Source organism: Pseudomonas corrugata (genome assembly GCF_050920615.1).
Taxonomy (GTDB): Bacteria; Pseudomonadota; Gammaproteobacteria; order Pseudomonadales; family Pseudomonadaceae; genus Aquipseudomonas; species Aquipseudomonas corrugata.
The window spans coordinates 3,038,828-3,096,498 of record NZ_CP130434.1; the positions used below are offsets into that span (position 1 = coordinate 3,038,828).

A 57,671-nucleotide genomic window follows, 5' to 3' on the forward strand; every position below is an offset into this window, starting at 1 on the left:
GCTGGCCAGACCTTCGGCTTCAAGGGTCAGGCTGCGGGTCAGGGAATCACCCACCTGGCTATGGGTCGGTTCCGGACTCCAGCTCTCGCTCAAGGACAAGCTGCGTGCCGGCAACCAGGGCACATCGGCCGGGTAGCTGGCCGGCTTGGGATCGACGGTCAACAGCAGTGGCGTCGAGCTGACGTGCATCAACTGGCCGGGTTTCGCCCCCGACGATGTGGCGTCCTTGGCCACGGGCTCGACCAGGGTGGCGCTGAAAGTCTGGGCCGGGATCGTCAGTTCGCCACTGCGCTGTGGATAGATGCCGTAACGCAGTTCGATCACGCCGTGGCGCACATCGTTGATGACTTTCTCATAGGTGCGGGACTCACCCAACTGTTCGGAACGTGCGTCGGGAATGTGCAGGGGCGTCAGGCTGCTGTCGTCGTACAGCGACACCGAATGATAGATGCGCAGGGTCAGGATCGCCTGGGCCTGCACATACACATGGCTCTGGTCGAGGCTGGCTTCGATGAATATCGGTGCGAGGGTCCCGGCCGCATTGCGGGTTTCGCTTTCGATCACTTGCAGCGTTATCGGCTGGCTGGCCACTTCGCCCAAATGCACGGCGGGGATGATCACGGTGCCGCTCTGGCGTGGCAGCAGGGTTACGATCCAGCGCGTGGTGGCGCGGTTTTCGCCATCCAGGGTGGTCAACTGGTTGACTTGGCGGGTGCCGCGCACATCGAATAACGACTGCAGCGAACTCAGGTCCGGCTTGCCGAACAGCGTGGCGTCGTTGGATTCCAGGGTCAGTTCCACCGTTTCCCCTGAGTTGAGGCGGCTGCGATCCACGCTGGCCGTCAACTGTGCAGCCTGGGCGGCGCCCATCCAGAACAGCAGGGCAAGGAACTGGGCGGTGAAGCGGATCATTGGGTTTTTCCCTGGGCCTGATGGCTTTGCTGTTCATACCAGAATTTTCGCCTGAGCAGTTCCCCCGGGTTATCCGGGATCTGGCGCAACCATTGCTCCAGCGCCTGATGCTCTTCTTCTTCGTTGCGCTGGCCGGCGGCGGGGCGCAGCGGGGGTGTGGTGGTCTGTTCATCGGGCAATTCGCTGCCCGGTACGTCCTGGGCGCCCGTCGCAGGCTTGTGGGACGCCTGGGTTTCATCCAGTGCCGTGGCGGCTTCGGCAGGGGTCGATTCGGTCTGCGAAGACTGGGGGGGCGCACCGGCGCTTGGCGATTGCTCTGGGGGGCCCGACTCCTCGCTTTCGGCAGGCTCGGGTTCATCCGGCGGCGAAGCCTGCTCCTTCAACAGGCTTTCCACCAGGGCCTTGTTGGTTTGCGCCGGGCGCAGGTCCGGTTGCAATTCCAGGGCCTGTTCATACGCATCCAGCGCGGCCTCCAATTCGCCACTTCTGGCCAACGCGTTGCCCCGATTGTAATGCGCTCGGGCGTCGCTGCCCTCGGCAAAACGTCGGGCGGCTTCGCCGTAGGCGCCCGCTTCATACAAGGCGACCCCTTGCCATTGGCTGTCCTCGAAGTGCTCGGCGGCCTCGGCGGGGCGCTTCTGCTTCAGCAGATGCAGGCCTTGCTGGTCGGGGCGCAACCACAGGTCCTGGAATTCGAAGGCATGACCGGTCTGCGGCAAGGAAAATAGCAATGGCAGACAGAACAACCAGCCCCGGCGTCCGGCGCAGGCGGCCAGCAGCAACAGCGGCAGGAGCAACCAATAGCCCTGGTCTGCCCAGGTGTCCAGCCGAAGGGTCTGGCCGTCGCTGCGTAGATGGCGCGGGCCGGCCAGCAGGCCGAGGCCTTTCAGGTCGCTGTCGTCCAGGCGCGCCGGGCGATAGCGACCGTCCAGCTCACTGGCGAAGGACTTGAGGCTCTGGCTGTCCAGGCGCGGCACCAGGATCGCACCTTGCTCATCCTTGAGATAGCTACCATCGTCCTGGGCCACCGGCGCGCCTTCCCGGGTACCGATGCCGAGCATCAACAAACGCGTGGCGGAACCTTCAAGCACCAGGTGAATGCCTTGGCGTTCCTGCTCGTTCAACGATGAGCCGATCCACAGGATCCGGCCATGGCCCAGCCCGCCCTGCTCCAGCAGGGCCATGGCCTTGTTGATCGCCAGGTCGGCGCGATGACCACTTTGCGGCATGATCGAAGGTGTCAGTGCTTCGAGCAGGTTGGTGCTGGTGGACAGGTCGTCGGACAGTGGGACCAGCGTATGGGCACTGCCGGCATAGACAATGATCGCCGTCTGCGCATCGCTGCGGTTATGCAGCAGGTCCAACAGCTTGCGCCGGGACTGCTCCAGGCGTGTAGGTGGAACGTCGGTGGCGAGCATCTCTGGCGTCAGTTCCAGCACCACCACCAGCGGGTCGGCGGGTTTCTGGCTGGTCTGCTCGACCCGCGCCCAGCTTGGCCCCAGCAATGCCAGCACCATCAGCAACCAGCCCAGGCCCAAGGCGATCCAGGGCAGCCGGCTTTCCCGGCCGCTGCCGCCACTGAGCAGCACGGCATGGAACGCCGGGGGCAGGATCATCTGCCAGCGGCCTACCCGTTTCTGCCGATGCCACAGCTGCCAGAGCAACCAGCCCAGCAGGGGCAGCAGCAACACGAAAGCGGGGCGTAGCCAGTGAGGCCAGAAAGCGCTCATCGACGCCTCCGCAAACGCAGGCGTTTGAGGCGTTGACGCCATTCGGTGGGGTGCGCTGGTTGGAAAAGGGGCTGGGTGAACAGGCGCTGCAACGGGTTGTCCGGCCAGCGCTCCCGGGCCACCAGCAACACGCTCAACAGCAGCGCAACGGCCAGCGGCCATTGATAGAGCGCCTGGGCGGGGCGCGCCTGGGTCGGTTGCTGGGCCACCGGTTCGAGCTGGTCGAGGGTGGTCTTGATCGCAAGCAGTTGCTCACCATCCTGGGCGCGAAAGTAGCGGCCGCCCGTGGCTTGGGCGATGTCCTTGAGTGTTGGCTCGTCAAGGTCCAGGCTCGGATTGACGCCGAGAAAACCCGCAGTGCCGCTTTGTTCCGGATCGGCACCGATGCCGATGGGATAAATCTTCACGCCTTCGTCGGCAGCCAGCCGGGCGGCGGTCAGCGGGTCGATCTCGCCACCGTTGTTGGCGCCGTCGGTGACCAGGATCAGCACGCGGCTGTGGGCCGGGCGCTGGCGCAGGCGTTTGAGGGCCAGCCCAATCGCGTCGCCGATGGCGGTGTTCTTGCCGGCAATGCCGACGCGCGCTTCGTCGAGCCAGCGCCGTACCGTGCGGCGATCGAATGTCAGCGGCGCTTGCAGATAGGCCTGGCTGCCGAACAGGATCAGGCCGACCCGATCGCCTTCGCGGCTTTCGAGAAAGTCCCCGAGCATGTGCTGGACCAGCGCCAGGCGGCTGACTTCTTCGTCCTTCCACTGCATGTCGGGAAAGTCCATGGAACCCGAGACATCCACCGCCACCAGCAGGTCACGGCCGCTGGCGGCAATCGGCAGCGGCTCGCCCAACCATTGCGGGCGGGCGGCGGCGATCAGCAACAGCAGCCAGAGCAGGATGAAGGGCGCCTGTTGACGCCAGCTCGGCAGGCTGGCCCGGGCCCGACGCCCGACGAGGCCTTCCAGGTCCTCCAGGAAGCTGACCTTGAGCATCGACTCGCCGCTGTCGGCCGCCGGCAGCACCAGGCGCATCAGCCAGGGCAGCGGCAACAGGGCGAAGATCCACGGCCAGGCGAATTCAAACATGCTTGCGAATCCAGATTTCAACGGCTTGGGTCAGGCCGGCGATGGCCTTGTCATCCAGCTTGCATTCGGGCTTGTACGCACCTTCGACCAGCACCATCCAACGGGTCAGCCCGGCCGCCGGGCAACGGTTATCCAGGAAGGCCAGCCACTTCCGCCCGTTGAGGGTGTGGCTCTGGCTGTAGGGGTAGTGGTTGCGGCACAGGCGCTTGAGCAGCCCGTTGAGTTGCTGCAGCCAGGCACCGGCCGGCGCGCCGTCATAGGGTTTGGGCAGGAGTGCGAGTTCGGCCAGGGCGGCGAGGCGCACCGGGTCCAGAGGTTGCTCGGCGCGGACAGTGGTGCGCTTGATGGGCAGGAACCGGCGCAATTGCCACAAGCCCAGCCCCAGTAACGGCAACAGCACCAGCAGCAGCCACCAGCCGGGCGCTGGAGGCCAGAAACCGACGGGAGGGGGGGCTATCAGCGGCTGCAACTGATCAAGGCTGCTCATCGGCTTTTCCCCGCCCGGCCGGGATTCAGGTAGTCGCGCAGTTGTTCGACCATGTCACCCTGGGTGCTGAGGGGTAACATCAGGATTCGCAGCTTCTGCGCCAGCCACTCCCAGCGTGCCTGGCGTGCTTCGGCCTGCGCCCGATAGGCCTGGCGCAGTTCGAGGTTCAAGGTATCGAGTTCCAGCTGCGCGCCACGTTGGGTGAAGCGCAGCAATCCGGCAGCGGGGAGGGCGTGGTCAAGCGGGTCCGACAGCGGCAGCAGCAACAGGTCGCAATGACGGGACAGCAGGCTCAGTTGCTGTTCGGCGCTGTCGGACAGCGCACGTTCGTCGCAGATCACAATGACCAGGCTGCCGGGGCGCAGCACCTCGCGGGCCCGGCGCAGGGCAACGCCGAATGAATCGCGGTCCGGCTCGCTTTCGGTGTGCAGCGACTGGTTGACCCGCACCAGGCGATTGAGCAGTTGCAGCAGGCTCTGCTTACTGCGCCTTGGCTTGACCTCGTAATGGGTGTTGTTGCCGAACACCAGCCCACCCACCCGATCGTTATGCCCCAGCGCTGCCCAGCCGATAAGGCTGGCGGCCTGGGCGGCAAGCACCGACTTGAATACTTGCCCCGAGCCGAAGAACAGGCGATGGCTCTGTTCGATCATGATGAAGATCGGCCGTTCCCGTTCTTCATGGAACAGTTTGGTGTGGGGCTCCTGGGTCCGGGCGGTGACGCGCCAGTCGATGGTGCGTACATCGTCGCCGGCCTGGTAGACCCGCACCTGGTCAAAGTCTACCCCGCGTCCGCGCAGCTTGGAGTGATGCAGGCCGATCAACGGGCTGCGCTGGCCCGGTGTCGAAAACAACTGCACTTCGCGCACGCGATGGCGCATCTCGATCAGCTCCGAAAGGCTGACGCGGATGCCCGGTGTGGGCGCCAGTGGGTTATTCATGACCTCATGCTCAAGCGACAGCGACAACGTCGAGAATCCGCTGCACGACCCGATCCTGATCGATGCCCGCGGCTTCCGCTTCGAACGACAGGATGATGCGATGGCGCAGCACGTCGAACAGCACGGCCTGGATGTCTTCCGGGCTGACGAAGTCACGTCCGGCCAGCCAGGCGTGGGCGCGGGCGCAGCGATCCAGGGCAATCGAACCCCGTGGGCTGGCGCCGTAGGCGATCCATTCGGCCAGCTCCGGGTCGAACTTGGCCGGGGTGCGGGTCGCCATGACTAGTTGCACCAGGTATTCCTCCACGGCGTCGGCCATGTACAGGCCGAGGATTTCCTTGCGGGCGGAGAAGATCGCCTGCTGGCTCACCCGCCGCTCCGGCGTGGTTTCGCCGTGCAGCGCTTCGCCCCTGGCCTGCTGCAGGATGCGGCGTTCCACCGCGGCATCCGGGAAACCGATCTTGACGTGCATCAGGAACCGGTCGAGCTGGGCTTCGGGCAGCGGATAGGTGCCTTCCTGCTCGATCGGGTTCTGCGTGGCCATGACCAGGAACAGCGGCGACAGCTCATAGGTGCTGCGTCCGACGCTGACCTGCCGCTCGGCCATCGCTTCGAGCAAGGCCGACTGGACCTTGGCCGGGGCACGGTTGATTTCGTCCGCCAGCACCAGGTTATGGAAGATCGGCCCCTGCTGGAACACGAAGCTGCCGGTTTCCGGGCGGTAGATTTCCGTGCCGGTGATGTCGGCGGGCAGCAGGTCGGGGGTGAACTGGATGCGGTGGAACTGCGCTTCGACGCCTTCGGCCAACTCCTTGATGGCCTTGGTCTTGGCCAGGCCCGGCGCGCCCTCCACCAGCATGTGGCCGTCAGCGAGCAGGGCGATGAGCAGGCGCTCGATGAGTTTTTCCTGGCCGAGGATCTGCGTTGAAAGAAAGGTTCGCAGCGCCAGCAGCGCTTCACGATGTTCCATCGGTGACGGTTCCTGGAAAGGGTGGCCCAGGGCGTTCGGATAACGCCGGGGCTGGGGGCGTTACTTTAATGCATGGCGGGGGGTGGCGACTAACGGGATTTTGATCGGGTGTTCACAATTGTGATCGGATCCTGGACATTTTGAGCCAACACGACTTTGCCGGATCTCTATGCCGCAAACCTGCGGCACGTGTGCGTACCCACACCGTCGTTGCCAGCCTGCGCAACCGAAGACCCGCTTTGCCGGCCATATGCCGGGGCAAAGGCGTTTTGTCAAAGGTCTCCGCGTTCGGCCAGGGCCTTGATCCGGTCGGCAGTGCGGCAAGCAATGGCCTGGATGGTCAATGAGGGATTGACGCCCCCCACCGTTGGGAATACCGAGCCGTCGCATACCCACAGGTTGGGAATGTCCCAACTGCGGCAGTCTGCATTGACCACGCTGTCTTGGCGGGAAAATCCCATGCGAGCGGTGCCATTGAGGTGGCAAGTGTCGTCGGTTTCCTGCCACACCTGACGCCCACCCGCGGCCTCCAGGCCCGACTGCATGAAATTCAGGGCATGCTCGATCAGACGCTTGTCGTTCTCGCAGTAGGAAAAGTCCACTTTTGCTATAGGAAGCCCGTATTTGTCCAGACGGTCGCTCAAGCTCACGTGGTTGCACAACTGAGGCAGTGTTTCTCCGACAATCTTCAAACCGGCCAGGTGATTATAGTGCTGCATCTGCCGAAGCAGCTCTTCGCCCCACAGGCCTCGCCCCGCCTGAACGGCTGCCCAGGCCATCGGCAGGGGGCCCTGGCTCATGAATGCATAGCCGCCATGGAAATCCTTGTGACGATCTTCGTAGTTCCAGTGCTCACTGATGGCCAGCGATGGAGGGCCTTTGTATGAGCGCACCTCTTCGGGCATCTCGCCCCATACGGCCTGATTGGATTGCACCATCAGATACTTGCCTACCAGCCCCGAGCTGTTCGCCAGGCCATCGGGGAAACGGGCGTTTGCCGAGTTCAGCAGCAGGCGAGGGGTCTCGATTGCATAACCGGCCACGATCACATGGCGGGCACGCTGAAAGTGCCATGCGCCTTGGCGATGAAAGTGCACCCCCGATGCTCGTCCGCGGGCATCGGTCTCGATGCGTCCCACCATCGCCAGATCACGAATTTCAGCGCCTGCTGCCACCGCTTCGGGTATCCAGGTGTTCAATACGCTTTGCTTGGCATTGGTGGAGCAACCGCTGACGCAGAAACCCCGATATACACAGGGTGGAGCCTGTTCACGGGGGGCCGACAGCGTTGCCAGCGGCGTGGGGGACCAGTCCACGCCCATTGCTTCACAAGCCCGCGCCAGCACCAGCCCAGCCGCATTCAACTCGTGATGACGGTACGGGTAGCGCGGGCGGCGGGGACCCCAGGGATAGCGCATGGGCCCGGAGATCTTGAGCATCTGTTCGACTTCTGCGTAGTACCGCCACATCTCTCTCCAGTCGATGGGCCAGTCGGCGCCATAGCCCAATAGCGAAAGCGACTTGAACCACTCTGGACGAAACCGTAGCGACACCATGGCGAAATGCACCGTGCTGCCGCCCACGGCCTTGCCGCTGTTGTTCGAGCCGAGTTTGATCGGGTTCCGGCCTGCACTGAGCCTGTCGTCGAGCCAGAATAATTTCTGCTGATGCGCCTCATCCGAAGCAAATTCTTCCAGTGGTCGCCACCAGGCACCGGCATCGAATGCCACCACTGAAAATCCCGCCTGTGCCAGACGGCACGCCAGTGTCCCCCCGCCGGCTCCAGTGCCGACAATGGCAAAATCGATCTGCTCCTCGTGACGGTGTTCTTGCATGGGCACCCAACCGCCCGGCCTGAACACGTCGGGCGCCCGACCATTGATCCCCCGTGGGGAATGCAGTGCATCGAGCAAGTAGTCATCTGACATTGCGGTTTGCCTCAGTGATTCGCACCACCTGCGTGTCCTTGAGCTCCACTGCTTCCCACGCATCCCGACGATCCGGGCCCAAACGCACATACCCTCGAGGGCTGGCCGGCCCGCCGAAGCCGACCTCGCTCCACGCAGTCGGGTGGCTGTAGTAGGCGCTGGCGATGTCGTGCATCAAGCGCGAGCGAAACAGCAATTGGCTGGGCAGATCCTTCCAAGCCGTCGCCATCACGGAGCCCTGTTCGATGGCCGTGATCACTGACCTTTGATCCTGCGTCGACAGTTGAGCGAACGGGACACCCTGGCGGGCCAGGGCTTCGGCGTCTATTGCAGCCAGGCCCATGCACCACGCCTGGGCGGGGGGTGGCAAGCGCGTATCGATGAAGCCGTCGCCGCGTTCTTTATAAAGCTTGTCGTCGACCATCGCCGCCACTGGAACAGGCTCACGATTGTCAGGTTGCGGCAGCACGCACCCACACAGTGCCTGGAGGGTGCGCCACTGGGCTTCATTGAAAAAACGCGGCAGGGCCGGCAACGCCAGTCGCTGATCAATGACGCTGCGCGTGGCGTCGTTCCACGAAGGGCCATGACGTTTTTGCATCACGTCGTAGCCGGGGTATCGGGATTTCATGCGCCGCCTCGTTGTTTCATGTGAGCTTCGGCGTCCAGCAGCCGGTGCGCCGCCAGACCTGCGAGGGCCAGGCCGGTGAAGCTTGGCGGGGCCGGAATGGGCGGTCCAGCCTGAAGGTTCTGGCGCCAGTTCTTCCAGCCGCCGAAATTGCGGTGCACGCCAAAGCCATGGAAGCACGCGCCGATGATGCCGAGGAGTGCTGTCATGCGCAGGCCCAGTCGAGAGAACCAGCGCAGCCGAGGTCTGCTGTCACCTTCCACCACGGTGGCTGTCAGTAGCGCGGCGACTGCCGGGGGAAGCGTGACCGGCAAATACATCGCCGGGTTCTGGAACGATCCGCGCAGGTGCAGCAATGCGGCTTCGGCGGTGGTGCCCAACAGGCCCGCAACGGTCAGCAACGCAACTGCCTCGCCGGCGGGAAGGCCGAATACCGTCGGTAACCGGTCGCTCGCCGCGTCGCGGACCCGCTCTCCATAACTGCCGAGCAAGCCAGAAAGGATCAGCGCGGCCGGTGCTCCAAGTGGCGCGGCGTAAAACAGGTTGTCCAGGCTCAGCCCGCCGGTTTTGCGAGTGACGTTGTAGACATGAAAGGCTGTACCGGCCAAACCTGTCAGAACGACGGCACCGTAGATCGAATCGCGCACGCGGTGCGCCGTCGCAGACCGGTCCTGCAAGCCATGGGCGCTGGCCAGAAATGCCAGGGTCGAGGCGACCAGGGGGGTATACATCGCACGATTATGAAAATCTGCGCGGTAGTGTTCCAGGGCACTGTCGGCTGCCACCGACAAGGCGAGTATCCCTGCGCCGCGGTTGAGGCGCCTGGCCGCCGACAGGTGAGGGGACGTTTCAGGCGGACGATGTTTGCGCGCCTGGCCTTTGCGGTCACCCTCCAGCGATTGCCAAACCCAGGCCCCGACGCCCAGGACACCTACCGCACCGGCCGCCAAGGCCTTGAGCGTGCTGGCTGAAACCATGTCATCCCTCCCAGATCGCGTAACGTCGGACGTTCTGATGCTTGAGGATCAGGCCATGTCCTGGCCGGTCAGCCTGGATGGCAATGTTTCCTGCGTGTATTTGCGGCGCCGCGTCGAAGAACATGGATTCGATCCTGGCGTGGTCGCAGAACCATTCGATGTCTTCGAGTCCGGTCGTGGCGCAAGCCAGGTGCAGATGCAGGGCAGGTGCACAATGGGCCGAACAGGTGCGGTGAAAGGCGGGGACCAACGCAGTGATCCGCCGCCAGCCGGTTACGCCTCCACAACGCGTGGCATCCAGCTGCAGCACGTCCACCGCATCCGCCAGCAGCAGCCGACGAGCGTCATCCAGCGTCCAGATGTATTCACCAGCGGCAATGTCAATGGCAAATCCCGCCGCGCCCATGGCTGAGCGGACCTCTTTGAGCCCGGTAAGGTCATCGCAGGTCACCGGCTCTTCAAACCAGGTCACCCCCTGGTCTGCCACGGCGTGGGCGAAAGTGATCGCGCTGCGAACCGTATGGGCGCCGTTGGCGTCAATCATGAGCTCGGCATCGGCGATGGACTTTCGGGCACGCCTGACCCGCTCCAGGTCTCGAGACTGCTCGTTGCCGACCTTGATCTTCACCCGCGTGCAACCGTCTCGTTGGGTCCAGCCTTCGAGTTGCTCGGTCAACTGATGCGCATCGAGCGAGGTAAAGCCTCCGCTGCCGTAAACCGGTACGCGGTCGCGAACCTTGCCCAGCACAGTGGCCAGCGGCAGGTCCAGTGCCTTGGCCTTCAGGTCCCACAGGGCGACATCCACTGCCGATATCGCAGCAGATGCCATGCCCGAGCGCCCCAGATTGCGAACATGGGCCTGAAGACGATCGAACAGGGCTTCTATGGACCAGGCGTCGGCCCCGAGCAGCAAAGGCTTGAGGGTCTGGACCACAAACCGGGCCATGAGTGGGTCGGTATAGCTGTAGCCCAACCCTTCGTGGCCGCCGGCCGTTACTTGCACAACAACGACGCCGGTGTCATCCCAGCCCAATGTGCCATCTGTCTCATGCTCGCCAGTGGGAACCCTGTAAGACCGGGCGTTGACCGACGTTATCGGCAACACCGCTTGTCTTGTCATGAGTCTTTGCTCCCGCCTGGCAGCACACTGCCGATCAATTGCTTGGCGGTCTGTTTGAGGATTCCGCCTTCGTCCGGGTCCCCTTCAAGCAAGGTGCTGGCGAACTTCTTCGCTTGTTCAAGCTTGATATGGGGCGGGAGCGGTGGAACGTTCGGGTCGGTCTTGAACTCGATCAGCACCGGTACGTCGCTGCTCAAGGCCCGTTCCCAGGCCCCTGCGATGTCTTCTTCGCGCTCCACATAAATGCCCTTCAAGCCGATGGAGATCGCGAAAAGATGGTAGGGCACATCCGGAATGTCCTGCGAGGCGGAGAACTTCGGGTCGCCTTCCATGACCCGCTGTTCCCAGGTCACTTGATTCAGATCCTGATTATTGAATACCGCGCATATCCAGCGACCGTTGGCCCATTGCTTCCAGTATTTGGCGACGGTGATCAGCTCGGCCATATTGTTCATCTGCATCGCGCCATCGCCAACCAGCGCAATCACCTGGCGCTCGGGGTGTGCGAATTTCGCGGCGATGGCATAAGGCACCGCTGCGCCCATCGACGCCAGCCCGCCCGAGAGCGAACACATCATGCCGGGGCGAATCTGCAAGTCGCGGGCGTACCAGTTGGCGCAGGAGCCTGAGTCACTGGTGACGATCGAGGCATCGGGCAATAGCGGGGAGAGTTCGTACACGACCCGCTGAGGATTGATGGGCTCGGCCTTGACCAATGCTCGCTTTTGCAGCGTCTTGTCCCAGTCACCGCGCCAGCGTTCCACCTTGCTGCGCCATTTGCGGTCGGTCTTGTGTTCGAGCAAAGGCAGCAGCGCATCCAGCGTTTGAGCGGCATCCCCGGTAAGGTTGACCTCCATCGGATAGCGCAGGCTCAACATGTCGGGACTCAAGTCTATTTGTACACCGCGGGCATCACCTTCCTTGGGCAGGAATTCGGAATAGGGGAATCCGGAACCGATCATCAGAAGCGTGTCGCACTCTTGCATCAACTTGTAGCTGGGCTCCGTACCCAGCAGGCCGATGCTGCCCGTCACCCAAGGCAAAATGTCGGGAAGTACTGCCTTGCCCAACAAGGCCTTGGCCACGCCCGCGCCGAGCTTTTCTGCGACGGCCCTGACTTGATCGCTTGCTTGCAGTGCCCCGGCCCCCACCAGAATCGCGACTTTCTTACCTGCATTGAGCACATCGGCGGCTCGTTGCAGGTCCTCGGCATATGGCAATACTCTGGGCCGGCTGAATCCTGTCCCGGAGTGAACGGTGCCATGGGCACGTGCAGGTGGCTCATAAGGCATGTCCTGGAGGTCGTTGGGCAGGATCAAGGCTGTGACGCGCCTTTCGCCCAAGGCCGTTCGGACGGCGCGGTCCACCAGATGGCGGACTTGGGAAGGCGCGCTGGCCTGCTGCACAAAGGCGCCCGCCACATCCTTGAACATCGAGACCAGGTCAAGCTCTTGCTGGTAATGGCCGCCGAGAGCGGTACGCGCCTGCTGGCCGGTGATCGCCAGCACAGGCATGTGGTCCATGCGCGCGTCGTACAGGCCGGTCAAAAGATGTGACGCGCCGGGCCCGGAGGTTGCGATGCAGACACCCAATTCACCCGTGAATTTGGCGTGAGCGCTGGCCATGAATGCAGCCATTTCCTCATGCCGACACTGAATGAATTCGATCTTGTCCGGTGCCCTGCGCATGGCGCCGAATACACCGTTGATGCCATCTCCGGGGTAACCGAAAATGCGCGTCACGCCCCATTGATGAAGTCGCTCAATCAGAAAGTCGCCCACAGTCGTCATATGCCTTCTCCCTTGCGCCGTGTCGATAGCGTGAAGAACCGCTGGTAAGGGTTACGACTGGACGGTGAGGGGATCTGTTCAGAGAGTTTTCATGAAAACTGGTTTCACAAAGCGCTCCGACGAGCGCCTCTCGCCATTTTCCTGCCTCAACTCGCTGTCATTGCAATGATTACACTGACGGATACTGCAATGATCGCAACCGTCACAGCCAACAACTTGCCCACTGTCTCATTGCTGAGCCCCATCGCCTTGTCGACGGAGCGTTCGGAAAAACGCCCACAGGTACGCGCCAAGCCATCGACCGGCTTATAAAGATTGTCCGGTCGGCCGGGCTCTTCATCTTCATCGGTGAGTTGGCCGTCCCAAGCTCTTTTAGCGGTGATCCGATCGAGCAGCCCAGGCATTAGCATGCCGCCGAGTATCGCCTGGAATGCCGCCTTGCCGAGCCAGAGTTCCCGTGGCGCATCAATTGCCGCGCGCAGGATTGACCGTGCGGCGACTTGCGGCGTGTGTATCGGCGGAACAGGCTGGGGGCGTTTGGACAAGGTATTACGGGCCCAGTCGAACTGCGGCGTATTGTGGCCGGGCAACTGCACCATACTCACGCGGATGTGGCTCTTTTCATGAATCAGTTCGCTACGCAATGAATCGGTGAACCCGCGTATGGCGAATTTGGCACCGCAATAGGCGGCCTGCATGGGGATCGCGCGATAGGACAGGGCCGAGCCGACCTGGATAATCGTGCCGCGGTCGCGCTTGCGCATATGACGCAGCGCAGCGAGCGTACCGTGGACGAAGCCCATGTAGGTCACGTTGGTGACCTGGCCTATGTCGGCGGCCTCGAGCGACGATAGGGGACCGAATAGTGTGACCATCGCATTATTGACCCAGACTTCGATCGGTCCGAGCGTTTGTTCGATAAGCTCGGCGGCACGATTCACTGCGTCGGCATCTGCCATGTCGCACTGGATAGCCAGTACCGTGGCGCCCATGCCACTGAGCTCATCTCGGGTGTCAGCCAGACCCTGTTCGCCGCGGGCAAGCACTGCCACGCGATAACCGGCGCGGGCAAAGACCACAGCCGTCGCTCGGCCTACGCCGGCAGTCCCTCCAGTGATGACCACGGTTGGCTCGTTCATGCATTCGACTCCTGCTCTATGAGGTCTGGAAAGGTCAGCGGATCAACCGGTTCCAGCCACCATAGCGGTGGCGGATCGGTCCTCGGGGCAGGCTGAGGACGATGACAAGCACGCCTGCGATCAGGCTGCCAACCGTCGAAGCCGTCGAGCCGCCTTCGAGAAGCCACGGGGCAACCAACAGCCAAATGCCGATTGGCAGGTTGAGCAAGCGCAAGGTGCGGGCGACTTCGGCCAGCGCCAATACAGTAACGGTGAGCAGCAATGACCCCATGAGGTGATCGCTGTTGGCCATGGCGCTGGTGGTGCCGAAAATCAATCGCGTGAACATCAGCCAGACGCCGAGCACGCATAGCAAAAGCAGACTCCAAGGCACGTTGACGCCACGCAATGCTTTAAGTGCCATGCCTGACAGGCTACCTGTGAACTCGGGCGTGTCGTCCTGCTGGCAGCCTTGCATGGCATCGCCCTTGAAGAACGTCTTCCACATGGGCTTGCCACGGCGCTTGGCATCCTTGAGAAACTGCCCCATGGCGACCAGCTCATCCAGTGCGTAAGGCATCATCAGCAGCATCGCCAGCGCCTGGATCAGGCACAAGGTGCACCAGGTGCCGATGATGATCGGCTGGGCGATGATGAAGAAGATGCTCACCGAGCCCAGTGGCACCACCACTACACCGAAGGCCGCGACCATCCATGGCATTGTGCGCCAGCGCCGACCATCCCCCATCACAGCCATGGTCAATTCGATCATGTAGGCCAGCACGCCTACGCCCGCATCGGAGACAGGCCAGAGGCGCGACATGTCGGAGGTGATGATGGCCTCTGTTCCATTGACCGTCGGGTTTTTGAAAGGCGCCGGAAAAAACGGATCCCAGGCATTGGCGGTGTGGCCTAGCTGGTACGCAGCCAGGTAGCGTGCCAACAGCACTCCGATCAGGGCCAGCGCGGCGATCGGCAGGCGCTGCAGCCAGGTCGAAGGGTTGTAATCCCATCCCGGGGGCACGGCGCCTTTCTGCATCATGCCGCTCATGCTCATACCCGGCATCATGGGCACCAGCACGGAAAAAGTGATGACCAGTCCGCCAATCAATATGGCGTTCCCATAGCTGGCAGCAGAGGGTGTCCAGAACAGCAACGACGCGCTCATCAACCATAGGCCCATGAGCGTATTGGCCCAATTCGCCCAGCCGACTCGCTTGAGCGAAAGCAGCGCGAACAATACGATCAGCGAGCCACTGACCACATCGTTCCAGGTCATCATCCAGGCACGCGTGGCGACGTCCGGAAGTTCGCGCTCAGCGGACAGGCGAGCCAGGTCAAGGTCGTCAGGGGCGATAGTCAGGTATCCGAAGACAAAGGGCGCACTGATCAGCCAGAAGCCCAGCAACGCGTTGAGGAAATGACACCACATCGTGGCCAGGTGGCGATGCTCCATCAATTGCATGTGCTCGTCCATGCTCTGATCGGAATGCATCGCCCCCTGGCGTTCATATTCTCCCTGGTTTTCCATCTAGCAACTCTCGAGTGAAGTTAAGACGGGCTACTGGAACCGACCCGTTGTACCTGTCCGGGTTCAGCCAGTCCGATGCAAGGTATGCACATCGGGCACCTTTGCAGGTTCAAGCAGCCTCTATTCCTTGGTTTTCCGAATGGCCAGGCTCAGGGCGGAGTTGATCAAGCCTACATGGGAGTACGCCTGGGGAATGTTGCCGCGCAGGCGTTGGCTCACCGGGTCGATTTCTTCGGAAAACAGACCGAATTCGCCCTGTAGACCCCGTAGCCGCTCAAACATGGCCTCGGCTTCGGCAAGCGCGCCGGTAGACGCCAGTGCCTCGACCAGCCAGAAGCTGCAGATCAGAAACGCGCCTTCGCGGGCTTTCAGCCCATCTGAATCGCCCAGGCCATAGCGTCGCAGCAGCCACGGTTGCCCTTCGATTGCCAGGGCTTGGCGGACGGCATCCACGGTATTGCGAAACAATGGATCATCACCGCTGACGAAGCCGGTGCGCGCCAGTAAGAGCAGCGCTGCGTCCAAGCCGTTTTCAGCGTAGGCGCGAACGAAGTGACGGCCGTCGGCGCTGAGACCTTCGCGTAGCACCTGCTGGTGAATTTCTTCGGCTTCACGCCGCCAGCTTTGCACATCGGCCTCGAGCTGGTGCCGACTCTGCAACCATAACGCCCGCTGCAGTCCGGCCCAGGCCATGACCTTGGAATGCACGAGCTGGCGGGGCTGGTTGCGCATTTCCCAGATACCCTGGCCAGGTTCGCGCCAGTTCGCGGCGATAAAATCGGCTACGGTGCGCATGTACGGCCAATGCGCACGAAGTGCCGGTGCCTCCATTTCGTCGCAAATGTGCACGCACTCGAGCAACTCACCGTAAATATCCAGCTGGCGCTGCGTATCGGCGGCGTTGCCTACTCTTACCGGGGCGGAGCCACCGTAGCCCTCGGCCCCTTCGACGCAGCGCTCTGTCGGCGCCGGTCGGCCGTCTACTGTGTAGAGGATCCGCAGCGGCATCCCGTGTCGCTCAACGGTGTCTTCCAGCCATTGCGCCCATCGGTGAGCCTCGTTGTGGCAGCCAAGGCTGAACAACGTCGCCAGTGTCAGCCCTGCATCGCGAAACCAGGTGTAGCGATAGTCCCAGTTACGCTCACCCCCGAGCGCCTCGGGCAATGAGGTGGTTCCTGCTGCGACAACGGCCCCGGTAGGCTCATAGATCAACAGCTTGAGGGTGATGGCGCTGCGCACGATCAGCTCACGGTGAGGGTCGGGGCAGCGCAATCCGGCGCTCCAGGCCCGCCAAGCCTCAAGCGTATTGTCCAGGTGTGCCCGGCATTGCTCAGGCGACAACGGCGTCGGCTGTGTGGAATCGAGCCCAACGTGGAGCGCCACGGTAAAACGTTCGCCGGCCTTTACCGAACGCTGGCCGCGCCAGCCTTTCCCGGAGCGCTCGATGGGTAACTCTGCGCTGATGTGCAGCGGAGGCTGATCGGCTTGCAACTGTCCAGGCTCCGATAGCGACCAGTTCGCGGGAGGTCCGTCGAAGCCGGCCGCTGGTTCAAGCAGCAGCTCAAAATCCAGCTCCCCGGAGATGCCTTCGACACACCACAGCAGGCTCTGTTTATGGTCGTCCGCGGGCCACACCATGCACAGCGTCACGCGTGCTTCCCCTTTGGCGCTGGACCACCGCTGCTCCAGGACTGCGGTGTCGTTCAAGTAGCGCATTCGCGGCGATGCACCGGTGCACGCCGTGAGGCTCAGCCGCCCCCCGTGGGCCCGGTCAAGCAGCGGCCAAATCAACGGCGCAGCGTCGAAGCGGCCCGGGCAGAACCATTCCAGACCTCCATCCGGGCCGATTACAGCGATCGATCGGCCATCACCCAGAGCTGCCAGCGAATTGATGGACGGATATTCGCCGTTCAGATACGGATTGTCGGAGTGGATTGTCATAGAGCCTCATCCTCGATCGAAACGCCAGGCCGGTCCGCGCGCTGGCAGTAGGGCAGGGTGATGGGAGTGTCGCCTATGCGCCATCAACTTCTTGAATGACGCTGGGAATGCTGTCCCTGCCTCCATGTGCTGGTTTGATATATCTGAATAGGACTAGCGGCAGGCTCGATTGGTGCACTTGGATTTACCCTGCAGCCAGGTCTGCAGTGCTGGGCCGTTGATCAGGCGCGACCGCAATTCGCTCTTGCAGGTGCCGACAGGTTGGGTTCGCGCGCGCCATGCAGCAAATTTCACGGAATTTTCCAAATGAGCTGGCGGTCTAGCGCTTAAGAACGCCTGTCGCCTGCCTTGGGAATGCGCGGTGGATGTCCATGCAGCGCCGACCGAGAGAGTCGCTCAGTTCCTATGCCTTGCCTGTTGAGAGCACGCCTTCGATGGCACAGATATTCACGCGATCCGCTGATACCTGGTTTCGCCTTGTGTTGCTTGGCGTGTTCGGTGGCGTGGCGTTGCTGTTTGTCCTGTGTTTCTGGTTCGCGCGTTCCGACTACGCGACAGGTGTGGGCTGGACCGTGAACCAACCGGTACCGTTCTCCCATGAACATCATGTCGGTGGGTTGAAGATCGATTGTCGGTATTGCCACAGCAGTGTTGAAACAAGCGCGGTCGCAACCATCCCACCGACTCAAACCTGTATGACCTGCCACTCGCAGCTATGGACCGGGGCCGAAGTGCTGAAGCCCATCCGTCAGAGTTTCGCCCAGAACACGCCGATCCAGTGGAACCGCGTCGCAAAACTTGCGGACTATGTTTATTTCCACCACGACATTCATGTCAAGGCAGGGGTCGGCTGCGTGGAGTGCCATGGCCACGTCGAGACCATGGCGCTGATGCGTCGGGACAAGCCTTTGCAAATGCAAGAGTGCCTGAATTGCCATCGCGATCCGGCACCCCGGCTTCGCCCTCGTCAGTTCATCACCGATATGACCTGGACCACACAGCAGGACCGACGAGAACTGGGGGAACGCCTGATGCGCGAATACCATATCGATACATCCGGTCTTACCTCCTGTTCCGTCTGTCATAGGTGAGCTGCATGAACCGCACGACGCCCGATTACGCTGCGATACGTCGTCACCTTGAGGGCAAGCAAGGGGTCCACTATTGGCGCAGCCTGGAAGAGCTGACTGACGATCCGGCCTTCGAGCGCTTTATAGAGGTGGAATTCCCGGATATTGCTCCACAGATGGATCGTAGGCGCTTTTTGCAACTGATGGGCGCGTCTCTGGCCTTGGGCGGTCTTGCTGCCTGCGGACCGACACCCGGCACTGCCGTGCCCTATGTCGCTCAGCCGGAAATCATCGTTCCGGGCAAAGCGCTGTGGTACGCCACGGCCGTGCAGTTTACCGGGTACGCTCAACCGGTGCTGGGGTGTACTCATGTCGGCCGTCCTACCAAGTTGGAAGGCAGTCCCGAGCACCCGGCCAGCCAGGGGGCATGCGATGCATTCACTCAGGCCGCGCTTCTGCAGCTTTATGATCCTGATCGGTCTCAGGCGCCCCGATTCAAAGGCGTCGAGAGCAGCTGGGATGCATTTGAGTCTGACGCGGCCACGCTGCAAGCCGAATGTGATCATGACCAAGGCCAGGGGCTGCACATATTGATGGGCGCCAGCAGTTCTCCTTCACTGCAACGCCAACTGGAAAAGTTGATTGTGCGCTGGCCAAAAGCGAGCCTTTATCGCTTCGAGCCGTTCGAGGAGGGCCGCTATGGTCCGGCGCGCCTGGCTTTCGGCCGCCCCGTCGAAATTCATTACCTGCTGCAAAACGCGGACCTGGTCCTGAGCCTGGAGGATGATTTCCTGGGGGCCGGCCCCAAGCAAACGTCGCAGGCGAGGGCATGGGCGAACCGGCGGCAGGCGGCTGCACGGGGTGATGGCGAGTCGCGGCTGGTGATGGTTCAAGCGTCGCCCACCTTGACTGGCGCCAACGCCACCGAGACCCGCCGGGTTCAACCCGCACAGCTCCCCGCTCTGGTACGGGCGCTGGCGGCGGCCCTGAGTGAGGGCAGTGCGGCCCCGCTGGCGGCCCCGGACCAGCAATGGGTCGAGGCAATGGCCGCCGCGCTGCAGTCCCGCCGGGGGCGCTGTTTGATCGTGGCCGGGCCCCATACGCCAGCGGATGTCCAGGCCGCCGTGCATCGTTTGAACCAGCGGCTCGATAATGTTGGAAGGACCGTAGGCTATACGGCCCCTGTCCTGTTCACCCGCATTGGTGAGGCGCAGTTGGGCGATATTCTTGCGCTGACCCAGGCCATTCACAATGCTCAGGTGCGCACCCTGGTCATGCTCGACACCAATCCAGCCTACAGCGCACCGGGTGATTTGTATTTTCGCGAGGCACTGGAAAAAGTGCCTACGCGTATTCACGCAGGCCTTTATTACGATGAGACGGGGGCACGCAGCCACTGGCACCTCTGTGCAAGCCACAGCCTGGATGGGTGGGGTGATGCACGGGCGGTCGATGGCAGCGTCTGCATCAGTCAGCCGTTGGTCCAGCCGTTTTACGGCACGCGCACGCTGGTTGAAATTGTGGCGATGCTCGCCGGTGAGCTCAGCCCGGATGGGCACGCGCTGGTCAGGAACACCTGGAGCAGCCTGCCTGACGATGAATGGCGTCGCGCAGTCGCCTTGGGCTTTATTGAAGGGAGCGCGTTGCCCTCGCTCCAGGTCACGGCCGAACCGGTTCGCATCGCCGATGCGCCCGTCGTTTCGGGGCTGCAGGTTCAATTCCGGCCTGACCCGAGCGTATGGGACGGGCGATTTTCCAATTCAGGTTGGCTACAGGAGTTGCCCAGGCCCATCACTACGCTGACCTGGGACAACATCATCGGCGTTTCAATCGCTGTCGCCGAGCGCTATCGCTTAGTCTCCGGAGACCGCATCAGCGTCATGATCGACGGGCGCAGCGTCGAAGGGCCAGCTTGGGTGATGCCGGGGCAGGCGGACACCGTGGTCACGTTGTTCGCGGGTTACGGGCGCGAGCGCAGCGGGCGAGTCGGCAACGGCGTCGGCTACGATTATGCCGCTCTGCGTATGGCTGACTCGCCATGGCTGCGCAGCGGTGCAACCATCGCCAGGCTCGATCAGCAGTCCTCCCTGGCTTTTACGCAGATGCAGCACACGCTGATCGGCCAGGATGTCGTGCGCCATGTGCCGCGCGCGCAGGCCGTCGGGCCCGCGCGCCCAACGCCCGAACTGCCGACCTTGTATGAGCAACCCGTCATGAGCGAGCCCACATGGGGCATGCTTATCGATACTGACCAGTGTATTGGTTGCAACGCCTGCATCGTCGCCTGCCAGGCCGAAAACAACATTGCAGTGGTGGGCAAGGAACAGGTCGCCAAGGGACGAGTCATGCACTGGTTGCGTGTCGATCACTATTACGACGGTTCTGCGCTCGATCCCGGATCGACCTTTCTGCCCGTGCCCTGCATGCATTGCGAAAAAGCACCCTGTGAAGTGGGTTGTCCGGTCAATGCCACCGTGCACGGCGCGGACGGGCTCAACGAAATGGTCTACAACCGCTGCATCGGCACGAGGACATGTTCTTCTTACTGCCCCTACAAGGTCCGCCGCTTCAACTGGTACAACTGGACGGAAAACGATGAGCCGTCCATCCAGGCTGCACGCAACCCTAACGTGACAGTGCGCTCGCGCGGGGTGATGGAAAAATGCACGTATTGCGTGCAGCGCATAAGCGAGGCGCGCATCGCGGCCAGGAAGGACGGACGTCCGATTGCCGAGGGCGAGATCCAGACCGCCTGCCAGCAGACCTGCCCGGTACAGGCCATCCATTTTGGCGACTTGAGCAAAAAGGACAGCGCCGTCAATAAAGCCAAGGACTCCATCCGTCATTACGCGCTGCTGGAGGAACTCAATACCCGACCCAAGACGACCTACCTCGCTGCGATCCGCGATCAGAAACCCGGGGAGGAAAAAGCATGAGCAGGCGCTGCATTTTCCATGGTTTTGACGGGGCGCAGGAGGAGAACGCCTGATGGCCGCGACCTCTCATTTTCTACCCAGGGATCTGGCTTGCGGCGCGGTGTCCGAGCAGATAATCGATACCCCATTGGCGTTCCGCCATAAGCGCCGGTGGTGGTGTCTGTTCGGTATCGCAATCGCGTTGTTGATGCTGTTCATGGTCTCGGTGGTCGTTCTATTCGCCCAGGGCGTCGGCGTATGGGGCAACAATATTCCAGTAACCTGGGCATTCGCGATCCTCAACTATATGTGGTGGCTGGGGATAGGCCACGCCGGCACTTTCATCTCTGCATTGTTGTTATTGGTTGATCGCCCGTGGCGCAATTCGCTCAACCGTTTGGCCGAGCTCATGACCATCCTGGCGGTGATGTGCGCAGGTATCTATCCCATTCTGCATTTAGGGCGCCCTTGGCTGTTCTTCTATACAGCACCCTATCCCAGCACCCTCGGACTCTGGCCGCAGTTTCGAAGCCCCACGGCGTGGGACTTCTTCGCCGTGGTCACTTACCTGGTGGTATCCGTGCTGTTCGTATATATCGGCGCCATCCCGGACTTTGCGACAGCCAGGGACCGGGCAACGAACAGATGGCAACAGATGGTCTATGGCGTTCTTGCACTGGGCTGGCGAGGTGCGGCGGCTCATTGGGCGCATTGGCGCCGCACCTATCGCTTCATTGCTCTGCTGGCCGTGCCGCTGGTGTTCTCAGTGTCCAGTGGTTACTCCTTTCTGCTGAACCTGGCGCTCGAGCCGGGTTGGCACTCTACGGTTTTTCCGCCGTACTTCGTTGCTGGGGCGGTGTTCTCGGGCTTCGCCATGGTTGCGGTCATCGCCTGCGGGCTGCGTCGTTTCCTGTCGTACGAGCAGCTCATCACGGATCGCCATCTGGACATGCTGGGACGGCTGATCCTGGCCACGGGCTGGCTTACGTCCTACGGCTACATTGCGGACATGTTCACTGCGTTTTACTCGGGCGAGTCGCACGAGATCCAGGTCGCCATGAGCCGTCTCGAAGGCCCGACCGCCTGGAGTTTCTGGTTGGCGATGTGCTGCAACGTGTTGGTACTGCAAGCGCTGTGGTGGCAGAAGGTTCGTCGGTCTCCCGTATTGCTGGTGATGGTGAGCATGGCCGTGTTGGTCGGCATGTGGGCTGAGCGCTTCATGTTGATCATTACGCCCATGACGCGTGATTTCATGGCATCGAGCTGGAGCAACGCCTATTCGCCGACGTTCTGGGAATGGGCGGTTTTCATTGGGACCTTCGGCTTGTTTCTGGTGCCGTTCACGTTGTTCATCCGGTTTGTGCCGATGGTCTCGTCCTTCGAAATCAAGGCGGCGCTCTACAAGGCGCGAGGTGAACCTCATGAGTGAGCCGCGTCGTTATGGACTGCTGGCCGATTTTGCCACTCCCGAGGCATTGGTCGACGCAACTCGGGCGGCACGCGAGGCTGGCTATTCACGTCTGGAGGCCTACACCCCATTTCCCGTGGAGGCGCTGGAACAACTGCTGGGGTTGAACGATCGACGAGCGCTCTGGTACGGCGTCGCGGGTGCGGTCGTTGGCGCAATACTGGGCTACGCCATGCAGGTGTACGCCAATCTTGATTACCCCTTGAACACAGGCGGCAGGCCGCTGATTGCAGTGCCGGCCTTCATGGTCGTCACCTTCCTGATGGCAGTGCTATTCGCAGTGCTGTTCGCGGTGTTCGGTCTGTTCTGGCTATGCCGTCTGCCACTGCTTCACCATCCACTGTTCGAGGCTGAAGCTTTCAAGCGGGCCATGGACGACCGGTTCCTGCTCTGTATTCATGGGGACGACCCTCGATTCGACCGGCTTGGCACCTCGCTCTGGCTGGCGGAACGAGCGCTGACAGTAACCGAGATTCGCGCATGAGCAGGGGAGGCCTGGCCGTGCTCGGGCTGTTGGCCTGCCTGCTGTTGGGCGCATGTGATGACATGTCGGAGCAGCGCAAGGCCAAGGATCAAGACCACAGTGATTTCTTCTCTGACGGTAAGGTCGATCAGGCACCGCCGATTGGCACCGTCGCACGGGGAGCGCTCGAGCGCGAGGCCGTTCTGAACGTCAGGCCGCCGATGACCCAGGCACTGCTCGATCGCGGGCAAGAGCGCTTCGAGATCTACTGCGCGCCATGCCATGGCTTGACCGGCAATGGCCAGGGGATTGTGGTCGCTCGCGGCTTTGCGAAGCCACCAGACCTTGCCGATCAACGACTGCGCGACGCGCCGGATCGTCAGCTGATCGACGTCATTACCCATGGCTACGGACAGATGTACAGTTATGCCGCTCGCGTGGAGCCGGCAGATCGTTGGGCCATCGTCGCCTATATAAGGGCGCTGCAACTGAGCCAGCACACAGACGTGCACAGCTTGTCACCTCAGCAGCGAGCGTTTCTGGAGGCCAAGCCATGACCTTGCGCCGCTTGAATCTGGCTGCCGTTGCCATCGCGCTACTTGTTCTTGTACTGGGATCTCTTTTTTCAAGCCGCGAAGTCGCCGCCGCGTGCCTGGTTGCCTTGGTGAGCATGGCGTGTTTTCCGCTCGGGTGCCTGACCTTGGCCATGCTGCTGGCCCTGGTTTCTGGAAGCTGGTGCGACATGCTCTGGTCGGGGACCGTTCGGATTGCCCGGACGACGTCTTTGATCGGAGTGATGTCGATACCAGTGATCATTGGCATGAGCCGCCTGTACCCCTGGGCCGACTCCTCGTTCTCAGGCTTCCGGGGCTTTTGGTTATCCCCGGCAGGCTTCGCCGTCAGAACGTTCCTGTATGCCGCCGTCTGGAGTGCACTGGCCTTGTGGGCCTTGCCCCGCGTGCGACTTCGGCCTGGTCTGGCTGCGGCTGGGGCGTTGCTGATGGTGCTGACACTGTCAGCAGCCGGCATTGACTGGATCATGACGCTGGACGAACGCTTTTATTCGTCGATCTTTGGTCTGTTGTATTTTGCCCGCGTGATGCTGTCAGCCATTGCAGTGGCCATTTTGATTGCACTCTCGCGCCACGCGCAGCGCCCCGGAGTTTTGCGGGGGGTGCTGGTCGCAGCGCTACAGGTTTGGCTCTATCTGCATTTCATGCAGTATTTACTGATCTGGTCGGCCGACCTGCCCAGGGAAACACACTGGTACCTTGTCCGCGTCGAGGGTCTCTGGCGAGGTGTACTCTGGGCTATTGCAGTTGGGCAAGGTGTGTTGGTGTTCCTGGTCCTGCTGTTTGCTGTCAGCGAGCGGCCTTCGGTGTTGTCAGGCCTCTGCTGGATCACTATCGCCTCAGGATTGCTTGAGTGTGCCTGGCTGGTAACCCCCTCGCTAGAAGGGCTGCGTCCTGTTGCTGTCATCAGCTTCACACTGGTGGCCTGGCTGGGTTACGCCGCGCTGTTGGGACAGATACTGGTCCGCAAGGAGAGCTGCCTTGAGCATTGACGTTGATCAGGTCTCGAAGGAGAAGGGATTCGAACAACAGGACGCCAATGTCCGAGGGATCGTGTATGTCGGTATCGGACTGGTGCTGGGGCTGCTCGTCTGCCTGGGTGGCGTTCATCTGGTGCTTGATTCATACGAGAAATCCATCCCGACCCCGCTCGCGACAGCATTGGAAAAGCAAAGAGCATTACCTCCCGAGCCTCGGCTCCAAGCCGACCCGGCCCGCGAAGCAGGGCGCATCCTTGATCAGGCCCGGGCCCAATTGATCAGCCTGGGCTGGATAGACCGTCACAAAGGCATCGTGCACATTCCGATCGCCGATGCAAAAGCAGCCCTGGCGCGCACCGGCTGGCCCTCGCGGGCACGGGGTCGGCCTGGCGAAAAGCCGTACCCGTTGTCATTGCAAGACACACAGGGGAGGGCGCGATGAGCCTCTTGAAAACAACGGTCGGCTGGGTGTGCTCCATTGTCGTCGGTATGCTTGGGTTCTGCATGCCGGCCTCGGCAACCGCAGGCTTCGATCCTTTCGCCGCGGCCGGAATTGAGCAAAGAACCGGCGCTCGGATTCCGCTTGAGACAGGCTTCACCGATCAGGATGGGCGGGTGGTTCGCTTGGGCGAATTGCTGCAGGGCCGTCCGGTGCTGCTGGCACCGGTGTATTTCACCTGCCCGAATGTGTGCGGTGCGCAGTTAGCCACACTGTTTCAGGTCCTGGCATCGGTGGGCTACAGGGTCGGTAAGGACTACGATGTGATCGCCTACAGTTTCAACCCGGACGAGACACCCGCCAATGCTCGCGTCGAGCGTGACAAACTCGGCAAGCAGTGGCCGCAGCTCATCGATGCTCCAGGCGTTCATTTTCTGGTAGGGGATGAGGCGGCCGCCAAGGCGCTGTCCAATGCCATTGGCTTTCGCTATCGCTACGACCCCGCCATCCGACAGTACGCGCACGTTTCGGCCGTGGGCGTTCTGACGAGCCAGGGGCAGCTTTCAAGATGGTTGTATGGTCTTGGTTACCAAGCCACCGACCTGCGACTGGCTATCACGGAAGCGGGGCGGGGCCAGGTCGGATCGCTGGGTGATCGGTTACTTCTGCTCTGCTATCACTATGATCCGAAAACAGGCGGTTATGACAGTCTGGTCATGGGGGCCCTGCGGGTCGGCGGTCTGGCCACCGTTTTCGCGCTCGCCGGTTTCATCGGGCTCGCGTTGCATCGTGAACGGTGCAGACAACGGAGTGGCGAATGAACCAGGGGGCGTTCATGCATTTGTGGCCCGAACAGGCATCCAGCTACGCTGGGCAGGTCGATTGGCTGGTCATTACCTTTACGGCGATGATGTTCCTTTTCGTTTTCCCTGTGTTCCTATGCCTGCTGGTTTTTTCATTCCGTTATCGCCAAGGCTCTCGCGTACCTCGCGATCATCGCCCTGTCGGTAATCACAAGATCGAAATTGTCTGGATAGCCGTTCCCTTCATCGGCGCCATGATCCTGTTTGTCCTGTCGTCGTATCTTTACTACGTGTCACGGACGCCCCCGCCTGATGCGATGCAGATCCATGTGGTCGCCAAGCAGTGGATGTGGAAATTCCAGCATCCAGGCGGCCAGCGTGAAATCAACGCCTTGCACGTTCCGGTGGGCCGGGCCATCAAACTTGACCTGATCTCACAGGACGCTATCCATAGCCTGTATTTTCCGGTTATGCGCAACAAGCAGGATGCTTTGCCCGGAAGCTATACACACATGTGGTTCAAGGCCAACAAGACCGGCGTTTTTGAGGGCAAGTGCGCTGAGTATTGCGGCACCAATCATTCCACCATGCGCGTCAGACTCGTTGTGTTGAAGCCCCAGGAGTACGCTCAATGGCTGCAACAGTCGCAGACGTCCGAAAGCCTTGCCGAACAGGGAGAAGCGTTGTTCCGCCAGTTCGGCTGCAGTGGCTGCCATGCCGAAAGCTCCCAGGTTCACGCACCTCCCCTCGAAGGCTTGTACGGTCGCAAAGTAGCCTTGGCGGATGGGACTTTCGTGGTCGCGGACGACAACTATATTCGCGATTCGATCCAGCTGCCCCAGAAGCAGATCACCGCAGGTTATCAGCCGATCATGCCAACGTTTACCAACGTCCTGGATGAAGAGGCCGTGATTCGTCTTACTGCCTACCTCAAGTCGCTGGGTAATGCGCAACCCAGGGAAGGTCTGCAATGACGCTCCTTACCGTCGATTTTCTCGGGTGTGTGTGGCGCCTTGTTCTGAAGGCCACTTGCCATTCAAGAGGGCAATGACATTGATTTCCGAAACGCCCGAAGTGGCTGGCACTGAACCGAGCTACCTTGATGTCGATCATGGGCTCAAGTCCTGGTTGCTGACCACAGACCACAAGCGTATTGCCATCTTGTTCATGATCGCAGTGACGTTGTTTTTTTTCATGGGAAGCCTGGCCGCCAGCGCTATCCGTATTGAATTGATCACGCCTGAGGGCGATTTCTTGACAGCTGATGGCTACAACCGAAGTTTCACGTTTCATGGCGTGATAATGGTCTGGTTCTTTCTCATTCCCTCGATTCCTTCCGTATTGGGCAATTTTCTGATTCCCCTGATGATCGGCGCCAGGGACATGGCTCTGCCGCGCCTGAACCTGGCGAGCTGGTATTTGCTGATGGGGGGCGGGCTCTTCACCCTGTTCGCGCTGATCGCTGGCGGAGTGGACACGGGCTGGACGTTCTATACGCCGCTGTCAACGATGTTCACTCATGGGCATGTAGTGGCGGTGATCATTGGTGTGTTCGTCACCGGGTTCTCGTCCATTTTCACAGGTATCAACATTATCGTGACGGTGCACACCCTGAGGGCGCCCGGCATGACGTGGTTTCGCCTGCCGCTGTTTGTATGGTCGCTCTATGCCACTGCGGTGATTCTGGTGCTGGCGACGCCGATTCTGGCAATCACCCTCATCCTGGTAGCGGCCGAACGTATATTCGGCATTGGCGTCTTCGATCCCGGCCTGGGTGGCGATCCACTGTTATTCCAGCATCTGTTCTGGTTCTACAGCCATCCGGCGGTGTACATCATGCTTCTACCGGGCATGGGCGTGATGAGTGAATTGGTCACGGCTTCGGCACACAAGCGTATTTTCGGTTATTCCTTCGTGGCCTTTTCCAGTGTGACGATCGCCATCCTCGGATTCATGGTGTGGGGACACCACATGTTCGTGTCCGGGCAGTCGATGTACGCCAGCATGCTTTTTTCGCTGCTCAGTTTCCTGATATCCATCCCCTCAGCGATCAAGGCTTACAACTGGACGGCGACGTACTATAAGAGCCGCTTGACCATCAACGCGCCATTCCTGTACTCGGTCACGTTTATCACGCTGTTCATGTTCGGTGGAACGGCCGGTCTGTTCGTTGCCTTGTTGGCCGCCGACGTTCACGTCCATGACACATATTTTGTGGTGGCCCACTTCCACTACATCATGGTTGGGGCGAGCGTTTCTGCCTATTTTGGCGGGCTGCATTTCTGGTGGCCGAAGATAACGGGCAGAATGTATCCAGAATTGTGGGCGCGCATTGCGGCGGTCACGATGTTCTTCGGGTTCAACATTACGTTCTTCCCGCAGTTCATCCTCGGCTATCTGGGAATGCCGCGGCGTTATCACAGTTACGATCCGGAATTTCAATTCCTCAACGATCTGTCTTCGGCCGGCGCTTGTGTTTTGGCGGTGGCTTACTCGCTGCCGTTCTTCTACCTGACCTGGTCGCTCGTAAAAGGGCAGAAAGCCGTGGCCAATCCTTGGCGCGCTGCCGGTCTGGAATGGAGTGTGCCGTCTCCTCCCCCCAAACATAACTTCGAACATATTCCGCTGGTGGACTTCGAAGCCTATGACTATCCGTCCGAGGCGACCCATGAACCGCGTTGACGGGCGTGTAAGCGATCCGTTTCAGACTGATTCTCAGCAACGAGAAGCGGCGCATCTGGGTATGTGGTTGTTCTTGGCCACTGAGCTGATGATGTTCGGTGGCTTGTTGTTCACCATCTGGTATTACCGGGTGGCCTATGAAGCTTCTGTCAGGACAGCGGTCGAGCACCTGCATTATCTGCTCGGCGGCGCGAACAGTGCCTTGCTGCTGACCAGTAGCTTCACCATGAGTCTCGCCATCCAGGCCGCCCGTCAAGCAAAAATCGTACGGTTGAAGGGACTGGTGCTCCTGTCGATTGCACTGGCGACGGTCTTCCTCGGGCTCAAGGTCTATGAATATCGATCCGAATACATTGAAGGCCTGTTACCGGTCCTCACGTCTCAAGCCCCGCTCAAGGCACCCCAAGCGCGCTTGTTCATGGGGCTTTACTTCATATCCACCGCGCTGCATGCCATTCATATCGTGATTGCGATCATCGTTGCGTTGGGGATATGGTTGCGGATTCACCTCGGACGCCTTCCGCTACCGCAACGGATATCGGTCATGGAAACGTTTGGGTTCTATTGGCACACCGTGGATGTCATCTGGATCTTTCTTTATCCTTCGCTTTATCTCATTGGAAGACCCATATGAGCACACTCCGCTTGACCCTCGTTTACCTGGGGGCGTTGGGTTTGCTTGGGACGACGATCCTGACTTCGCTGACTGGCTCAATTCCCTATCGAGGGCCTGTCATCATGGTTTGCGCAATCGGCGAGGCGGGCCTGGTGATGGCTTATTTCGTTGAGCTCAAAACCAGTCGCGCGCTGATTCGCCTGTTCGCGCTGGGGACGGTGTTCTGGCTGTTGCTGCTGTTCAGTGCCCCCCTGATCGATCGGCTGACGCGTTAAGCGCCTATGGGAGATGAGCTGGCAAGTTGGCAAAGTGGAGGAGGCCGGTAAAGGCGGCTCACGCGAAGGTACCCTCCCGGTCACCTTCGCCACCGCTCACATCAAAGTTGACGGATATAAGTCCCTGTTCCCTCGAGAATGTTCTGCAGCGTCAGCTCAACCTCTGCCAAGTCGGCTTCATCGGTGTCATGGCTGATTTCCAGCACGTCATCACCATTGAGCGCATCGGCATCGGCCGCAGCGATTTCGATTTTCAGCAATGTCGGGCTGAGGGTGACCTTCACGCCGTTCAGGGTCGACGGTTCGCCATCGAGGGCTATTTCCAGTTCGTCTTCATCGGGGTATCGGGTCATCAGGAACATTTCGCCCTGGGCGCTGTGGCAGCAAAGCATGGCCATGTTGTCTTCTTCGTCGTCGCACGGGTTGGCGATCAGAAGAGCGGTGGTCATTTGCATCGGGATGGCTCCTGGCTCGATGAGCCTTGCGGGTGCGAAGTAGCGGATTTTGCCAGTCCGCGGGATTTACTGCGACCACAGGCATCATTCGTGCGCGATTTCACATCCTGGGGTGCCGATTGTGCCCCAGACTGCTAGGGTTGTTCGATGCACAGCGACTGTATAGCTTGCCGATGACCGAATATGTCGCAGCGCTGCAAGCACAGGCCTTGTCGCACTCGTTAAGCTGCGCAACGGACGCGCACGTGCACGGGTGTTCCCTGTAGATGTCCATGACATGAAAATGGAATGTGACCTGCGGGTCTTGTCCAGCTTCACCCACCTGTCGTCCTGTTTCCTCTGCCCGAGAATCAGGAACAGGATGGCCGGCGGCCCGAGAGGGGCTGCACGACGCTTCCATCAATAACAAGCCCAAGCGGAGTACCACAGATGGCGTTCTTCACCGCAGCCAGCAAAGCCGACTTCCAGCATCAACTGCAAGCGGTACTGGCGCAGAACATCAGTGAACAGGCACTGCCACAAGTGGCGCTGTTTGCTGAACAATTCTTCGGCATCATTTCCCTCGATGAACTTACCCAGCGCCGGTTGTCCGACCTCGCCGGCTGCACCTTGTCCGCCTGGCGCCTGCTTGAGCGCTTCGACCACGCGCAATCGCAGGTTCGCGTCTATAACCCCGATTACGAACGCCACGGCTGGCAGTCGACCCATACCGCCGTGGAAGTGTTGCACCACGACCTGCCGTTCCTGGTGGACTCGGTACGTACCGAGCTGAACCGCCGCGGCTACAGCATCCATACCCTGCAAACCACCGTGCTGAGCGTGCGTCGTGACAGCAAGGGCGAGTTGCTGGAAATCCTGCCGAAGGGCACCCAGGGCGAGGGCGTCCTGCAAGAGTCGCTGATGTACCTGGAAATCGACCGCTGCGCCAACGCCGCCGAACTCAACGTCCTGAGCAAGGAGCTTGAGCAGGTACTGGGCGAAGTGCGAGTGGCCGTGGCCGATTTCGAGCCGATGAAAGACAAGGTCCAGGAGATCCTTGCCAGCCTGGACAATAGCGCCTACGCGATCGATGCCGACGAAAAAAGCGAGATCAAGACCTTCCTGGAGTGGCTGGTGGGCAACCACTTCACTTTCCTGGGCTATGAAGAGTTCGTGGTCCGTGACGATGTCGATGGCGGCCATATCGAGTATGACCCCGAGTCGTTTCTCGGCCTGACCAAGCTGCTGCGCGCCGGCCTGACCGCCGATGACCTGCGCATCGAGGACTACGCCGTCAACTATCTGCGTGAACCGACTCCGCTGTCGTTCGCCAAGGCCGCACACCCGAGCCGCGTACACCGTCCGGCTTATCCGGATTACGTGTCGATCCGTGAAATCGACGCTGACGGCAAGGTCATCAAGGAATGCCGCTTCATGGGCCTGTACACCTCCTCGGTGTATGGCGAGAGCGTGCGCGTTATTCCGTACATTCGCCGCAAGGTCGCCGAAATCGAACGTCGTTCGGGCTTCCAGGCCAAGGCGCACCTGGGCAAGGAACTGGCCCAAGTGGTCGAAGTGCTGCCCCGCGACGATCTGTTCCAGACCCCGGTGGACGAGCTGTTCAGCACCGTGATGTCCATCGTGCAGATCCAGGAACGCAACAAGATCCGCGTATTCCTGCGCAAGGATCCATACGGCCGTTTCTGCTACTGCCTGGCCTACGTGCCGCGCGACATCTATTCCACCGAAGTGCGCCAGAAGATCCAGCAAGTGCTGATGGATCGCCTGAAGGCTTCGGACTGCGAATTCTGGACGTTCTTCTCCGAATCGGTACTGGCCCGCGTGCAGTTGATCCTGCGAGTGGACCCGAAGAACCGCATCGACATCGACCCGCTGCTGCTGGAAAAAGAAGTGGTGCAGGCCTGCCGCAGTTGGCAGGACGACTACGCCAGCCTGGTCATCGAGAGCTTCGGCGAAGCTCAGGGCACCAACGTGCTCGCCGATTACCCGAAAGGCTTCCCGGCCGGCTACCGCGAGCGCTTTGCCGCGCATTCGGCAGTGGTCGACATGCAGCACCTGCTGAGCCTGAATGAAAAAAATCCGCTGGTCATGAGCTTCTACCAGCCGCTGGGCCAGGTGTCCGGCCAGCGTGAGCTGCACTGCAAGCTGTATCACGCCGACACGCCGCTGGCGCTATCCGATGTGCTGCCGATTCTGGAAAACCTCGGCCTGCGCGTGTTGGGTGAGTTCCCGTACCGCCTGCGTCACACCAACGGCCGCGAGTTCTGGATCCACGACTTCGCGTTCACCGCCGCCGAAGGGGTGAACCTCGACATCCAGCAGCTCAACGACACCTTGCAGGACGCCTTCGTCCACATCGTGCGTGGCGACGCCGAGAATGATGCGTTCAACCGCCTGGTGCTGACCGCCGGCCTGCCGTGGCGCGATGTGGCACTGCTGCGTGCCTACGCCCGCTATCTCAAGCAGATCCGCCTGGGCTTTGACCTGGGCTATATCGCCAGCACCCTGAACAACCATACCGACATCGCTCGCGAGTTGACCCGGTTGTTCAAGACCCGCTTCTACCTGGCCCGCAAGCTCACCGGCGAAGACCTGGAAGACAAGCAACTGCGTCTGGAACAGGCGATCCTCACGGCACTGGATGATGTCCAGGTGCTCAACGAAGACCGCATCCTGCGTCGCTACCTGGACCTGATCAAGGCCACCCTGCGGACCAACTTCTACCAGACCGACGCCCACGGCCAGAACAAGTCCTACTTCAGCTTCAAGTTCAACCCGCACCTGATCCCGGAACTGCCGAAACCGGTGCCCAAGTTCGAGATATTCGTCTACTCGCCACGGGTCGAAGGCGTGCACCTGCGTTTCGGCAACGTCGCCCGTGGCGGCTTGCGCTGGTCCGACCGTGAAGAAGACTACCGCACCGAAGTCCTGGGCCTGGTAAAAGCCCAGCAGGTGAAGAACTCGGTGATCGTGCCGGTCGGCGCCAAGGGCGGCTTCCTGCCGCGTCGCCTGCCACTGGGCGGCAGCCGCGACGAGATCGCGGCCGAGGGCATCGCCTGCTACCGCATCTTCATCTCCGGGCTGCTGGATATCACCGACAATCTCAAGGACGGCGTCCTGGTACCGCCGGCCAACGTCGTGCGGCATGACGATGATGACCCGTACCTGGTAGTCGCTGCCGACAAGGGCACGGCGACCTTCTCCGACATCGCCAACGGCATCGCCATCGACTACGGCTTCTGGCTGGGCGACGCCTTCGCCTCCGGCGGCTCGGCCGGCTATGACCACAAGAAGATGGGCATCACCGCCAAGGGCGCGTGGGTCGGCGTGCAGCGCCACTTCCGCGAGCGTGGCATCAACGTCCAGGAAGACAGCATCACTGTGGTCGGTGTTGGCGACATGGCTGGCGACGTGTTCGGTAACGGCTTGTTGATGTCCGACAAGCTGCAACTGGTCGCGGCGTTCAACCACCTGCACATCTTCATCGATCCGAACCCGGAGCCGGCCAGCAGCTTCGCCGAGCGCCAGCGCCTGTTCGACCTGCCGCGTTCGGCCTGGACCGACTACGACACCAGCATCATGTCCGAAGGCGGCGGCATTTTCTCGCGCAGCGCGAAGAGCATCGCCATCACCCCGCAGATGCAGGCACGCTTCGACATCAAGGCCGACAAGCTGACCCCGACCGAACTGCTGAATGCCTTGCTCAAGGCGCCGGTGGACCTGTTGTGGAACGGTGGTATCGGCACCTATGTCAAGGCCAGCACCGAAAGCCACGCTGACGTCGGCGACAAGGCCAACGATGCGTTGCGCGTCAATGGCAACGAACTGCGCTGCAAGGTCGTGGGCGAGGGCGGCAACCTGGGCATGACCCAGCTGGGCCGTGTCGAGTTCGGCCTGCATGGCGGCGCCACCAACACCGACTTCATCGACAACGCGGGCGGTGTGGACTGCTCCGACCATGAAGTGAACATCAAGATCCTGCTCAACGAAGTGGTGCAGGCCGGCGATATGACCGACAAGCAACGCAACCAGTTGCTGGCGAGCATGACCGACGAAGTCGGTGGCCTGGTGTTGGGCAACAACTACAAGCAGACCCAGGCCCTGTCCCTGGCGGCCCGTCGCGCATTCGTGCGGATCGCCGAATACAAGCGCCTGATGAACGATCTGGAAGTCCGTGGCAAGTTGGACCGCGCCATCGAGTTCCTGCCGACCGAAGAACAGCTGGCCGAACGTGTCGCGGCGGGCCATGGCCTGACCCGTGCCGAACTGTCGGTACTGATCTCCTACAGCAAGATCGACCTCAAGGAAGCGCTGCTCAATTCCCTGGTACCCGACGACGACTACCTGACCCGGGACATGGAGACCGCGTTCCCGGCTACGCTGGTGAACAAGTTCTCCGAGGCCATGCGTCGCCACCGCCTGAAGCGCGAGATCGTCAGCACCCAGATCGCCAACGACCTGGTCAACCACATGGGCATCACCTTCGTTCAACGGCTCAAGGAGTCCACGGGCATGAGCCCGGCGAACGTGGCGGGTGCGTATGTAATCGTACGGGACATCTTCCATCTTCCGCACTGGTTCCGTCAGATCGAAGCCCTGGATCACCAGGTATCGGCCGACGTGCAACTGGAGCTGATGGATGAGTTGATGCGCCTGGGCCGTCGTGCGACCCGCTGGTTCCTGCGCAGCCGCCGTAACGAGCAGAACGCTGCCCGCGACGTGGCTCACTTCGGTCCGCACCTGGCGGCGTTGGGCCTCAAGCTCGACGAACTGCTGGAAGGCCCGACCCGCGAAGGCTGGCAGACCCGCTACCAGGCCTACGTGGCCGCCGGTGTGCCAGAGTTGCTGGCGCGCATGGTTGCAGGCACCACGCACCTGTATACCTTGCTGCCGATCATCGAGGCGTCCGACGTCACCGGCCAGAACGCCGCCGATGTGGCCAAGGCCTACTTCGCCGTGGGCAGCGCCCTGGACATCACCTGGTACCTGCAGCAGATCAGTGCCTTGCCGGTGGAAAACAACTGGCAAGCCCTGGCCCGCGAAGCGTTCCGCGATGACGTCGACTGGCAGCAACGGGCGATCACCATCTCGGTCCTGCAACAGGGCGACGGCAGCCAGGACGTGGAAACCCGTCTCGCGCTGTGGCTGGAGCAGCAACAAGACATGGTCGAGCGCTGGCGTGCCATGCTGGTGGACATCCGTGCCGCCAGCGCCACCGATTACGCCATGTACGCAGTCGCCAACCGCGAACTGCTGGACCTGGCGTTGGCAGGTCAGACGGTCTTGACGGCCAACTGATCCGGCGTTGAATAAAAAGCCCCGCATCGAGAGATGCGGGGCTTTTTATTGGGCGCGGTTCATGCGCAGGCACCGATTTTCCTTGTGGGAGCGAGCCCGCTCGCGATGGCGGCGGGTCAGTCGAGGATGATGTTGGTTGGGCCACCGCTATCGCGAGCAGGCTCGCTCCCACAAGGGAATTGTGGTGTTGGTCAGTTTTTCAGCGGGATCAATACAGCTTCTTTCTCACCCATCACCATGAAGACCAGCAGTTTCGCCGGCTCGGTCGCGCTGGCGTTTTTCGAGACCAAGTGCTCGGAACCCGCCGCTTCGTACCAGAACTCTCCGGCCTTGTAGGTGGTCGCCGGTTCGCCTTTGACCTGGGAGGTAATGGCGCCTTCGAGGACGTAGGCCATGGCCGTGCCCTCATGTTTGTGGGCAATGGACGACTGGCCCGGGGCGTAGTCGACGGTCAGCATCATGGCTTTTTTGCCCGGCAGGTTTTTCAGCATCTTTTCCTGCAGCACCTGGACCTTCTCCGAAGGGGCGGTTTCGTGGGCGTAGACCTGGACGACAGGCAGCAGGCTGAGGGCGGCGATCAGACAGAGGGTTTTCATTGCAATAGCCTTCGTGGTTTTTGAGTGGATCCGCACTGTTGCGGCAATGGATTCACCCTATGCCCGCTGGCGGGGCAAGCAAACGTCCAATCTATCGGAAGGCCGGTAGACCAATTGGTCTACTACGAATTTGCAACTGACTGGCCCGTAACCCTGTGGCGAGGGGATTTATCCCCGCTGGGCTGAGCAGCGGCCCCAAGATATTCGTGAGGGCCCTATCTGGCGAGTGCTGCGCACTTGAACGGGGCGGTGCGACGTTTCGCTAAATCCCCTCGCCACAGGTAGGTCCGGCTCGGGAGAGCGAGCGCTTCAGACAATCGGGAAACTATTGAAATCCACGCTTCGGGCCAGACGGTTATCGATCAGGCCGATAAAGCCTTGTACTTCGGGGCAGGTGAAATGGGCTTGCATGGCCGCTTCCGATTGCCAGCGGGCGCTGACGGTCCAGCGGTCGCCGTCCACCGGGCACCGGTCGACCATGTAGGCGTCACAGCCGGGTTGGGTGCGCAGGGTTTCGACGATCTGCTGCAATTGTCGGCCGAGCTCTTCCGAGCGACCGGCGGCGGCTTGTACCTGTACGGTATTGATCACTTGGCGAGACATTGTTCAGGCTCCTGAATCAAGTCGGACGGGATGTTCACGATCAACGATACCCATGCAGGATAGGCCTGCATGGGCAAGACTCAAACAGCCAATGGGCGGATAAGCCGGCAGTCCAATTGGTCAGGCGACCTGTTGCAGGATGTCCCGCAGGCGATCCAGGGCGATGTCGATGTCCAGGACTTCGATGGCTCCAAAACCGAAGAACAGGCCCGGCCGTGGCGGCACTTCGTTGAAGAAGCCATCAAGGCTGTACAGCCCGACCTCGACTTTTTTCGCCAGTTCGATCACCAGCGGCAGATCGATCGGTACCTTGCACAACACCGCCAGGTGAAAGCCGGCAGTGGTGGGCACGGCTTCGAACCAGGGCGACAGGTCCCCGGCCATGCGGCCCAGTATCCGTTCGCGGCGCCCGGCGTACAGGGCGTGGCAGCGACGGATGTGCTTGAGCAGGCAACCCTCGGCGATAAACTTGGCCAGGGCCCATTGGGGCAGGGTAGAGGTGTGCTGGTCGGTGAGACGCTTGGCCAGAATCACGGCCTCGAGAATCGCCGGAGGAAGGACGGCGTAGCCGAGCCGCAGCTCCGGCAGCAGGGTCTTGGAGAAGGTCCCGACGTACGCCACGATTCCACGTTCATCCATGCTCTGCAACGAATCTGCGGGCCGGCCTTCGTAACGAAATTCGCTGTCGTAATCGTCTTCGATGATGATCGCACCGAGCTCATAAGCCCGGACCAGCAGGGCCTCGCGCCGGGTTTGGCTCAGGGGCATGCCCAAGGGGAACTGGTGGGAAGGCGTGACATAGATCAGCCGCGTGCCGTCGGGGATCAGGTCCACCCGCATGCCCTGGTCGTCCACGGGCACCCCGACCACCGTGGCGCCGAGGGAGCCGAACAGCAGTCGTGCCGGTGGATACCCCGGATCTTCCATTGCCACCAGGCTGCCGGGCCGGGTCAGCACCCGTGAAATCAGATCCAGGGCCTGTTGCGCACCGTTGCACACCACCACGTCATCGTCCTGGCAGTTGACCCCCCGGGAAAATGCGATGTGCCGGGCTATGGCATTGCGCAGTGCCGGCAGGCCCCCGGGTTGGCTGTAGAATCCTTTGCTATTGGCGATCTGGCGCAGGGCATGAGCGGTGCAACGACGCCAATCGTCGAGGGGAAACTGCCCCTTGCCGGTGGCGCCGCCGATGAAGTCGTAACGCAATGCGCTTTCGGGCGTCGGATGGTGCAACAGATCCGGCATGTTGCGCCAGGCCTCGACAACGTCCGCCCCGGCCAACTCCCGGTGGTCTTGTTTGCGCACGACCTTGGCCGGCCGCGCATTGACGTAGGTGCCCTTGCCGATGATGCCGGTCAGGAAGTTTTCATAGGTCAGCTGGGCGTAGGTATCGGAAACGGTCTTGCGCGAAACGCCCAACTGTTCGGCGAGCAGGCGGCTGGGTGGCAGTTGTGTGCCGGCCGCCAGGCGACCGCTTTCGATGGCGCTGCGTAGCTGTTGGTACAACTGACTTGTCAGGTCCTTGCGGCCATTGATGACGACATGAAGTTCCATACCCGCGGGCTCCTGGACAATCGCCTGGCGGCAGCGTCAAAGCTGCAAGATTACCTGCATTGTGCATTCGGATAGAAGTTGCGTGAAGAAAATCCAGCTGATTGGTCTGGCGCGGGATGGCCCTGCTTTTTTCGACCAATTGGACCTGTCGTCGAAGGCCTTCGGGTTCTACCGTGAAGGTATCCCTGTCACGGAGTCCGTCATGAGCCAGCGTCTGGATTACTACAGTGCGTCCCCCGGGGCGATGAAAGCGATGATTGGCCTGGAGGCGCTGACCAGTCGCCTGAGTATCGAACCGGCGCTGCTGCACCTGATCAAGATCCGTGCCTCGCAACTCAACGGCTGTGCCTTCTGCACCGACATGCATTCGGTGGATGCACGACGCCTGGGTGAGACCGAGCGGCGTCTTTTCGCAGTGGCCGTATGGCGTGACAGCGGCTTTTTTTCTGTTCGCGAACGCGCCGCCCTGGCGTGGACCGAAGCGGTGACGCTGTTGGCCCAGAGTCAGGTGCCGGACGATGTCTATGCCCAGGCCCGTGCCTGCTTCAGCGAGGAGGAGTTGGTGGACCTGACAATGGCGATCAGCACCATCAACAGCTGGAACCGGCTGGCGGTGAGTTTCCGCCAGCGCCCCGTTGACTGAGCCAGCAAGTCGTACGGTGTCTGGTCGGCCGCTTTCGCGAGCAGGCTCGCTCCCACAGGACGGTGGGTACGGGGGGACGTCGGGGCCTAAGTGAATGCTACGGCCCCGGCACGATCTATGCGACTGCTGCGGCGTTGCGCTCACGCAGCTCCTGCAGACGATCAGCCCCGCCCTCAGCCACGCGGTTCTGAATCAAGCGATCAGAGCCCCCTTCGGCCACGCGGTTCTGAATCAAGCGATCAGAGCCCCCTTCGGCCACGCGGTTTTGAATCAAACGATCGGAACCGCCTTCGGCCAGCTGATGGGCCGGGGCTTTGCTGTCTGTAGCCGATGCGACATTCGCCAGGCCGAAGCTGCCGACCAGTGCCAATGCGACTGCCAGGGAGGAAGCTTTTGGGAAACTGAACATGGTGGTTCTCCTTGCGTTTAATGGATTGGGTCGGCAGCAACAGAGGTGCACTGCTGTCCGGTGATCACAGTTAAACGCACGGTTGTATCGGCGCTGTGTGTCTGAAGGAGGCGAAATCGACGATTACGTATCAGGCTCCGGTTCATATACAGAGCGATACAAATCCTTGGGGGGCAGAGTGGTGCCGTTGCCGGGTCAGGATTAGCCGATAATCGCACCCTTTGTACTGCGTGTACGCCTGGGTTCTTGACCGAACTAACTGGTTGGTACATTTTAGGCGGAGCACGTCTTGTTCCACGCGACCAAGGCCCATAATAAAAACAGAGGAATCCCCTATGCGTAGCCGTCTGCGGGCACCTGACGCCCTCCCTTCGATCCTTCGCTTCAACCCCGAAGCCTTTTTCTTCTCCTCCGGTCCGGTCCTGTAGCGGCCTGTGTTGCTGCGGTCCCATTGCGCCGCCTGTGCCGGTGCTCGACAAGCCTGAGAGGTCTTCAAGATGACCAAAGTCGTCGATCTGTATTTCAAGTTGCTGAAGCTGCTGATTGTGTTGTGCATGGTTGCGATGATCGTGTTGGTGTTCGGTAATGTGGTGCTGCGTTATGCCTTCAATTCCGGCATCAGCGTCTCCGAGGAGCTGTCGCGCTGGTTCTTCGTCTGGATGATTTTTCTCGGAGCCTTGGTGGCGCTCAAGGACCGTGCGCACCTGGGCATGGACAGCTTGATCAAGCGCCTGCCGTCTTCGCTCCGGCGCGCCTGCCTGGTTATCGGGCATTTGCTGATGCTGTACATCTGCTGGTTGATCTTCATCGGCAGTTGGCAGCAGGTGGTGATCAACCTGCACGTGGTCGCACCGGCATCCGGCTTGTCGATGGCGGTGTTCTACGCTGCCGGCCTGGTGTTCGGCGCCAGCGCCGCCTTCATCTTGCTCTATGAGCTCTACCTGGCTTTGTTTGGCAAGCACGGCGATGCCGAGTGGGGCATGGCTCAGGACCACGACGCCGTCGAGGCGATGGCGCATAACCCGCTCAAGAGTAATCGCCCATGACACTGGTTATTTTTCTCGGGTCTTTGATCGGCAGCATGGCGCTGGGCATTCCCATTGCGTTTGCCTTGCTGGTGGTCAGCGTGGCGCTGATGTTTTACCTGGATCTGTTCGATGCGCAAATCATCGCCCAGAACCTGCTCAACGGCGCAGACAGCTTCCCGCTGATGGCCGTGCCGTTCTTCATGCTGGCCGGCGAGGTCATGAATGCCGGCGGCTTGTCCAGGCGCATAGTCAACATTGCCATGGCGTTGGTGGGACACAAGCGCGGCGGTCTCGGCTACGTGGCGATCATCGCGTCCTGCCTGCTGGCGTCGCTCTCCGGCTCTGCCGTGGCCGATGCGGCAGCACTGGCGGCGTTGCTGGTGCCGATGATGGTCCTGGCCGGGCATAATCGGGGACGTTCCGCCGGCCTGATCGCCGCCGGTGGCATCATTGCACCGGTCATCCCGCCGAGTATCGGTTTTATTGTGTTTGGCGTGGCATCCGGGGTGTCGATATCCAAGCTGTTCCTGGCCGGTATAGTGCCCGGGCTCATGCTTGGGGCTTCGCTGGCCCTGGCCTGGTGGTACATCTCGCGCAGCGAGCATGTCGAGACGCCGCCGAAGCGTTCCCGTGCCGAAGTGCTGCGTACATTGCTCGACGGCAGCTGGGCGATGGGCCTGCCGCTGATCATCGTCCTGGGGCTCAAATTCGGCATCTTCACCCCCACTGAAGCTGCCGTGGTCGCTGCGGTCTATTCGCTGTTCGTGTCCTTGGTCATCTACCGGGAGATGAAAGTCAGCCAACTGTATGAGGTCATCCTGTCCTCGGCCAAGACTACCTCGGTGGTGATGTTGCTGGTGGCGGCTGCCATGGTTTCATCCTGGCTGGTGACCATCGCTGATCTCCCGGGCCAGTTGGCGGAATGGCTGGCACCGTTCATGGACAACCCGACCCTGCTGTTGGTGGTGATGATGGTGCTGATCGTCATGGTGGGGACGGTGATGGACATGACCCCGACCATTCTGATCCTGACCCCGGTATTGATGCCTGCTGTCATCCAGGCGGGTATCGACCCGGTCTACTTCGGCGTGCTGTTTCTGATCAACACCGCCATCGGCCTGATCACGCCGCCAGTGGGAACAGTGCTCAATGTGGTTTGCGGGGTGGCAAAGCTGGACTTCGAAGAAGTTGTCCGCGGCGTATGGCCGTTTCTGCTTGCGCAACTTGTGGTGCTGTCCCTGCTGGTGCTGTTCCCGCAATTGGTCCTTGGGCCATTGAAATTCTTCACCGGATAACAAGGGTGTAAGCCTTTGGTAGCTCGACTTTAAAACAATAATGATTGGAGAGTGAAATGCATAAACTGATGAAAACCCTGGTGGCCGGGGCGTGTGCAACGGGGCTGTTGCTGGGCAGTGTGGCGAGCCACGCGGACGAGATCCGCGAACGCACCCTGCGATTCGCATTCCAGAACGTCAAGGAGCATCCACAGGGCCAGGGTGCACAGAAATTTGCCGACCTGCTCAGCGAAAAGAGTGGCGGCAAGATCAAGGTCCGTCTGTTCCCCGGCGGGACATTGGGCGGCGACGTGCAGACGGTCTCGGCCCTGCAGGGCGGCACGCTGGACATCACCGTGCTCAACTCCGGAATTCTGGCGGCCCAGGCACCAGATTTTGCCATGCTCGATTTTCCTTTCCTGTTCAACAACGCCGACGAAGCCCATGCGGTGATTGATGGCCCGGTCGGCCAGAAGCTGGCGGCGCAGTTGGACAGCAAAGGGCTGGTGGGCCTGGGTTACTGGGACCTCGGGTTTCGTAACCTGACCAATAGCAAGCACCCGGTGACCCGGCTTGAAGACATGCAGGGCCTGAAGATTCGTGTCATCCAGTCTCCGATCTACCTGGAAACCTTTTCCGCGCTGGGGGCTAATCCCGTGCCAATGGCATTTCCAGAGGTCTACACCGGTCTCGAGCAGCACACCATCGATGGCCAGGAGAACCCTTTCACGGTGATCGAAGGCAACAAGTTCTACGAGGTGCAGAAGTACCTTTCGGTAACGGGCCATATTTTCAACCCGCAGTCGTTGATCATCAGCCAGAAAACCTGGAGTCGCCTCAACGACGATGAAAAGGCGATGATTCGCGAGGCCGCCACCGAGGCGCAGAAATTCCAGCGGGAAGTCACTGCAGCAAGCATGGACAAGGCCAAGGCGACGCTGGCCGGTGCGATGAGCGTCAACGAAATCACCCCCGCCGAGAAGGATCGCTTCCGCGAACGGGTGCAGCCGGTGATCGATAAGTTCGCCAAGTCTCTGGATGCCAACCTGGTGAAGATGATGTATGACGAGATCGCCAAGGTACGGGCGGCGCAGTGAGTTGACACGCCGCCATCAAGAGCGGTGAGTTCGGGATAGCGCAACTTTCTGCGGTCATCCTCGACTATTGTGGGAGCGAGCCTGCTCGCGATGGCGTCGGCACTGTCGACCTTGCTGTAACCGACGCACCTCCATCACGAACAGGCTCGCCGCCATAAAGGGCAGCAGCCACGTCAAGCCTCACTGAGCGTCGGGAACGGCCAGCCATTGCCCAATGACCTTCTGGTAGCTGCCGTTCGCCTTGCTCAGGTGCAGCCACTGGTCAACATACATTTTCCAGGTGGAATCATCCCGAGGCAGCAGGTAAGCCTTCTCGCCGTATTGCAAGTAGCGGCTCGGGTTTACGGCGCACAGGCCGGGCTTGAGCTTTTGCTGATAAAGCGCTTCAGACGCATCGGTAATCATGACGTCGGCTTTCTTGTCCAGCAGCTCCTGGAAGATGGTCACGTTGTCGTGAAAGCTCAGTTGGCCCTTGGGCACGAAGGCGCGGACGAAGGCTTCGTTGGTACCACCGGCCGGCTCCACCAGGCGCACCGAAGGCTGGTTGATCTGCTCGAGGGTCTGGTAGCGCGACTGATCTTCGCAACGGACCAGCGGGATCTTGCCATCCACGTCCAGGGTGTTGCTAAAGTAGGCTTTCTTCTGGCGCTCTAGTGTCACCGAGATCCCGCCCATGCCGATATCGCATTTGTCCGCGATCATATCCGGCATCAGGGTTTTCCAGGTGGTCTGCACCCATTGCACCTTGACGCCAAGGCTTGCGGCCAGGGAGCGCGCCATGTCTGTGTCGATGCCTTCGTATTCGCCGCTTTCATTTTTGTAGGTGTAGGGCTTGTAGTCGCCGGTGGTGCACACCTTCAATTCACCACGTTGCAGGACCTGGTCCAGATGCGAAGGCGCCGTCTCGGCCTGGGCGCCGCAGGACAGTGCCAGCAGGCCGCAGAATGTCATTGTGCTTGTTATATTTTTCATAGGGCACACGTCTCGCAAGGGAAGGGGACAGGACGCAGCAGTGTAGTAAAAGTGTTTGCAGGCTGTCACGGGCATGTCGGCAACACTGGCTACTTACCCTGTTGTCGCGTCGGGCCGTTGCTGGAGGTTTGCGAGGTAGGCGCAGAACATCTCGGCCATGGCGCGGGCATAACTCTCAATCTCTTCAGGCGAGCGCGGTGCGGTGGAAAATTGCTTTCCTACCTTGCTGAGTGTCGTGATCATCAGGTCGCCCGCCAGGCTTCGAGTCTGTGCAGAGGCGGCTGGCAGTACTTGCAGCATGAAGGCATCGACCGACTGCTGGACCGACAGCCGCGCCGCCCGGGCCTCGGGCGTATCGCGGTAGAGCGGTGCAGCGTCGTTGAGGGCGCCACGCATCTGGGCCTCGTCGCATTCGGACCGGATGAACGCCCTTACAAGAATATGCAGCCGCTCGAAAGGCGGCTTCACCTGATCGTCAAGAATCCCGCGCAGCATGTCGCTGGTTTGCCGCCACTCATCACTTTGAAGGCGGAACAGGATAGCCGCCTTGTTCGGGAAGTATTGATACATAGACCCGACGCTGACACCGGCTCGCTCGGCCACGCGGGCCATGGTAAAGCGCGAGGCGCCCTGGGTCGCCAAAACCTGAGCAGCGGCCTCCAGGATGGCCGCAACGAGTTCGGTGGAACGCACCTGCTTAGGCTGCTTGCGCGATGAAATCTGTGGGCTTGGGCGTTCGGACATGAAGGCATGCACCTTGGAAGTGAGTGCGAATAGAAAAGGCGGCTGATTATTCGTACCTTGGATGCGACGCATCAATCACATTTCAAAGGCCCCTAGCGGGCAATGATTCCATGGTCGATCGCGTACTTCGCCAGGGCCGCGGGTTTGTCGATGTTGAGCTTGCGGCGGATGCTCAGGCGGTGGGTTTCGACGGTGCGCACGCTGATGTCCAGCTCCCGGGCCATCTCCTTGTTGTTCAGCCCCTGGACCATTTTGAGCAGCACCTGGCGCTCACGGGGTGTCAGCTCGTCATCGGTGCTGGCGGCAGTGGCAAGCCGCTGGGCGATCTCTGCGCTGTAGAAGGTACCACCGCTGATGATGGCCTCGATCGCGGCGATGATCTCCCGCGAAGGCGCATTCTTGAGAACGTAGCCGCTGGCGCCGGAACGCACCGACTCGCTCACATATTCATGATTGTCATACATGCTCAGGACCAGGATCTTGAGGTTGGGGTATTGTTTGCCCAGCAGCCGGGTCAATTCGAGCCCGTTCATGTCTTTTAGGCCGATGTCCATCAGCAGCAGGTCCGGCTGGCAGCGCCCGACCATCTCGATTGCCTGCGCACCGTTCTCGGCCTCGCCCACCACGTCCAGTTGGGGCATGACGGACAGCAAGGCCCGGATGCCATCGCGCACCAGGGAGTGATCGTCAACCAGTGCGACGCGGATTGCAGGGGGCAGGGTCATCGGCAAAGGCTCTCGGTATAAGGGGGACGCATCAGCTTTCTGTGGCCGACAGGTCCATGGGGAGCAGGACGTCCAATTCGCTTCGACCGGGCGTCGAGGTCAGCTCCAGTCGTCCGCCGAAATGCTCGACCCGTTCGCGAATGTTTCGCAGGCCGATGCCGGCATGGCCACGTTCGACCTGCGGGACGTTGAACCCCATTCCGTCATCCACCACCGTCAGGCGCAAGGATTGAGCGGAGCCAAACAAAGTGATGGCGACTCGTTTCGCCCCGGCGTGGCGTTCGATATTGGTCAGCGCTTCCTGGGCAATGCGGAACAGCGAGACCGGGGCGCCATTTTCCAGCCGGCAATCGAACTCATTGCTTCTGTAGGACACCTCGAGCCCGCTGCGTTGTTCGAATTCGGCCGCGAGCTGGCCGATGGCGGCGGGCAGGCCCAGGGTGTCCAGCAGGGAAGAGCGCAGGTCGTGGGAAATGTTGCGGATTTCACCGATGGCTTCCCCTAGCCGATCCGTTGCGTTCTTCAGGATGCCCAGGCCATTTTCCTGGCCGTTTTCGAGCACATGACTGGCCAGCTCGAACTGGAATTTTATCGACACCAGCAACTGGCTGATGCCGTCGTGGAGCTCGCGGGACACCCGCGAGCGCTCCTCCTCCTGCAAGCTGACAATGCGCTGGTTCAGCCGCTGCAGTTTCTTGTCGGCAAGGCGGTGTTCGCTCACGTTGAGGGTCATGCCGCCGGCGAAGACCAGCAGGACCGCCACCAGTGCAATGGCAGCGATGGCCTGCATGGTGGTGTGGATACCATGGGCGACTTCAGCGCGTGCCTGCTGGGTGGCGCGCTCGACATCTTCGAGGTAGATCCCGGTGCCGAGCATCCAGCCCCATCGATCCAGCATCACCACGTAAGCCAGCTTTTCGGTCACCTGGCCGGAGGATGGTTTGTTCCAGGCATAGCGCTGGAAACCCTCGCCGGTTTCGGCGCTTTTGATCAATGCCTGGATGACGGGCAGGCCATGGGGGTCCTTCATGTCCCAGAGGTATTTGCCCACCAATTCCGATTGACGCGCATGCATCAGGCTGCGGCCCTGGCGATCATAGACGAAGAAGTAACCGTTGATGCCGAAGCTGAGTTTGCGCAGCTCTTCGAGCACCTGCTGCTGTGCGTGTTCGTCCCCGAGGCCGCCGTTGTACAACGGAGCGATCAGGCTCTGCGCCATCTCGACATAGTTTTTCAGCTCGGCGCGCTTGCTGGCCAGGATACTGTCTTCAATCAGTTGCGCCTGCTGATCGCCCAGTTGGCGGTTGAGCGAGATCACCAGGGCGCAGATGACAGCAATCGCCAGGACCAGGGGCAAGATCCCGAGGGCGACGATTTTGTGTTTGAGCAGCATCTGGACTCCTGTCAGGGCCTGACGGGGGTAGGTGGATGGTCGGCATAATATGCCAAACATCGTACCGGATTGGAGATAAAACCTGGGGAGCAAGCTTTGCGCTCCCACAGGTTTGCACCGTTTGATCCTTAACTGGCATTAGGGCAAGCCTTGCTCCCACAGGGGCAGTTGCGCGTCTACGTAGTACTACGGATTTATTTATTGACGATGTACAGGGATATTGGGCCCGCTCCGAATAGCCGGGGCACACTATAAAAACAATCGCCGCAGTCCACTGGACCTCGGCAGGAGACACGCAATGACAACCCGTCTGGTTAAACACCTCGCCTGGTTTGCCGTGGCTGTTCTGGGAGCCTGTGCGTTGAGTGTCGTGGCCTTGCGCCGCGGCGAACCCATCAACGCCCTCTGGATCGTCGTCGCAGCCGTGGCCATCTACCTGGTCGCCTACCGCTACTACAGCCTCTTCATCGCCAACAACGTGATGCAACTCGATGCGCGCCGGGCCACCCCTGCCGTGCTCAACAACGATGGCCTGGACTTCGTTCCGACCAACAAGCATATCCTCTTCGGTCACCACTTCGCCGCCATTGCCGGCGCAGGGCCATTGGTCGGGCCGGTGCTGGCGGCGCAGATGGGTTACCTGCCCGGCACGCTCTGGCTGATCGCCGGCGTGGTGCTGGCGGGGGCCGTGCAGGACTTCATGATCCTGTTCCTGTCCACCCGCCGCAACGGGCGCTCCCTGGGTGACATGGTCCGTGAGGAAATGGGCCGCATCCCCGGCACCATCGCGCTGTTCGGCTGCTTCCTGATCATGATCATCATCCTCGCGGTGCTGGCGCTGATCGTGGTCAAGGCCCTGGCCGAGAGCCCGTGGGGGATCTTCACGGTGATGGCGACCATTCCGATCGCGATGTTCATGGGCATCTACATGCGCTATATCCGCCCGGGCCGCATCGGTGAAATCTCGCTCATTGGCGTGCTGTTGCTGCTGGGTTCGATCTGGCTGGGCGGGCAGGTCGCTGCCGATCCAGTCTGGGCCAAGGCCTTCAGCTTTACCGGGATCCAAATCACCTGGATGCTGATCGGTTATGGTTTCGTCGCGGCGGTGCTGCCGGTGTGGCTGATCCTGGCCCCGCGGGACTACCTGTCGACCTTCCTCAAGATCGGCACCATCGTCGCCCTGGCGATCGGCATCCTGATCACCATGCCCGAGCTGAAAATGCCGGCGCTGACCCAGTTCACCAACGGCATGGGCCCGGTGTGGAAGGGCGGGCTGTTCCCGTTCCTGTTCATCACCATCGCCTGCGGCGCGGTGTCGGGTTTCCACGCGCTGATCTCCTCGGGCACCACGCCCAAGCTGCTGGACAATGAAACCAACGCCCGCTACATCGGCTACGGCGGCATGCTGATGGAGTCCTTCGTGGCGATCATGGCGATGGTTGCCGCGTCGGTGATCGAACCGGGCGTGTATTTCGCCATGAACAGCCCGGCGGCGGTGGTCGGCGGTGACGTCGTGGCCGTGGCCCAGACCATCAGCGGCTGGGGCTTTGCCGTCACTCCGGACGCGCTGCAGGCGGTGGCCCGGGACATTGGCGAAACCACCGTCCTGGCCCGTGCCGGCGGTGCGCCGACCCTGGCGGTCGGTATCGCGCAGATCCTGCATTCGGTGCTGCCGGGTGAGGACACCATGGCGTTCTGGTACCACTTCGCGATCCTGTTCGAAGCGCTGTTCATCCTCACGGCGGTAGACGCCGGCACCCGTGCCGGGCGGTTCATGCTGCAGGACCTGTTGGGCTCGTTCGTGCCCTCGCTCAAGCGCACCGAATCCTGGACCGCCAACCTGATCGCCACCGCCGGTTGCGTGGCGCTGTGGGGCTACCTGCTGTACCAGGGCGTGATCGATCCGCTGGGCGGCATCAACACCTTGTGGCCGCTGTTCGGCATCTCCAACCAGATGCTGGCCGGTATTGCCCTGATGCTCGGCACCGTGGTGCTGATCAAGATGAAGCGCCAGCGCTACATCTGGGTCACGCTGCTACCGGCGGCCTGGCTGCTGATCTGCACCACCACGGCGGGCCTGATCAAGCTGTTCGACGCCAATCCGGCGATCGGCTTCCTGGCCCTGGCGCGCAAATACAACGATGCCCTGGCGGCAGGGCAGATCCTGGCCCCGGCCAAGAGCATCGAGCAGATGCAGCATGTGGTGTTCAACGCCTACACCAACGCCACGCTGACAACGCTGTTCCTGTTCGTGGTGCTCAGTATCCTGTTCTACGCGATCAAGGTCGGTGTTGCCGCCTGGGGGACGAAAGAGCGCACGGATAAAGAAGCACCATTCCAGGCCCTGCCGGACGCCTGACGCGAGGATTGCAACAATGTTCAATGACTTGAGTCGCCTCGGTAAATACCTCGGTCAGGCCGCCCGCCTGATGGTCGGCATGCCCGACTACGACAACTACGTCGAGCACATGCAAACCAAGCACCCGGACAAACCGCTGATGGACTACGAGGCGTTCTTCCGCGAACGCCAGGAGGCCCGTTACGGTGGCAAGGGTGGACCGAAGTGCTGCTGACCTGGCGGCCCTGAGGTAATCCCCCTGTGTGGAAGCCTGTGGGAGCAAGGCTTGCCCGCGACAGCATCGCCTCGGTATCACTGTAGACCGAGGCGCCAGCATCGCGGGCAAGCCTTGCTCCCACAGTTGTTTCTGGGTGGGCTCAGGATGTGCGTCCGCCAGCGATCCCTTGTGGGAGCGGGCTTGCTCGCGAAGGCGTGGTGTCAGTGATGAAGATGTCGACTGATCCACTGCTATCGCGGGCAAGCCTTGCTCCCACAGTTGTTTCTGGGCGGGCTCAGGTTTTTGTGTCTGTCACCGATTCCTTGTGGGAGCGAGCCTGCTCGCGATGGCGTCGGGTCAGTCGATATTGATAGTGACTAATCCACCACTATCGTGAGCAAACTCGCTCCCACAATGTTTCTTGCTGGCTAACGCTCACTCCGCCAGCAACACCGCCGCATCGAACCCCACCCGCAGATTGCCCCAGTGGCGGCCGCCGAAGAAGAACGGGACATCGATCTCGGTCATGATTTCCCCGGTATCGCGCAGGTAGGTCTGGAGCAGGAAGCGCTGGACGTTGCCCGCTGCGCGCAGGCCGATCGGGTCGTTGAAGATCCGTTTGTTGCGACACACCGGCAGGTCGACGGCGCGGTCGCCGGTGGGTGGCTTCGAGACCCAGCTGTTGTTCACCGGGCAGTAGCCCTTGGTGTCGACGATGAACGAGACCTTGCCGCCCGGTGTGCTGCGGGTGAGGGCGTCGCAGGCTTCCTGGCAGACCTGGGCAAAGCGTTCGGTGTAGCCGGTCATGTACTGCTTGGGATCGGTACCGGAGACCAACTGGTAATTCTGATCGAATAGGTTGAGACCCTCGAGTTGCAGCGCCTCCAGGCGTACCTGGAGGATGTCGCGGCATTGGCTGGCTCGGGTGATGGCCGCATCCAGCTTGCCGTGGCCGAGCACGAACCGGCCCAGCAGTGCTTGCACCCGTTCGGCGACACCGGACAGGTCCCGGGTGGCGGTTGCCGAGTGCTGCATGCGCTGGTCGATCGACTGGCTGTCGGCATGGATCTGAGTGACCCGGTCGTTGATACCCGTGTTGGCATCGGCGAACTGCTGGATGTGCCCGGCAATATCGGCCAGCTTGCCGTTGGTGGATTCGAAGTCGACGATCATGCTCTCGAAATGGCCGGAGGCACGTTCCACGACTTTTTTGGTTTCCCTGGCGCTGTGGCTGATCTGAGTGGTCTGTTCATGGGTGGAACCGACTTCTTCGAGCATGGCGTCTATGTTGCGCGAGATGTCGTCCGTGGCCCGGCTGACGTTCTGCGCCAGAGTCCGCACTTCATCGGCCACCACGGCGAAACCCCGGCCACTCTCGCCGGCACGGGCGGCTTCGATGGCGGCATTGAGGGCCAGCAGGTTGGTCTGGGCAGAGATCTGCTGGATCAACCCGACGATGGACTTGATACTCGAGGAACGCTGGTTCAAGGCGCTCACCAGTGTGGCGAACTCATTGAGGCTGCCAGCGATCTCGCCGATGTTGCCGGTCACTTCCAGCAGCTCGGCATAGGAGTCACGGGCCATGTTCAGGTTCTGCGCGGTGGTACTGGAGATGCCCTGGGTCTGGCGCGAGACTTCTTCGATGCGGTCCACGGCGGAGTTGCTCTGCTCCATCACTTCCTTGGCGAAGCGTGCCTGGTGGGTGGCACTGTCGCTGGAATCGCTGATGTTCTTGAGCGAGCGCGCCGATTCGACGGCGATGTGCACGGTGAGGGCCTGGACGTTGCTGATGATTTCCCGCTGCTTGGCCAGGAAGCGGTTGCAGGTGCTGGCCAGCACGCGAATTTCGTCGTGGGTCACCAATGGCAGGTCCCTGGAAAGATCGCCTTCACCGTTGGCGATCTCCTCCAGCGCCCGGGTCATGGCGGTGACGGGGCGCACGATGAGATGGCGGAAGTACCAGACCATGAAGCTGATCATGCCCAGCGTCAGGAGCGCACCGAACAGCAGGGCCTGGGTCAGGCTGTCGAGCCGGCTTTCGATCAGCCCCAGCAGGGCTGCGTCGAGCTGCGCGCTGCGCAACTGCAACACAATCTCGGTGCGGGCGCTAAGGGCCACCCAGTACAGCAACCCGCTGACGGCGACCAGCAGGAAAAGGCTTGAGAGTTTTCTGGTGAGCGTATCGAAGAATTGCATTTCGATGGACTCGTACAAAGCCTTCAACGTCTGCATGCCATAGCTCCTGGGCAAAGAAACCTCTCAATGGAATACATTCGACCGCAAAGGCCAAAGCTTTAGTGCGGCAGGGCGTTTTGATATCACTTCGTTTGTTTGGTGTACGGAGGACTTGTGGGAGCAAGCCTGCACGCGATGAGGGACTTCCATCCAGACAGGCTGTGACTGATGCACCGTTATCGCGAGCAGGCTCGCTCCTACAGGGGTTGGGCGTGGTTATAAGGACCATAGAAAGTATTTACTGGGAATCATTCTCAAAGTATATTCGCTCGCATTAACGTTCCCTACGAGTGCTGCGTCTTGAATCGTTCCACCCCTCCCGCGAATCGCAACGTCTTCATCAAGTGTGTATTACCAACCTTGTCCTGCTGCTTCATCGCAAATCCTTTGTGGGCACAGGACGTACTCGAACTGCCCACCACGGACATCCAGGGCAGCCGCATCACACAAGATGAGGGCTACACGGCATCGCAAGCCAGCACCGCGAGCAAAAGCGACGTACCGATCAAGGAAGAGGCACAAACGATCAATGTGGTGACCCAGCAGACGCTGGACGATTATCAGGTTCGCTCGCTGAGCGACGCGATGAAGTTCGTCAGCGGTGTCAACCAGGGCAATACCCTGGGTGGTTCGCGGGACTCGCTGATCAAGCGTGGTTTCGGCACCAACGACGACGGCTCGATCCTGCGCGACGGCGTGCGTTCGAACCTGGGGCACAACTTCAGCGCCACCACCGAGCGGGTCGAAGTGCTCAAGGGCCCCGCCTCGATGTTGTATGGTGCGCTGGAGCCTGGCGGTTTGGTCAACATCATCAGCAAAAAGCCCGAATACACCCAAAGCACCACGCTAAGCGGCTCGGCCTATAGCGAAGGCGGCGGCACCATGGCCGTGGACACCACCGGGCCGGTGGGCGATACCGGGCTGGCGTATCGGCTGATTGCCGAGCGTGGTCATGAAGATTACTGGCGCAACTACGGCGTGAATGAAAGCACGCTGGTCGCGCCGTCCCTGGCCTGGACCGGTGAGCGGGCTTCGTTAAACCTGAGCTATGAGTACAACGAATATTCCAACCCGTTCGACCGTGGGACGGTGTTCACCGATGGGCATCCGGCGGATATCGATTATGACAAGCGCCTCGACGAGCGCTGGGCCAAGAGCGTGGGGATTCGCGAGACGGCGACGGCACGTTTCGAGTATGAGCTGAGCGAGGCGTGGAAGACTCGCGTGACTTATGGCTGGAACAATGATCGGTACAGTCTTTCGATTGCGCAGCCCGACGTTCTGACGGGAAATCTATTGAGCCGAAAGGCCAACGGCGCTCATTACGACGACGAAACCCGCTACGTCAGTTGGGATTTCATGGGCAAGCAGGAGCTGTTCGGCCAGCGCCATGATCTGCTGATCGGTGTCGATAATCAGGTGTCCGATCAATACCGAGGCAAGACGTACCGTGGCACTGCACAAGGAGGGTTCGATATCACCGCGCCGGTTTATGGTGGTCTGGCAGAGCCAAGCAAGATAAATGCTGCGCAAAGCAACTTGAGTAACAAACTGACCTCCAGCTCCGTTTATCTGAAGGACAACTGGCACCTGGATGACCGCTGGATTTTGGTGTTTGGCGGACGCTACCAGCATTACGACCAGTTCAGTGAAACGGGAATGATCAAGCGAGTGCCTGTTCGCGACGATAACGGCGATGCCTTTGTTCCGTTTCTGGGATTGGTCTATAAAGCCGACGAAACCTTGTCCCTGTACGGGAATTACAGCCGTTCGTTCAAACCCAACGATACCGTCGATGACAACCTCAGCACTTTCAAGCCGGAGGAAGGGCGCAGTTATGAAATCGGTGCCAAATATGATCCTCTGCCTGGGCTGAATATCAATCTCGCCCTGTTCGACATCGTTAAAACGAATGTAGTGACGGTGGTGGATAATGTCGCGGAAGCCGCCGGCAAAGTCGGCTCCCAAGGCCTGGAGTTGGACGTCACCGGACGTCTCGCCGAACGCTGGGACCTGATCGGCACCTACGCCTACACCCACACGGAAATCCTCGACGACCCGGACGACGAAGGCCATCGCCTGGCGGACGCGCCCAAGCACACCGCCAGCCTGTACCTGTCGCATCACTTGAGTGTACCCGCCGAATTCGGCGCCTGGCACGCTGGTGCCGGCGCTCGCTACGTCGGCGAGCGTGCTGCCAACAACGACAACGAATTCTGGTTGGGCAGCTACACCGTGGCCGATGCCTTCCTGCGCTGGGAGTCGCCGGTATTCGGGCACAAGACCTCGCTGCAACTGAACGTGGACAACCTGTTCGACAAGCAGTACTACCCGTCCTCCACCGGTAGCCAACTGCAGGTCGCCGTCGGGGAACCGCGTACCGCGCGCCTGAGTGCCAGCATGACCTTCTGATCCTTGAAACAAAAAATGCCCGGGCCTTCAAGTCCGGGCATCTCATGGAGCATCTTTTCCTTCAGGCCGCCATCGCGAGCAGGCTCGCTCCCACATTGGTTTGCATGATATGCACTTGCTCTGGGTGCTCCATTAATCCCCTGTGGGAGCGAGCCTGCTCGCGATAGCGTCCTGACTGCACTGCGCGATCACCGAAACGCCGGCACCACGTGCTTGATGAACAATTCCAGGGATTTCTTCTTCTCCGCATGGGGCAGGCTGTTGTCGCACCAGAAGCTGAACTCGTCGACGCCCAGTTCCTGGTAGTACTTGATGCGTGGAATGATTTCTTCCGGAGTACCGATCATGGCGGTCTTGTGCAGACTCTCGAGTTCGAACTCCGGACGACCGGCGAACTTTTCTTCCGGGCTTGGCGCCAGGAAGCCGTTGACCGGGGTTTCCTTGTTACCGAACCAGGCGTCGAAGGTGCGGTAGAACTTCGCAATGGCCTTGGCGCCGACTTTCCAGCCTTCGGGATTGTCGGTCGAGTGCACGTGGGTGTGGCGCAGTACCATCAATTGTGGGCGCGGTATGCCGGGGTTGTTGTCCAGCGCGTTCTGGAACTTGTTCTTCAGGTCGAGGACTTCCTCGTCGCCCTTCATCAATGGCGTCACCATGACGTTGCAACCGTTGGCGACTGCGAAGTTGTGCGAGTCCGGGTCGCGGGCCGCGATCCACATGGGCGGGTTCGGCTTCTGGATCGGCTTGGGCACGCTGGTGGAGGTCGGGAATTTCCAGATGTCGCCGTCATGGGCGTAGTCGCCTTGCCACAGTGCCCGTATCGCCGGAACCATTTCCCGCAGTGCCTGGCCGCCGGAGGCCGCTGGCATGCCGCCCGCCATGCGGTCGAACTCCACTTGATAAGCACCGCGCGCCAGGCCGACTTCCATGCGTCCGTTGCTGATCACGTCCAGCAATGCGCATTCACCGGCTGCCCGCAACGGATGCCAGAACGGCGCAATGATGGTGCCGGCGCCCAGATGAATGGTGTTGGTCTTGGCTGCCAGATAGGCCAGCAGCGGCATCGGGCTGGGCGAGATGGTGTATTCCATCGCGTGGTGTTCACCGATCCAGACGGTGCTGAAACCACCGGCCTCGGCTATGAGAGTCAGTTCGGTCAAGTCTTCGAACAGCTGGCGATGGCTGATGCTTTCGTCCCAACGTTCCATATGTACGAACAGGGAAAATTTCATGGCGCTATCTCTTGATGATTGACGATCAGTTCAGGCGAGGACGGGCAGGGCGCCCATCTTTCCGTGGCAATAAACCAGCGGGCCTTGGGTGTGTTGCGGCACGATCAGGTTCTTCACGGCGCCGACCATGATGGCGTGGTCGCCGCCTTCGTATTCACGCCACAGTTCGCATTCGATGATGGCGGTGGCGTTGCTCAGCAAGGGGTTGCCCAGCTCACTCAGGGTCCATTCGATGCCCTGGGCCTTGTCCTTGCCTTTGCGGGCGAAGGCATAGGCTTCGTTCTGTTGCCCGCCGGAGAGCAAATGGATGGCGAAGCGCTTGTTGCGGATCAGCACCGGGTAGGAATCGGAGCTGTAGTTGGGACAGAAGAGCACCAGGGCCGGGTCCATCGACAACGAGCTGAAGGCGCTGGCGGTGAGGCCGACGATCTGCCCGTCGTCATCAAGGGTGGTGATGACCGTCACGCCGGACGGGAACGAACCCATGACTTGTTTGTAAACGTTGGCATCAATCATTTAACAGTCCTCGTACGCAGGCGGTAATGACTTCGTGTTCATCAATGAGCACCGGCGGCTTTGTTCAGGTCGCTCTCGGCCCATTGGGTGTAGACACACGCATCGGCAGTGGCCCAGCGCACACGCACCGGGTCGCCGGCCTTGAGTGGCATGCCGGCGGCGGAAAGGGCCTTGACGGTCATGGCGGTGCCGCCGGACGTCACCACGCTGCAGGTCTGGCTTTCGCCGAGGAACAGCACTTCGACGACCTTGGCCGAGACTTCATTCCAGCCGGCTGCCAATGGCGCTTGAGCAGCCTGTTCGGTGCTCAGGGCCACGGCTTTTTCCGGGCGTACCATCAGCAGCACGTCCTGGTCGGTTTGCAGGCCCGCGGTCAGGCGGATCGACAGCGACTGGCCATCGAAGGTCGCCACCGCGTTGCCCTGGGCCTTGAGCTTGAGGAAGTTGGAGTTGCCCAGGAACGACGCGACAAAGGCATTCGGCGGGTTCTGGTAGAGGTCATAACCGGTGCCCAGGCCAACGATCTTGCCGTGGCTGAAAATGGCGATGCGCTGGGACAGGCGCATGGCTTCTTCCTGGTCGTGGGTCACGTAGACGATGGTGATGCCCAGACGTCGATGCAACTGGCGCAGTTCATCCTGCAGATCTTCCCGGAGTTTTTTGTCCAGGGCTCCGAGGGGTTCGTCCATCAGCAGGATGCGTGGTTCATAAACCAGCGCCCGGGCAATGGCGACCCGTTGCTGCTGGCCGCCGGAGAGTTGCGAAGGCCGGCGATGGGCAAACTGCTCCAGCTGCACCAGCTTGAGCATCGCATCGACCCGACGGTCTCGCTCGGCAGGCGCCAGTTTGCGGATCGCCAGCGGGAAGGCGATGTTGTCGCGCACCGACAGATGCGGGAACAGCGAGTAGCGCTGGAACACCATGCCGATGTCGCGCTTGTGCGGTGGTACGTTGACCAGGGATTTGCCGTCCACCAGGATCTCGCCGCTGCTGGGGGTTTCAAAGCCGGCCAGCATCGACAATGTGGTGCTCTTGCCCGAGCCGCTGGAGCCGAGGAAGGTCAGGAACTCGCCGTCCTGGATCTCGAGGGCAATGTCGTCGACGGCGGCAAAGTCGCCGTAGTGCTTGTTCAGGTTGCGCAGGCTGACCAGGGTCTTGTTGTTCTGTTGTGCGGGGTCTTTGACGGCACTCATTGTGTTCTCCTAGGCGCTCAGGCGCTGATTTCATTGCGCCGGCGCAGGGCGGCGGCGATCACCATCACCAGGACCGAGAGGCCGATCAGCAGCGTCGAAGCGACGGCGATCACAGGCGTCAGGTCCTGGCGCAGGGTGGTCCACATCTTTACGGGCAGGGTTTGCAGGGTCGGGCTGGCCATCATCACGCTCAGCACCACTTCGTCCCACGACACCAGGAACGCGAACAGGGCGCCGGCGATCATGCCCGGGCGGATGGCCGGGAAGGTGACCTTGAACACCGCTTGCAGTCGCGAGGCGCCGCAGATCACGGCGGCGTCTTCGATGGACTGGTCGAACAGCTTCAACGAGTTGATGATCGAGATGATGGTGAATGGCAACGCGACAATGACGTGACTGACCACGAACGCGAACATCGTGCCGGTGTAGCCAAGCTTGAGGAACAGCGCATACACCGCCACGGCGATGATGACCAGCGGCACGATCATCGGCAGGGTGAACAGGCCGTAGAGCATTTCCCGCCCCGGAAACCGACCACGCACCAGGGCAAATGCGGTGGGCAGGCCCAGAGCTACGGCGCAGAGGGTGGTCAGTACCGCGACCTTGAGGCTCGCCAGCGCGGCGTTCATCCAGTCGGGATTGGAAAAGAACTGGCCGTACCATTTGAGCGTCCAGCCCGGTGGCGGGAAGACCAGCCACTGGGATGAGCCGAACGACAGCAGCACGATGAACACGATCGGCAGCAGCAGGAACAACCCGATCAACCCGGTCGTGAAGTACAGACCGAAGCGCATGCGCCGGCTCATGGCATTGGGAGTCAGGAGCATGACGATTTACCTCGCGTTACTGGCGCCAACCGGGGATTCCGGCTGAAGCTTCAGGTAGAAGTAGAACAGCACCAGCGTGATGACGATCAGCAACGCGGCACCGGCGCTCGCCAGGCCCCAGTTGAGGAACGATTGCACCTGCTGGATGATGAATTCCGGCAGCATCATGTTCTGCGCACCGCCGAGCAGCGCCGGGGTGACGTAGTAACCCAGGGACATCACGAATACCATCAGACCACCGGAAAACAGCCCCGGCCGGCACAGAGGCAAGAACACCCGGAAGAAATTGGTCCAGGGACTGGCACCGCAGATAGAGCCGGCTTGCAGGATCATCGGGTCGATGGCCTGCATGGTTGCCTGCAACGGCAAGACAATGAACGGGATCATGATGTAGCTCATGCCGATCACCACGCCGGTGAGGTTGTGCACCATCTCCAGGGGCTGGTCGATGATCCCCAGGGCCATCAACGCCTTGTTG

At 61.0% G+C, this 57,671-nt stretch carries 49 protein-coding genes (2 of these 49 running past the window's edge); 20 read left to right on the forward strand and 29 right to left on the reverse strand.

Annotated elements, in window-relative coordinates; genetic code table 11:
* The 14 genes from QZH45_RS13685 to QZH45_RS13750 all read right to left on the reverse strand — a co-directional run.
* Positions 1–912, reverse strand: partial view of a BatD family protein gene (locus QZH45_RS13685; RefSeq protein ID WP_024779688.1) — the 5' portion only. 726 nt of this gene lie to the left of the window's left edge; only the first 912 of its 1,638 coding nucleotides appear in the window; its start codon is at positions 910–912; the stop codon falls past the left edge of the window.
* On the reverse strand, positions 909–2,642 hold the full coding sequence (locus QZH45_RS13690) for a tetratricopeptide repeat protein (RefSeq protein ID WP_024779687.1): 1,734 nt from the start codon (positions 2,640–2,642) through the stop codon (positions 909–911). The genes QZH45_RS13685 and QZH45_RS13690 overlap by 4 nt, the downstream gene beginning before the upstream one ends.
* A complete protein-coding gene (locus QZH45_RS13695) occupies positions 2,639–3,718 on the reverse strand; it encodes a vWA domain-containing protein (protein WP_024779686.1) in 1,080 nt (359 codons plus the stop codon). The genes QZH45_RS13690 and QZH45_RS13695 overlap by 4 nt, the downstream gene beginning before the upstream one ends.
* Positions 3,711–4,205 (reverse strand): DUF4381 domain-containing protein, encoded by a 495-nt coding sequence (locus QZH45_RS13700; RefSeq protein ID WP_055135819.1) that lies wholly within the window; start codon positions 4,203–4,205, stop codon positions 3,711–3,713. Before QZH45_RS13700 ends, QZH45_RS13695 begins: the two co-directional genes overlap by 8 nt.
* Positions 4,202–5,146, reverse strand: a complete 945-nt coding sequence (locus QZH45_RS13705) for a DUF58 domain-containing protein (protein WP_024779684.1) — start codon at positions 5,144–5,146, stop codon at positions 4,202–4,204. The genes QZH45_RS13700 and QZH45_RS13705 overlap by 4 nt, the downstream gene beginning before the upstream one ends.
* Before the next feature lie 10 nt (positions 5,147–5,156).
* Positions 5,157–6,116: an AAA family ATPase gene (locus tag QZH45_RS13710; protein WP_024779683.1), complete on the reverse strand. Its 960-nt coding sequence runs from the start codon at positions 6,114–6,116 to the stop codon at positions 5,157–5,159.
* 272 nt (positions 6,117–6,388) lie between these two features.
* The gene (locus QZH45_RS13715; RefSeq protein WP_024779682.1) at positions 6,389–8,044 is read right to left on the reverse strand and encodes a GMC family oxidoreductase; all 1,656 of its coding nucleotides are present in this window, start codon (positions 8,042–8,044) and stop codon (positions 6,389–6,391) included.
* Positions 8,034–8,675, reverse strand: coding sequence for a gluconate 2-dehydrogenase subunit 3 family protein (locus tag QZH45_RS13720; RefSeq protein ID WP_053192175.1), 642 nt, complete (start codon positions 8,673–8,675; stop codon positions 8,034–8,036). The genes QZH45_RS13715 and QZH45_RS13720 overlap by 11 nt, the downstream gene beginning before the upstream one ends.
* Positions 8,672–9,649, reverse strand: a complete 978-nt coding sequence (locus tag QZH45_RS13725) for a hypothetical protein (RefSeq protein WP_053192173.1) — start codon at positions 9,647–9,649, stop codon at positions 8,672–8,674. Before QZH45_RS13725 ends, QZH45_RS13720 begins: the two co-directional genes overlap by 4 nt.
* A gap of 1 nt (position 9,650) precedes the next feature.
* The gene (locus QZH45_RS13730; RefSeq protein WP_055135818.1) at positions 9,651–10,769 is read right to left on the reverse strand and encodes an enolase C-terminal domain-like protein; all 1,119 of its coding nucleotides are present in this window, start codon (positions 10,767–10,769) and stop codon (positions 9,651–9,653) included.
* On the reverse strand, positions 10,766–12,559 hold the full coding sequence (locus QZH45_RS13735; protein ID WP_024779678.1) for a thiamine pyrophosphate-requiring protein: 1,794 nt from the start codon (positions 12,557–12,559) through the stop codon (positions 10,766–10,768). The genes QZH45_RS13730 and QZH45_RS13735 overlap by 4 nt, the downstream gene beginning before the upstream one ends.
* Positions 12,560–12,705: 146 nt before the next feature.
* Complete coding sequence (locus tag QZH45_RS13740) at positions 12,706–13,698, reverse strand: SDR family oxidoreductase (protein ID WP_053192172.1); 993 nt, start codon at positions 13,696–13,698, stop codon at positions 12,706–12,708.
* A gap of 34 nt (positions 13,699–13,732) precedes the next feature.
* On the reverse strand, positions 13,733–15,208 hold the full coding sequence (locus tag QZH45_RS13745; RefSeq protein ID WP_237140479.1) for a vitamin K epoxide reductase family protein: 1,476 nt from the start codon (positions 15,206–15,208) through the stop codon (positions 13,733–13,735).
* Between the two features lie 120 nt (positions 15,209–15,328).
* Positions 15,329–17,149 (reverse strand): glycoside hydrolase family 15 protein, encoded by a 1,821-nt coding sequence (locus QZH45_RS13750; RefSeq protein ID WP_055135817.1) that lies wholly within the window; start codon positions 17,147–17,149, stop codon positions 15,329–15,331.
* 371 nt (positions 17,150–17,520) lie between these two features.
* Here QZH45_RS13750 and QZH45_RS13755 point away from each other — a divergent pair, with 371 nt between their 5' ends.
* From QZH45_RS13755 to QZH45_RS13810, 12 genes are all read left to right on the forward strand, one after another.
* Entirely contained in the window at positions 17,521–18,240 is a 720-nt protein-coding gene (locus QZH45_RS13755; protein ID WP_432783785.1) for a cytochrome c3 family protein, read from the forward strand.
* Positions 18,241–18,245: 5 nt separating this feature from the next.
* On the forward strand, positions 18,246–21,155 hold the full coding sequence (locus QZH45_RS13760) for a TAT-variant-translocated molybdopterin oxidoreductase (protein WP_053192168.1): 2,910 nt from the start codon (positions 18,246–18,248) through the stop codon (positions 21,153–21,155).
* 52 nt (positions 21,156–21,207) lie between these two features.
* Positions 21,208–22,563, forward strand: coding sequence for an NrfD/PsrC family molybdoenzyme membrane anchor subunit (gene nrfD, locus QZH45_RS13765; RefSeq protein WP_053192167.1), 1,356 nt, complete (start codon positions 21,208–21,210; stop codon positions 22,561–22,563).
* Complete coding sequence (locus QZH45_RS13770; RefSeq protein WP_024779671.1) at positions 22,556–23,086, forward strand: DUF3341 domain-containing protein; 531 nt, start codon at positions 22,556–22,558, stop codon at positions 23,084–23,086. The genes nrfD and QZH45_RS13770 overlap by 8 nt, the downstream gene beginning before the upstream one ends.
* Positions 23,083–23,622 carry a c-type cytochrome gene (locus QZH45_RS13775; RefSeq protein WP_024779670.1) on the forward strand — a complete coding sequence of 180 codons (540 nt, stop codon included), beginning with the start codon at positions 23,083–23,085 and terminating at the stop codon, positions 23,620–23,622. The genes QZH45_RS13770 and QZH45_RS13775 overlap by 4 nt, the downstream gene beginning before the upstream one ends.
* A complete protein-coding gene (locus QZH45_RS13780; protein ID WP_053192165.1) occupies positions 23,619–24,629 on the forward strand; it encodes a hypothetical protein in 1,011 nt (336 codons plus the stop codon). The genes QZH45_RS13775 and QZH45_RS13780 overlap by 4 nt, the downstream gene beginning before the upstream one ends.
* On the forward strand, positions 24,619–25,059 hold the full coding sequence (locus QZH45_RS13785; protein ID WP_024779668.1) for a hypothetical protein: 441 nt from the start codon (positions 24,619–24,621) through the stop codon (positions 25,057–25,059). Before QZH45_RS13780 ends, QZH45_RS13785 begins: the two co-directional genes overlap by 11 nt.
* A complete protein-coding gene (locus QZH45_RS13790; RefSeq protein WP_024779667.1) occupies positions 25,056–25,877 on the forward strand; it encodes an SCO family protein in 822 nt (273 codons plus the stop codon). Before QZH45_RS13785 ends, QZH45_RS13790 begins: the two co-directional genes overlap by 4 nt.
* Positions 25,874–26,833, forward strand: a complete 960-nt coding sequence (gene coxB, locus QZH45_RS13795) for a cytochrome c oxidase subunit II (protein WP_024779666.1) — start codon at positions 25,874–25,876, stop codon at positions 26,831–26,833. Before QZH45_RS13790 ends, coxB begins: the two co-directional genes overlap by 4 nt.
* Positions 26,834–26,906: 73 nt before the next feature.
* Complete coding sequence (locus QZH45_RS13800) at positions 26,907–28,541, forward strand: cytochrome c oxidase subunit I (protein ID WP_024779665.1); 1,635 nt, start codon at positions 26,907–26,909, stop codon at positions 28,539–28,541.
* Positions 28,528–29,175 (forward strand): cytochrome c oxidase subunit 3, encoded by a 648-nt coding sequence (locus tag QZH45_RS13805; RefSeq protein WP_024779664.1) that lies wholly within the window; start codon positions 28,528–28,530, stop codon positions 29,173–29,175. Before QZH45_RS13800 ends, QZH45_RS13805 begins: the two co-directional genes overlap by 14 nt.
* Positions 29,172–29,432: a cytochrome C oxidase subunit IV family protein gene (locus tag QZH45_RS13810; RefSeq protein WP_024779663.1), complete on the forward strand. Its 261-nt coding sequence runs from the start codon at positions 29,172–29,174 to the stop codon at positions 29,430–29,432. The genes QZH45_RS13805 and QZH45_RS13810 overlap by 4 nt, the downstream gene beginning before the upstream one ends.
* Positions 29,433–29,533: 101 nt before the next feature.
* On the opposite strand, the gene QZH45_RS13815 is transcribed toward QZH45_RS13810, so the two are convergent.
* Positions 29,534–29,887, reverse strand: a complete 354-nt coding sequence (locus tag QZH45_RS13815; protein ID WP_024779662.1) for a hypothetical protein — start codon at positions 29,885–29,887, stop codon at positions 29,534–29,536.
* A gap of 429 nt (positions 29,888–30,316) precedes the next feature.
* Here QZH45_RS13815 and QZH45_RS13820 point away from each other — a divergent pair, with 429 nt between their 5' ends.
* Positions 30,317–35,185 (forward strand): NAD-glutamate dehydrogenase, encoded by a 4,869-nt coding sequence (locus tag QZH45_RS13820; RefSeq protein ID WP_024779661.1) that lies wholly within the window; start codon positions 30,317–30,319, stop codon positions 35,183–35,185.
* Positions 35,186–35,376: 191 nt separating this feature from the next.
* Here QZH45_RS13820 and QZH45_RS13825 read toward each other — a convergent pair whose 3' ends face one another.
* The 3 genes from QZH45_RS13825 to QZH45_RS13835 form a co-directional block, all read right to left on the reverse strand.
* Positions 35,377–35,781: a cupin domain-containing protein gene (locus tag QZH45_RS13825; protein ID WP_024779660.1), complete on the reverse strand. Its 405-nt coding sequence runs from the start codon at positions 35,779–35,781 to the stop codon at positions 35,377–35,379.
* 309 nt (positions 35,782–36,090) lie between these two features.
* On the reverse strand, positions 36,091–36,384 hold the full coding sequence (locus tag QZH45_RS13830) for an antibiotic biosynthesis monooxygenase family protein (protein WP_024779659.1): 294 nt from the start codon (positions 36,382–36,384) through the stop codon (positions 36,091–36,093).
* 120 nt (positions 36,385–36,504) lie between these two features.
* Positions 36,505–37,938: a PLP-dependent aminotransferase family protein gene (locus QZH45_RS13835; RefSeq protein WP_055135815.1), complete on the reverse strand. Its 1,434-nt coding sequence runs from the start codon at positions 37,936–37,938 to the stop codon at positions 36,505–36,507.
* Between the two features lie 202 nt (positions 37,939–38,140).
* On the opposite strand from QZH45_RS13835, the gene QZH45_RS13840 reads away from it, so the two are divergent.
* On the forward strand, positions 38,141–38,581 hold the full coding sequence (locus QZH45_RS13840; RefSeq protein WP_024779657.1) for a carboxymuconolactone decarboxylase family protein: 441 nt from the start codon (positions 38,141–38,143) through the stop codon (positions 38,579–38,581).
* A gap of 115 nt (positions 38,582–38,696) precedes the next feature.
* Here QZH45_RS13840 and QZH45_RS13845 read toward each other — a convergent pair whose 3' ends face one another.
* Entirely contained in the window at positions 38,697–38,990 is a 294-nt protein-coding gene (locus QZH45_RS13845; protein ID WP_024779656.1) for a hypothetical protein, read from the reverse strand.
* A 497-nt stretch (positions 38,991–39,487) separates the two neighbouring features.
* On the opposite strand from QZH45_RS13845, the gene QZH45_RS13850 reads away from it, so the two are divergent.
* Genes QZH45_RS13850 through QZH45_RS13860 form a run of 3 tightly spaced genes read left to right on the forward strand, consistent with a single transcriptional unit; the run spans position 39,488 to position 42,389 of the window.
* Positions 39,488–40,036, forward strand: coding sequence for a TRAP transporter small permease (locus tag QZH45_RS13850; RefSeq protein WP_024779655.1), 549 nt, complete (start codon positions 39,488–39,490; stop codon positions 40,034–40,036).
* On the forward strand, positions 40,033–41,313 hold the full coding sequence (locus QZH45_RS13855) for a TRAP transporter large permease subunit (protein WP_024779654.1): 1,281 nt from the start codon (positions 40,033–40,035) through the stop codon (positions 41,311–41,313). The genes QZH45_RS13850 and QZH45_RS13855 overlap by 4 nt, the downstream gene beginning before the upstream one ends.
* A gap of 56 nt (positions 41,314–41,369) precedes the next feature.
* Positions 41,370–42,389 carry a TRAP transporter substrate-binding protein gene (locus QZH45_RS13860; RefSeq protein WP_053192162.1) on the forward strand — a complete coding sequence of 340 codons (1,020 nt, stop codon included), beginning with the start codon at positions 41,370–41,372 and terminating at the stop codon, positions 42,387–42,389.
* Positions 42,390–42,569: 180 nt separating this feature from the next.
* On the opposite strand, the gene QZH45_RS13865 is transcribed toward QZH45_RS13860, so the two are convergent.
* The 4 genes from QZH45_RS13865 to QZH45_RS13880 all read right to left on the reverse strand — a co-directional run bounded on the left by QZH45_RS13865 (position 42,570) and on the right by QZH45_RS13880 (position 46,223).
* Complete coding sequence (locus QZH45_RS13865; RefSeq protein WP_024779652.1) at positions 42,570–43,361, reverse strand: transporter substrate-binding domain-containing protein; 792 nt, start codon at positions 43,359–43,361, stop codon at positions 42,570–42,572.
* A 93-nt stretch (positions 43,362–43,454) separates the two neighbouring features.
* Complete coding sequence (locus tag QZH45_RS13870; RefSeq protein ID WP_053192489.1) at positions 43,455–44,105, reverse strand: TetR family transcriptional regulator; 651 nt, start codon at positions 44,103–44,105, stop codon at positions 43,455–43,457.
* A 92-nt stretch (positions 44,106–44,197) separates the two neighbouring features.
* On the reverse strand, positions 44,198–44,830 hold the full coding sequence (locus tag QZH45_RS13875) for a response regulator (RefSeq protein WP_053192161.1): 633 nt from the start codon (positions 44,828–44,830) through the stop codon (positions 44,198–44,200).
* A 31-nt stretch (positions 44,831–44,861) separates the two neighbouring features.
* Positions 44,862–46,223, reverse strand: coding sequence for a cache domain-containing protein (locus QZH45_RS13880; RefSeq protein WP_024779649.1), 1,362 nt, complete (start codon positions 46,221–46,223; stop codon positions 44,862–44,864).
* Positions 46,224–46,521: 298 nt separating this feature from the next.
* Here QZH45_RS13880 and QZH45_RS13885 point away from each other — a divergent pair, with 298 nt between their 5' ends.
* Entirely contained in the window at positions 46,522–48,582 is a 2,061-nt protein-coding gene (locus QZH45_RS13885; protein WP_053192160.1) for a carbon starvation CstA family protein, read from the forward strand.
* A 16-nt stretch (positions 48,583–48,598) separates the two neighbouring features.
* Entirely contained in the window at positions 48,599–48,796 is a 198-nt protein-coding gene (locus tag QZH45_RS13890; protein WP_003201656.1) for a YbdD/YjiX family protein, read from the forward strand.
* A 417-nt stretch (positions 48,797–49,213) separates the two neighbouring features.
* Here QZH45_RS13890 and QZH45_RS13895 read toward each other — a convergent pair whose 3' ends face one another.
* Complete coding sequence (locus QZH45_RS13895; protein WP_055135855.1) at positions 49,214–51,010, reverse strand: methyl-accepting chemotaxis protein; 1,797 nt, start codon at positions 51,008–51,010, stop codon at positions 49,214–49,216.
* A gap of 303 nt (positions 51,011–51,313) precedes the next feature.
* Between QZH45_RS13895 and QZH45_RS13900 the strand changes: the two genes are divergently transcribed.
* Positions 51,314–53,425 (forward strand): TonB-dependent siderophore receptor, encoded by a 2,112-nt coding sequence (locus tag QZH45_RS13900; protein WP_069018175.1) that lies wholly within the window; start codon positions 51,314–51,316, stop codon positions 53,423–53,425.
* Positions 53,426–53,613: 188 nt separating this feature from the next.
* Here QZH45_RS13900 and QZH45_RS13905 read toward each other — a convergent pair whose 3' ends face one another.
* The 5 genes in view from QZH45_RS13905 to QZH45_RS13925 are tightly spaced (at most 41 nt apart) and all read right to left on the reverse strand, a layout consistent with a single transcriptional unit that may run on beyond the window.
* Positions 53,614–54,657, reverse strand: coding sequence for an LLM class flavin-dependent oxidoreductase (locus tag QZH45_RS13905; RefSeq protein ID WP_055135854.1), 1,044 nt, complete (start codon positions 54,655–54,657; stop codon positions 53,614–53,616).
* Positions 54,658–54,687: 30 nt separating this feature from the next.
* Positions 54,688–55,173 carry a flavin reductase family protein gene (locus QZH45_RS13910; protein ID WP_024780828.1) on the reverse strand — a complete coding sequence of 162 codons (486 nt, stop codon included), beginning with the start codon at positions 55,171–55,173 and terminating at the stop codon, positions 54,688–54,690.
* Positions 55,174–55,214: 41 nt separating this feature from the next.
* Positions 55,215–56,366 (reverse strand): ABC transporter ATP-binding protein, encoded by a 1,152-nt coding sequence (locus QZH45_RS13915; RefSeq protein ID WP_055135853.1) that lies wholly within the window; start codon positions 56,364–56,366, stop codon positions 55,215–55,217.
* 17 nt (positions 56,367–56,383) lie between these two features.
* Positions 56,384–57,193: an ABC transporter permease gene (locus tag QZH45_RS13920; protein WP_024780830.1), complete on the reverse strand. Its 810-nt coding sequence runs from the start codon at positions 57,191–57,193 to the stop codon at positions 56,384–56,386.
* 6 nt (positions 57,194–57,199) lie between these two features.
* Positions 57,200–57,671 carry the 3' portion of an ABC transporter permease gene (locus QZH45_RS13925; protein WP_024780831.1) on the reverse strand. It continues 455 nt past the right edge of the window, so 472 of the gene's 927 nt are visible here — the last part of the coding sequence; the start codon falls outside the window, past its right edge; the stop codon is at positions 57,200–57,202.

Excerpts from the sequence above, each read along its gene's own strand:
- QZH45_RS13690 (WP_024779687.1), bottom strand. The coding sequence starts at position 2,642 with ATGAGCGCTTTCTGGCCTCACTGGCTACGCCCCGCTTTCGTGTTGCTG.
- QZH45_RS13695 (WP_024779686.1), bottom strand. The coding sequence starts at position 3,718 with ATGTTTGAATTCGCCTGGCCGTGGATCTTCGCCCTGTTGCCGCTGCCC.
- QZH45_RS13700 (WP_055135819.1), bottom strand. The coding sequence starts at position 4,205 with ATGAGCAGCCTTGATCAGTTGCAGCCGCTGATAGCCCCCCCTCCCGTC.
- QZH45_RS13705 (WP_024779684.1), bottom strand. The coding sequence starts at position 5,146 with ATGAATAACCCACTGGCGCCCACACCGGGCATCCGCGTCAGCCTTTCG.
- QZH45_RS13710 (WP_024779683.1), bottom strand. The coding sequence starts at position 6,116 with ATGGAACATCGTGAAGCGCTGCTGGCGCTGCGAACCTTTCTTTCAACG.
- QZH45_RS13715 (WP_024779682.1), bottom strand. The coding sequence starts at position 8,044 with ATGTCAGATGACTACTTGCTCGATGCACTGCATTCCCCACGGGGGATC.
- QZH45_RS13720 (WP_053192175.1), bottom strand. The coding sequence starts at position 8,675 with ATGAAATCCCGATACCCCGGCTACGACGTGATGCAAAAACGTCATGGC.
- QZH45_RS13725 (WP_053192173.1), bottom strand. The coding sequence starts at position 9,649 with ATGGTTTCAGCCAGCACGCTCAAGGCCTTGGCGGCCGGTGCGGTAGGT.
- QZH45_RS13730 (WP_055135818.1), bottom strand. The coding sequence starts at position 10,769 with ATGACAAGACAAGCGGTGTTGCCGATAACGTCGGTCAACGCCCGGTCT.
- QZH45_RS13735 (WP_024779678.1), bottom strand. The coding sequence starts at position 12,559 with ATGACGACTGTGGGCGACTTTCTGATTGAGCGACTTCATCAATGGGGC.
- QZH45_RS13740 (WP_053192172.1), bottom strand. The coding sequence starts at position 13,698 with ATGAACGAGCCAACCGTGGTCATCACTGGAGGGACTGCCGGCGTAGGC.
- QZH45_RS13745 (WP_237140479.1), bottom strand. The coding sequence starts at position 15,208 with ATGGAAAACCAGGGAGAATATGAACGCCAGGGGGCGATGCATTCCGAT.
- QZH45_RS13750 (WP_055135817.1), bottom strand. The coding sequence starts at position 17,149 with ATGACAATCCACTCCGACAATCCGTATCTGAACGGCGAATATCCGTCC.
- QZH45_RS13755 (WP_432783785.1), top strand. The coding sequence starts at position 17,521 with ATGCAGCGCCGACCGAGAGAGTCGCTCAGTTCCTATGCCTTGCCTGTT.
- QZH45_RS13760 (WP_053192168.1), top strand. The coding sequence starts at position 18,246 with ATGAACCGCACGACGCCCGATTACGCTGCGATACGTCGTCACCTTGAG.
- nrfD (WP_053192167.1), top strand. The coding sequence starts at position 21,208 with ATGGCCGCGACCTCTCATTTTCTACCCAGGGATCTGGCTTGCGGCGCG.
- QZH45_RS13770 (WP_024779671.1), top strand. The coding sequence starts at position 22,556 with ATGAGTGAGCCGCGTCGTTATGGACTGCTGGCCGATTTTGCCACTCCC.
- QZH45_RS13775 (WP_024779670.1), top strand. The coding sequence starts at position 23,083 with ATGAGCAGGGGAGGCCTGGCCGTGCTCGGGCTGTTGGCCTGCCTGCTG.
- QZH45_RS13780 (WP_053192165.1), top strand. The coding sequence starts at position 23,619 with ATGACCTTGCGCCGCTTGAATCTGGCTGCCGTTGCCATCGCGCTACTT.
- QZH45_RS13790 (WP_024779667.1), top strand. The coding sequence starts at position 25,056 with ATGAGCCTCTTGAAAACAACGGTCGGCTGGGTGTGCTCCATTGTCGTC.
- coxB (WP_024779666.1), top strand. The coding sequence starts at position 25,874 with ATGAACCAGGGGGCGTTCATGCATTTGTGGCCCGAACAGGCATCCAGC.
- QZH45_RS13800 (WP_024779665.1), top strand. The coding sequence starts at position 26,907 with ATGACATTGATTTCCGAAACGCCCGAAGTGGCTGGCACTGAACCGAGC.
- QZH45_RS13805 (WP_024779664.1), top strand. The coding sequence starts at position 28,528 with ATGAACCGCGTTGACGGGCGTGTAAGCGATCCGTTTCAGACTGATTCT.
- QZH45_RS13810 (WP_024779663.1), top strand. The coding sequence starts at position 29,172 with ATGAGCACACTCCGCTTGACCCTCGTTTACCTGGGGGCGTTGGGTTTG.
- QZH45_RS13815 (WP_024779662.1), bottom strand. The coding sequence starts at position 29,887 with ATGCAAATGACCACCGCTCTTCTGATCGCCAACCCGTGCGACGACGAA.
- QZH45_RS13820 (WP_024779661.1), top strand. The coding sequence starts at position 30,317 with ATGGCGTTCTTCACCGCAGCCAGCAAAGCCGACTTCCAGCATCAACTG.
- QZH45_RS13825 (WP_024779660.1), bottom strand. The coding sequence starts at position 35,781 with ATGAAAACCCTCTGTCTGATCGCCGCCCTCAGCCTGCTGCCTGTCGTC.
- QZH45_RS13830 (WP_024779659.1), bottom strand. The coding sequence starts at position 36,384 with ATGTCTCGCCAAGTGATCAATACCGTACAGGTACAAGCCGCCGCCGGT.
- QZH45_RS13835 (WP_055135815.1), bottom strand. The coding sequence starts at position 37,938 with ATGGAACTTCATGTCGTCATCAATGGCCGCAAGGACCTGACAAGTCAG.
- QZH45_RS13840 (WP_024779657.1), top strand. The coding sequence starts at position 38,141 with ATGAGCCAGCGTCTGGATTACTACAGTGCGTCCCCCGGGGCGATGAAA.
- QZH45_RS13845 (WP_024779656.1), bottom strand. The coding sequence starts at position 38,990 with ATGTTCAGTTTCCCAAAAGCTTCCTCCCTGGCAGTCGCATTGGCACTG.
- QZH45_RS13850 (WP_024779655.1), top strand. The coding sequence starts at position 39,488 with ATGACCAAAGTCGTCGATCTGTATTTCAAGTTGCTGAAGCTGCTGATT.
- QZH45_RS13855 (WP_024779654.1), top strand. The coding sequence starts at position 40,033 with ATGACACTGGTTATTTTTCTCGGGTCTTTGATCGGCAGCATGGCGCTG.
- QZH45_RS13860 (WP_053192162.1), top strand. The coding sequence starts at position 41,370 with ATGCATAAACTGATGAAAACCCTGGTGGCCGGGGCGTGTGCAACGGGG.
- QZH45_RS13865 (WP_024779652.1), bottom strand. The coding sequence starts at position 43,361 with ATGAAAAATATAACAAGCACAATGACATTCTGCGGCCTGCTGGCACTG.
- QZH45_RS13870 (WP_053192489.1), bottom strand. The coding sequence starts at position 44,105 with ATGTCCGAACGCCCAAGCCCACAGATTTCATCGCGCAAGCAGCCTAAG.
- QZH45_RS13875 (WP_053192161.1), bottom strand. The coding sequence starts at position 44,830 with ATGACCCTGCCCCCTGCAATCCGCGTCGCACTGGTTGACGATCACTCC.
- QZH45_RS13880 (WP_024779649.1), bottom strand. The coding sequence starts at position 46,223 with ATGCTGCTCAAACACAAAATCGTCGCCCTCGGGATCTTGCCCCTGGTC.
- QZH45_RS13885 (WP_053192160.1), top strand. The coding sequence starts at position 46,522 with ATGACAACCCGTCTGGTTAAACACCTCGCCTGGTTTGCCGTGGCTGTT.
- QZH45_RS13890 (WP_003201656.1), top strand. The coding sequence starts at position 48,599 with ATGTTCAATGACTTGAGTCGCCTCGGTAAATACCTCGGTCAGGCCGCC.
- QZH45_RS13895 (WP_055135855.1), bottom strand. The coding sequence starts at position 51,010 with ATGCAGACGTTGAAGGCTTTGTACGAGTCCATCGAAATGCAATTCTTC.
- QZH45_RS13905 (WP_055135854.1), bottom strand. The coding sequence starts at position 54,657 with ATGAAATTTTCCCTGTTCGTACATATGGAACGTTGGGACGAAAGCATC.
- QZH45_RS13910 (WP_024780828.1), bottom strand. The coding sequence starts at position 55,173 with ATGATTGATGCCAACGTTTACAAACAAGTCATGGGTTCGTTCCCGTCC.
- QZH45_RS13915 (WP_055135853.1), bottom strand. The coding sequence starts at position 56,366 with ATGAGTGCCGTCAAAGACCCCGCACAACAGAACAACAAGACCCTGGTC.
- QZH45_RS13920 (WP_024780830.1), bottom strand. The coding sequence starts at position 57,193 with ATGCTCCTGACTCCCAATGCCATGAGCCGGCGCATGCGCTTCGGTCTG.